Source organism: Curvibacter sp. GW821-FHT01G03 (genome assembly GCF_059422285.1).
Genome location: NZ_JBWKWP010000017.1, coordinates 55,511 through 111,464, shown reverse-complemented (window position 1 = coordinate 111,464; position 55,954 = coordinate 55,511). Strand labels below are relative to the sequence as shown.

Genomic DNA, 55,954 nt, shown 5'->3' with positions numbered 1-55,954 from the left:
CCTGAACGACTTAATCGGCCTCGAAAGCGGCACCCTCACCTGCAAAAAATCAGCCCTTTGCTTTAACTTGAATGTCTGCATCGACCTGATTTACCCGGCACCCACCATAATGCCGCCGTCAATGAATGACAGGCTGTCTGAGGGATCGGAGCCAAGAATATTTCCACATTCATTTCGATCAAAATGGCCGGGGCCATCATCCAGCGATAACCAGGCCAGGCGGGCGTCTCGGAATATTCTCAGTCGATTCGAATTCAACATCACGGCAACCCAAGCCACTATCGATCAACTCCGCGCCTCCGTCCGATCACCCCACATACCCTGAAGAAGACCCTACAATTTTGTGCGGACGACATGCGATACCAAGAAAATACGGCTGGGCAGCGTCAGGCATCCGCCCTCAGTCTTTGAGTTTTCGTTGCATCTGTTATGTTTTCATAATTAATTGATAATTTTGACCATTCAGCCTCGCAACCCACTCCGGCTCCGTCCATTTTTATCGTCTCATTTATTGTCAATATTTGACAATCCGTTGCGGCCGAGTCACACCGCAACGAACGTGATCTTCAGATGAAAAAGAATGTCAAAACTTAACAATACCCAGCCCAAGGCTTTTGCAACCGATATGGTCAGCACCCTGTCGCCAGAAAGCCGACAAAAGCTGCTTGCCGTTTCGGAGCTGAAACGCGTGGAGGCGGGCGACATCATCTGGGACCGGAGCGATGACCAAGAAGCCATGGTCCATGTGGAATCAGGGCAGATCCGGAGCTACCTCTTTTCAAGCACCGAGCCTCAATTTGGATTCACCGATTGGGGACCAGGCAGCTGGCTTGGGGAGGCATTTTTGCTCTTGCCAGGCGACAACGTCTTCACCGTCGAGGCCATCGAGACCTCATTCCTGCGGATCATCCAACGAGAGGCCTTCCAGCGTTTGATGGTGCAGGACGCAGCCCTGGCCTGCGATGTGGCCCGGCTGGTCGCATCGCGGTACCGGCGGGTGCTGTGCTGGGTGGAAGAAGCGATGTCGCGCCCCATCCCGGAAAGGATGGCCACCAAGCTGGTCCGCCATTGCACGCCTCGCTCCAACGGAGGGTTCGTCTACTGGGGCTCACAAGACAACCTGGCCACCTGCCTGGCGGTGTCACGCCCCACCGTGAGCAAGATCCTCAAAAACTGGGAGCGCGACGGGCTGATACGGATCAGCTACGGGTCGATCCAGATCACGTCGTGCGAGCAACTATTGCAAGCCGCCCGGGAAAGCCCACCGACCACGAACCCCACGCAAACCACAGCGTGATCAGACCCTCAAACGCGAATGCCCCAGGCCCCCGCCCTTCTCCACCCGGATCTGGGCCGAGATGCGGTCTTTGAGGCCCTCGACGTGGCTGATCACACCGATCATCTTGCCGCTGGCGTTCAGGGTGTCGAGGGCACTCAGGGCCACCTCCAGGGTATCGGCATCGAGCGTGCCAAAGCCTTCGTCCAGGAACAGCGAATCGATCGAGGTCTTGTGGCTGACCAGATCCGACAAGGCCAGGGCCAGGGCCAGGCTGACCAGAAAGCTCTCTCCGCCGGACAGGGTGCGCGTGTCGCGCGCCGTGTCGCCCTGCCAGGTGTCCACCACATCCAGCTCCAGCTCACCCGTGCCTTTGCGGCGCAGTTGGTAGCGCCCATGCAGACGCTGCAACTGCCGGTTGGCCAGGTGCAGCAGGTGATCCAGCGTGAGACCCTGGGCAAAGCGGCGGAACTTGTCGCCCTTGGACGAGCCGATCAGCCCGTCCAGGCGCTGCCACAGCTCAGACTCGGCGGCCTGGGTACTCAGTTGCTGCAGCAGGGCCTGCTGGCTGATGCGCCGCTGCTCGTCGTCGCGCAGCAAGGCCTGCTGGGCGCCCAGTTGTTGGCGCAGATCGTCCAAGGCTTGTGACTGATCGGCCAGCAAGGCCTCCAGCTCTGCCAGCGGGGCCTCGGTCAGCGCTTGCAGCTGCAAGGTGTCGCGCTGCTGCAACGCGGCCTCGTGCACGGCCTGGGCCTGGTGCAGGGCCTGGGCCAGACGGGCTTGCAGGGCCTGCAGGCGTTCGCGCTCGGCCCCGGGCAGCAGGGCGTCGGCATAGGCCTGGGCGTCAGCAAAGGGGCTGGCCTGCAGCGCAGCCTGCCAGGCCGCCTCGGCCTGGGCCTGGGTCGCCCGCTGCTCGGCCAGGGCCTGTTGCAACTGGGCCAGTCGCCCCTGCAGGGCTGCGCGCTCGCGGCTCAGTCGATCAACCTCGGCACTCAGGGTGGCCAGCGACGGGGGCGGTTCGGGCACGGTGATGGCCGGTGCATCGAACAGGCCGCCCTGCGGCCCGGGCGCCGGGGGTTGCAGGGACTGCCAGCGCTCGGTCCAGCGGGCCTGCTCGGCCTGGGCGGCCTCGCACAGGGCCTGCTGGCGGCTCAGTTCGGTGGCCAGGGCTTGAAGGCGAGCCTGGGTCAGCTGCCACTGCTGCCATTCGGCATGGCGCAACTGAAGCCAGGCTTCGGCCTGGGTGGCTTCGGGCAGCTCAAAGCCGTCGTCGGCCAAGGTGGTCGCCAGCGCCTGGTGGTGGGCGGCCAGGGCCTCCGTGTGCTGCTGCACCGTGGCTGCGATGGTGAGCTGGCTTTGTGCCGCCCCCTGCAGGGCCTGGTTCAGCAAGTCCAGCTGGGCCTGGGCGGCCTGCCGGGCCTGGGCCTGGGCATGGGCCCGCTGGTGAGCGGCTTGCAGCACGGTTTCGGCCGCCTCGACCTGCTGCACGGCGTGCAGGGCAGCGGTGACCTCCTGCCCGGCCTGTTCAACGGCCTGGGCCAGGGCCTCGGCATCGGCCCAATCGGGGCAGGCCGGTGGCGCCAGGCCCAAGGCCGTGCAGGCCTGTTGCCAATCGGCCTGCGCCTGTTCGGCCTCGGCCTGGGTGGTTTGCTGCTCTTGCGCCCAGGCGCTCAGGCTGGCCTGGGTGCGGGCCAGGGCGGCGGCGGCGGCCTCGCCCTCGGCCCGAACATCGTCAAGGGCCTGTTGCGCCGTCTGCAGAGCGGCCTGGGTCGCCGACACGTCCAGCGCCTGGTAGGCCGCCACGGCCGGGTGATCGGGCGAGCCGCACAGCGGGCAAGGCTGCCCCGGCTGCAGGTGCTGCCGGTGCGACTCCAGGCTTTGGATGCGCTGCTCCTGGGCCAGCAATTGCTGCTTGTCGGCCACCGTGGACTTCAAGGCCTTGTAGCGCGCCAGCAAGGCTTCTCGCGCGCTGGCCTGCTGGGTCTGCTGCTGCAGGCCTTGTTGCTGGCGGCTGGCCTGCCGCAGCGCGAGCGCCGTCAGCTCGCGCAGGCGCAGTGCCAGGGCCTGCAGTCCATGCCATCGGGCCTGACGGCCCTGGCTGGCCTGCCAGTGCTCGCGCCACTGGGCCAGAGGACGCCCGGCCAGGCTTTGCTGCAGCCCGGCCTGGGCCGTCTGCACCGTCGCGTCGGCCGCGGCCTGGGACTGCTGAGCCTGGGCCAGCGCCTGCTGCAAGGCCGGGGCCTGCTGCTGAAGTGCCGCCAGTTCGTCGGCCTGCTGGTGGGCCCGTTGCTGCTGAGCCACCAGCTCGGCCCGGCGCCGGGCCAGTTCAGCCAAGCCCTGGCGCCACACGCCCAGGGCCTCGCCCCAACGCGCATGGCGGGCATGGGTGCTGCAGAACTGATCGCTTTGCTGCTGCTCAGCCCGCAAGGCCTGCAGCTGCTGTTGCGCCTGCCGGGCATGGCGTTCGGCCACGGCCAGCGCCAGGCCATGGGCCTGCAGCTCCTGGGTACTGGTTTGCTGATGCTGGGCCTGCAACTCGCTCAGTGCCTGCACACTGGCCTGCACCTGAGACTGGGCCTGCGCAACCTGCTGCTGCAGCGGCTGCAGGGCCTGGGCGGGCTCACTGGCGGCGAGGCGGCGCAAGGCGGGCGCGGCCTCGTCCTGGGCCTGCCGGGCCAAAGCCAGCCGCTGCCCCGCCTCGGTGGCGCCCTGTTCGGCCTGGGCCATTTGCAGCCGCCACTGACGCTGCGCCTGGTGGGTCTGTTGTTGCAGCTGCAGCGCCTGGGCCTGCGCCTGGAGCCTGTCGGCTTCCGCGGCCATGGCGGCGCGGGCCTCGGGGGCCAGCAGCTCCATGCCCTCGGCACGGGCCTGCATTTCTTTGAGTCGGGCCTTGGTCTGGCTGGCCTGTTCGTACACTTTTTGCGAGATCAGGCCGTAGATGTCGGTACCAGTCAGCTCTTCGAGCAGTTCAGCCCTTTCGTTGGCGCTGGCGTTGAGGAAGGCCGCAAAACCACCCTGGGCCAGCAGCATCGACTTGGTGAAGCGGGCAAAGTCGAGGCCGGTGATGGCCTCGATGCGCTGCAACTTGTCCTTGCTCTGGCTGCACAGGATCGCGCCATCGCCCCGGGCCAGCTCCACCTTGGGGGGCTGCAGCGCGCCGTCCACCTTGTCGCGGGCACGGTGCTGGCTCCAGAAGGCACGGTAGACCTGCCCTTGAACCTCGAATTCAACCTCGGCCAGGCAATCGGCCGTGTGCCGGGTCATGATGTCGTTGGCACTGGCGCTGATGGTCTTGAGGCGTGGCGTCTCGTGGTACAGCGCCAGGCAGATGGCATCCAGCAAGGTGGATTTGCCCGCCCCGGTGGGGCCGGTGATGGCGAACAAGCCGCTATCGGCAAAGGGAGGGCGGGTGAAATCGACCTGCCACTCGCCTTTGAGCGAGTTGAGGTTCTTCAGGCGCAGGCGCAGGATCCTCATGCGGCCACCCCCTCGGCCCCTTCAACCCCATCCAACGCTTCGCTGCCCTGTTGCAGGGCCATCAACACGCTCCGATAGCGTTCGGTCAGGGCCTGGGCCAGTTCGGGCGACAGCGCCTCTTGCTGCAGGCGGCGTTCAAACACCTCCTGCGGGCTGAGTTCATCCAGCGTCTCGCGGGCCAGGGCGGCCAACTGGGCCGTGGCCGTGCCGCGGTCGCGGCGCACGCGCAATACCTCCAGGGGCAGACCCTCGGTCATCTGCTGCACCCGGGCCGGCAGATCGGGCAGGTAGTCGTCCTGGCTGACCGTGACCTCCAGCCACAGCGGGCAGGCCGCAGTGGCCTGGGCCGCCAGTGCCGGCATGGCCTGTGCAAGTTCATCGAGCGTGCCGCGCACGGCCTGCAGGCCCTGAAAGCGGGGCACGGGCAGTGGACTGACCTGCTGCAGGCCGGCATCGCCCAGGTCGATCAACAGCACCTCTTTGTCCTGCGCGGCTTCATCAAAACTCAAAGGAAGGGGCGAGCCGCAGTAGCGGATGTGCTCGTGCCCGCCCACACGCTGCGGCCGGTGGATGTGGCCCAGCGCGACGTAATCGACCGGCGGAAAGGCGTCGCAGGGGTAGGCCTCCAGGCTTCCCACATAGATCTCGCGCACCGATTCGCTGAGGCTGCTGCCCAAGGTGGTGAGGTGCCCGGTGGCGACCAGCGGCAGGTGCCGGCCCAGGGTGGCCCGCAGTTCGGCCTGGCGCGTCAGCGCCACCTGATACACCGCCGCATAGTGAGCCTGGATGGCCTGTTGCAGGGCCTGCTGCTTGTCCTGCGCGCTCTGCCCGGCCTGGCTCTGCAACACATCGCGCGGACGAATAAAGGGCACGGCACAGACGATGCACCCCGGCGTGCCATCGCGCTGCGGCAGCACCAGCACCTGATCGGCCGGCTGCGCCGCAGGCTGGGCCACCAGGTGCGTGCCCAGGCAGGCCAACAAGGCCTGGTTCTCGCCCAGCATCGCCACCGAATCGTGGTTGCCCCCCAGCAACAGCAGGCCCACGCCCGCCTCGCGCAGGCGCACCACCAGTTGGCTGTACAGCTCACGTGCATGGCTGGGCGGCGTGCCCGTGTCAAAGATATCGCCCGCCAGCAGCACCGCATCCACGGCCTGGACCTGCACCTGCTGCAACAGCCAGTCAATCAGGGCCTGGTGCTCGGCCTGGCGGCTTTTGCCCATGAAATGCTGGCCCAGGTGCCAGTCGGAGGTGTGGAGGAGGCGCATGGCAAATGTGAAGAGTGCGGTAAAGGCCGCGTGCAGCAGAAACGAATCGGTGAACGCCGGGTGTCGAGGGCTCGATTGTGCGGGCTGTCCGGGCGGCGCCAGCGGCGCAAAAGCAGGCCTGCACCCTTGCAGCGATCTGGATGGCAGACCAGGCGCGCCCGTCGGCACACAGCGCGCCCCAAATTGGGCCCCATGCCACCACCGACCACCGCCTTTTTGCGGCAGACTGTGCGCCATGGCCGCCCCGCAAGCTCAAGCTGATGTGAAACCGTTCAAGTCCGCCCGGGCCTTTGAGGCCTGGTTGCGCCGCGAACACGCCCAATCCGAGGGCCTCTGGCTGAAAATCGCCAAAAAGGGGAGCGGGATGGCCAGCGTCAGCTACCCCGAGGCCGTCGACATCGCCCTGTGCTGGGGCTGGATCGATGGCCAGAAGAAGAGTTTCGATGACGCGTACTTTCTGCAGCGCTTCACGCCACGCCGACCGCGCAGCGTCTGGTCCAAGACCAACACGGCCAAGGTGGCAGCGCTCATCGAGGCCGGGCGGATGCAGGCGCCGGGGCAGGCCCAGGTCGATGCAGCCCAGGCCGACGGCCGATGGGCCCGGGCCTACGACGGCGCTCGCACGGCCACCGTGCCAGACGAGTTGCAGGCCGCGCTCACAGGGTGCCCACCCGCGCAGGCCTTTTTCTCGACCCTCAACGCCAGCCAACGGTACGCGGTGATTTGGCGGGTGCAGACCGCCGTCAGGCCCGAGACGCGGGCCAGGCGAGTGACCGAATTGGTTGAAAAGTTGGCCAGGGGCGAGTTGGTACACATCTTCAAGCCCAAAGGCCCGGTGCAGGCCGCCGCTGATTCCGGGCTGGAAGCTGATGGCGCTCAGCCATGAGGCCCCATGGGCCCGCATCGCCTGCCGAGGCGGCCAGGAACACACGAAGCGATGAACGGGTAGGCACCGGCCCTTGACCCAGGCCCTTGACCCAGGCCATTGACCCAGGCCATTTACCCAGGCCATTTACCCAGGCCATGCGACCAACTCGTAGGCTGTGCTGCGTCCGCCGCCCGGGGCTTTCTGCAGAACACCCAGCGCCAGCAACTGGGTGATGTCGCGCAAGGCCGTGTCGGGTGAGCATTTGGCAATGGCCGCCCACTTGCTGCTGGTGAGCTTGCCCTCGAACCCATCGAGCAGTCGGTTCAGTACCTTGATCTGACGTCCGTTCAAGGACAGAGGGGTCCAACGTTGCCAGCAGCGTGCCTTGTTCAGCACCGTGTCCAGAGTGGACTGGGCATTTTCCAGGGCCCGACCCAGGGTAGCCAGAAACCAGGACAGCCACTCGGTCACGTTCAACGTGCCTTTCTGCGTGCGCTCCAACACCTCGTAGTAAGCCTTGCGATCGCGCTGAATCTGCGCCGACAAACTGTAGAAGCGCTGTGGACTGCCATCGGCACGCGCTAGAAATAAATCACCCACAGCCCTGGCGATGCGGCCGTTACCGTCGTCAAAGGGGTGGATCGTGACGAACCAAAGGTGCGCCAGACCGGCCTTGATGAGGTCAGGCACCTCGGTCTGCTGATGGGCCCAGGCCAGGAATTGACTCATGTCGGCAAGCAAACGGCTGGCGGGCGGGGCCTGAAAATGCACTTTTCGACGCCCTATCGGGCCCGAGACCACCTGCATCGGCCCGTCGCTGTCCTGACGCCATTGGCCGACGGCAATCCGACTCATGCCTGAATAGCCCGTCGGGAAGAACGCGGCGTGCCAGCCGAACAGACGCTGGGCGGTCAAGGGCTCTTGGCAGCGAGCGGTGGCATCGATCACCATCTCGACCACCCCCTCGACCTGCCGATCGACCGGGGCCGCTGCACCAATGTCCACTCCCAGACGGCGGGCGAGGGACGAGCGCACCGATGCCGCGTTCAGCACCTCACCCTCGATCTCGCTGGTCTTAAGCACGTCCTCGGTCAAGGTGGCAAGACTGGCCTCGTCGCGCAACGCAAGCCCCAGATCGGCCAGTCGCCCCAGAAGCAAGCCCTGGGCTCGGCTGACTTTTGTCAGGGACTGGGCCAATGCAGACAGTTCGTAGCGCCAATGAGGCCATTCCGGGGACTGCCAGATGTACAGGTTTTCTCCGCTATTCATGCGGAGATTAGAGCCCTCTTTCACCGCGACTGCAAATTTTTCTCCGCATTTGGTGCGGCGATTGGAGCAGCCAATCACCGCGCGTCCAGGCCAGCGTGATTTCACAAGCTGGCCTGGCGTCCTTAACGCTCCCGATACAACTGCCCCACCGGGCTGGCGATGCTGCCCATGATGAACATCGAGTACAGGCCATTGGAGGCCACTGCGATGTCGCTCGCGCTGTAGGCCACGCCACCACTGACCGTGAGCTGGGTGCTGCTGTAGGGCGTGTTGCTGAGCACGCCCAGGGCCGAGCTGCCCAGGGTGACGCCGCTGACAATCGGCACATAGCCAATGCTGAGTGCGGTGGCTGCGGTGCTGGTGCCGCAGGCGTGGTACAGGCGCACGTTGGCAGTGGTGCTGGCGGTGGGCAGGCGGTTCGAGTCGCTCAGCAGCGTGGTCTGCGGCGAAGCGGGGTCGCCATACACCAGCACGGTGTAGTCGTTGCCGGCCGTCAGCGCCACGGTCTGGCTGGTGGTGGTGCCATTGATCGTGAGGCTCAGCGGCAGGCTGCCCGAGGCCACCAGGCTGTAGGTGCCGATGGCCGGCGACACCAGCGAAGACAGCAAGGTGACAGCACTGCCGCTGGAGGTGACCGTGGCACTGGCCACGGCCTGCGACGGCAGGGCCGACACCACCCGCAGGCGAGACTGGGTGTTGCGATAAGTGGTCGCGGTGCTTTGCTGCAGCACCAGCGTGGCATCGACCAGCACACCGCCTGCGGCCGAACTGAGCACCAGGGTCTGCACCGAGGTGGAAGCCAGCGTGATGCCGCTTTGCGAGAGGCGCACGTCATCGCGGGTGCCGGCACCGGTGACCACCAGGGTGTAGGTGCCCGAATTGAGGGTGTAGTAGCCCGCCAGGGTGATGCTGCTCAGCGACACCAGCGGGGTGGCGCTGGCCAGGGTTTCGCCATCGCCCAACATGTAGATGTCGACGTCGCCCGCGTCGGGGCACTGGTCGAGAATGCGCAGGTAGGCGCGACTGCTCGCGGCCGACGATTGGTTTTCGGTCAGGGTGGTGGTGTGGGTGGAGCCCGAGAAGCCCGCCACCACCAAGGTATAGGGACCGCTTGAGCCCGACAGGCTGAAAGACGAGCTGTAAATGGCCGTGCCATTTTGATCCAGCACCCGCACGGTATTGGTGTCAGTGCCGACCGACACATAACTGCCCGCGTTGCCAAATGCCACGCCCGAGCTGATCACCGTGCCATTCACCTCCAGCGACAGTGCATTGGGCGAGCTGACATTGGTATTGAGCAGGCGCAGATTGGTGTTGGAGCTGCTGCCCCCGCCGCAGCCTGCCAAGGCAGTGGCGGCCAGGCCGGCCAGGGTAAAAGTTCGACGGCTGATGTCCATGGGATGTTCCTGCGTTCAGACTGAAAATGGGAGGGCGCGCGGAGTATCTCAGAAGGCTTTCAAACCCATTTGAAAATACCTTCTGTTTTATTCAACGCATATTTTTCTGCACATTAATTCACCTGGTGTTCTGTTTTCTTTACAGACACCAAAGCATTAATTCTTTGATATTTACAGGACAGACATAATCCACATGCCAGCCCTCATCCATCAACCCCCAGCAGGTTGCAGCGGCGAAGCCGCCGGGCTGGTCGGCAGGCTCACGGGTGAGCTGGCAGGCTGGGTGGTGGATGGGCTTGGACTGGCCGGCTCCCAGCCCTGGGGCCAGGCGGGCTGCGTTTCGGGCACCAGCACGTCACGGATGGCCGGGGGCAACTCGCGCTGGCGCGCCTGCAAGGCCTGACGGCGCTCGTTGGCCAGGGCCTCGCTGCCCTCGTCGTCGGCGACCACACGGGGGCGCAGGAACACCATCAGGTTGGTTTTCTTGCGGGTCTTGCTCAAGCTGCGAAACATGGCGCCGAGCACGGGGATGTCGGCCACCACCGGCACCTGGCCGGCATCGTTGGTGGCGCTGTCTTCGATCAAGCCGCCCAGCACAATGATCTTGCCGTTCTTGACCGTGACCGTCGACTCGATGGATCGCTTGTTGGTGGTGGGCCCCGCGTTCGTGGTGCCGGCCGCAGTGGTGGCCGCCACCGAGGAGGACTCCTGGTAGATGGTCAGGCGCACGTTGCCGTTCTCGCCGATCTGGGGTTTGATCTTCAGGGTAATGCCCACGTCCTTGCGCTCGATGGTCTGAAACGGGCTGGAAGTGGTGCTGCTGGTGGTCGTGTATGAACCCGTCACAAAGGGCACGTTCTGACCCACCACGATCTTGGCCTCTTCGTTGTCGAGCGTGATCACATTGGCGGTCGACAGGATGTTGGTGCCCGACATGGTCTCAAGTGCCGAGGCAATCGTGCCCAGCGTGAGCGTGGTGCTGCTGCTGATGCTGAACAGCTGCGACCACTGCACCCCCAGGTCCAGGCTCTTGCTGGCATCGACCTCGACCACCAGCGACTCCACATACAGCTGCGCGCGCGGTGCGTCGAGCTGGTCGATCACCTTGCGCATCTCCCGAAAGCGCGGCTCCGAGGCGGTGAGGATCAGCGAATTGGTGCTGGGGTCGGCCTGGATGCCGCCGCCCGTGCTGGGTTGGGCCGAGGCGCTGACCGAAGGGCTGCTGCTGCCCTTGCTGCCACTGCTGCCGGTGCTTGTGCTGCTGCCCGCCGTCATGCTCGACGAGAAGCCACCCGAACTGTCCGCCCCCGTGCTGCCACTGCTGCTGCCACCGCCATAGCCGCTGCTGGTGCTGCGCGAACTGTCGGCCGAGGGGAACGCCGCCCGCAGCACCGTGGCCAGCTTGGCGGCGTCGGCGTTCTGCAGGTGCACCACGTGCACACCCACCCCAGTGTTGGGGCGGTCCAGCCGGGCGACCAGCGAGCGCACAAAAGCCATCTGCTCAGGGTTGGCGGCGCGCACCAGCAGGCTGTTGCTCTGCTGATCGACCATGATCGACAGGCCCGCCGTGGCGCTGCCCGTGCCCCCATTGGCTGAGCCCCCCGCCGCCACCGTGCCGGTCTGCGCCGCCGCCCCGGCACTGGCCGTGCGCAGTTGCGAATCACCCAGGCGTTGCAGTGTGCTGACCAGGTCGGAGGCCACCGCGTGCTCCAGCGCAATGATCTCGACATCGGTACCGCTCGGGGTATCGAGCGATTCGATCAGCGTGGCCAGGCGGGCCAGGTTGCTCGCATAGTCGGTGATGACCAGCGCGTTGTTGCCCGGGTTCAGGTTGATCACGTTGTTGGGGCTGATCAGCGGGCGCAGGACCGGCACCAGGTTGCTGGCACTTTCGTGGCTGAGCTTGAACACCCGGGTCACGATGCGGTCGTCACGCGGCCCTTCGGGCCCCGCCACCACCGAGGCCGACTGCAGCTTGCCATCGGCTTCGGGCAACACGCGGTACACGCCGCCGCTCTCAACCACCACATAGCCTTGCAGGCGCAGCGCACTGGCCCACAGGCTCCAGGCCTGCGAGGGGGTCATGGGGTCTTCGCTGGTGAGCGACAGGTTGCCCTTGACCCGGGCGTCCAGCAGGATCTGACGCCCGGTGATGACCGCCATGGCACGCGCCACCGATTCAAGATCGGCATTGCTGAAGTTCAGGGTCAGGGTGCGCTCGGCACCGGCCCGGTTGGCTGCAGGCTGCGATTTGGCGGGCACGGTCGTCCCGGCCAAGACGGGCATGTTGCCCTGAAGCAGGGCCAGCACGGCCGCAGTGGCCAGCATTGAAAGGCGTTGGGTCATGAGGCAACAATGAGCCGCCAGCGGCGCCGTCGAGGCACTCTTGGGCAGCGGGATGAAGAGGCGACAGCCCACGTTCGGGGCCGCGCGTCGATTCTGAAAGCGCCCCTTGGCGCGCATGTGTGCGGGCTGTATAGATTCGTGAAGCAGCACAGCCGCACCCGGCAGGCCCCAGCCAACCCGTCGATGTACCAACGCGTGAAGGCTCTGCAACAAGTCGGGTACATGCAACACCCACCCTGCAGCGCGCTTGGCAGGGCCGTGCCCTGCTCCGCACAATGCAGACCTTGATGAGGCGAGGCCACACGTCGGTGCTGCCCGGGCCTCGCCTCTTCTCTTTATTTCCGCTCTTCCCTCTTTCTCTTGCTCAGGGTTCGCAGATCCGCTTTCTTGTCTCTGTCCCTCGGTCGCCGGCCTGTACTGGCGCTGAAGGCCACTGACTCGAACGCCCTGCCGAACAGAACCGACCACTTGCCCCTCCATCTTCCCCAGACCATGCCTGCTCAAACGTTCATCCCGGCCCGCTCGGCCCGCACCACGCCGTTCGCCCTCACCCCCTTGCTGGCCGCGGCCGTGCTCAGCGCCTGCGGGGGCGGTGGCAGCGGCGCTGACTACACCTTGAGCGGCACCCTCAGTGGCCTGAGTACCAGCGGCCTGGTGCTGGCCACCGGCAGCCAGACTGTGAGCGTGGCCTCGGGCGCCACCAGCTTCACTTTTCCGAGCAGCGTGGGCAGCTATGCCGTCACCGTCAAATCGCAACCCACGGGGCAGACCTGCGCCGTCACCTCGGGGGCCAGCGGTACCGCCAGCGCCAACGTGAGCAACGTGGTCGTCACCTGCCGCGCCTACCTGGCCTACGTCACCCACGGCAGCAGCGAAACCGTCAACGGCTTCAGCGTGAGCACCTCGGCCGGCACGCTGACGGCCCTGGGCAGCAGCGGCATCGCGGCCACCGCCTACCCGCCCACCCACATCGTGATGAGCAGCGATGGCTCCAAGGCCTATGTGAGCTTTCAGGACAGCCCCGTGATCGCCGACTACAGCGTGTCCAGCAGCGGCGCCCTGACCCTGCTGGCCAACACCGCGGCCGTCAGCGAAACCCGCGGCATGACGCTGTCGGCCGACGGCAAGTACCTGTACAGCACCAACTACACCGACAAGTCGTTGGGGCAATTCAGCGTGGCCAGCACCGGCGTGCTCAGCACGCTTTACCCCACCTCGGTGGCCGCCGGCAGCACGCCCATCTCGGTGGCCGCCACCGCCGACGGCAAGTATGTTTACGCCGCCAACTCGGGCGACGCCACCCTGACGGGCTACAGCGTGGGCTCAAGCGGCAATCTGAGCGCACTCAGCACCGCCAGCTACAGCCTGAGCAGCGGCAGCGCCCCACGTGGCCTGGCCACCGCCAACAGCCAGTACCTGTACGCCACCCAAGCCGGCAGCGCCAAGCTGCTGGCCTACAGCATCGATTCGAGCACCGGCAAGCTGACCGCCCTGTCGCCGGCTTCGGTCAGCACTGGCAGCACGCCCTACGCGGTGGCCCTGCGCTCGGACGGCCGCTGTGCCTACGTGGTCAACCGCAGCGACAGCACCGTGTCGCAATACATCATCAGCACGGGCGTGCCCACCGCCCTGGCCACCGCCACCGTGGCCACCGGCAGCAGCCCCGTGGCCATTGCCCTGTCGCCCGACGACCGCTTTGCCTACGTGGCCAACAGCGGCGCATCGACCGTGTCGGTGTACAGCGTGGGCACCAGCTGCGACCTGAGCCTGATCAGCAACGTGTCCAGCGGCGGCAGCACGCCCACCGGCATCGTGGTGCGCTGAAGCTAGCGCCTGAGGGCAAGGCCCGCATCGGCAAACCATCCCCCCGAAGCGGGGCCTGACAGCCATGATGGACTTTGAAATGACCGCGGACGGGGCGCCTCTGACGGGTCAGCAGGCCCGTGCCGTGAGCCCCTTCGCGAACTCGGTGACGTGGGTCTCGGCAGACCCGTGTGGCGCCTAGAGTTGGCTCTCTACATGGCGTTTGAAGTTGTTCAGAATGGCTTGCCATCCACTGCGCTGTTGCTCCACAGAATGGGAGTCTTCCCCATCAAAAGCCACTTTGACATTCACACCTGGGGGCGTTGCAATGAACTCGACGCTGGCCTGCCGGTCTCCGAACGAATACTCAAGCCAGTGATGCACGACCACTCGGGTATAGGTTCCGGCGAAATCAAAGCCGAAACTACCGTCCTTGGCTTCCATTCGCGAAGAAAATGCGCCCCCCTCCCTGAGGTCAACGCTCGCCTTGGTGGTGTGCCAGTCATCTGAAGCCGAGTTCCATTGAACGATGTCTTCAGGTGTCGTATAGGCGTGCCAAACAGCTTCGATGGGGGCCGTCACTGTGGTCTCAACAGAGATTCTCATGATTCGCTCCTGTGGTGCTTTGAGGATCGAGAACTGCTGCGTATTTTGAAACAGGCGATGGAGAAATGGTGGCTGATTTGCGGCCATCTGCGAAACCAAGGACTGCTTGAAGTCGGCAGACAGCGCCCACTGTATCTAGCTGCCAGCAGGAGGGCCAGACGTGGTGGTCGCAGGCACCTTGAAGGTCGGTACCCGATGAAGAAGATCAGCCCTGGGCTGATCCTGGGGCCCTGCCCAAGCAAGTCGGCCTTCGCCTTCAGGCCTCAAACAGCCTGGGTGGGCACCCCGTGCCGCAACTCGGTTTGCTTGTTCGATCCATCCACAAACACCAACTGGGGTTGATGGGCGCGAACCTCGTCCTCGTCCACCTGAGCAAAGGCAGCGATGATCAACAGATCGCCCACGGCTGCACGGCGGGCCGCCGACCCGTTCACCGAGATCATGCCGCTGCCCCGTTGGCCTTTGATCGCGTAGGTGATGAATCGCTCGCCATTGTTGATGTTCCAGATGTGGACCTGCTCGTTTTCAATCAGGTTGGCGGCCTCCAAGAGGTCTTCGTCGATGGCACAGGAGCCTTCGTAATGCAGCTCGCAATGGGTGACCGTGGCTCGGTGGATCTTCGATTTCAGCAGGGTGCGTTGCATGAGGGAGTCGCCGTTTTAAAACGGCCGGAGCATACCTTGCGAAATGCCCGATCCGACCCAAAACGCCCACGCGCGCCAACAAACCGGGACGGATAGCGCTACCTTGTCATGAGCGCGCCCACCGCGGTGCAGACCTTGAACCCCAACCGGACCTCGGGAGCCTGGCGACACACTTGGGATGATCCCCGTACCAGGGCTCACGGGGATGACACGGGACAGCCCAGGCCTGATGCCTCGTGCAGTCCCCGCTCAGCTCGGTTGCAGCGTATGTAGCGCATCCGCCAGCGTGGGAGGCAGTTCAATCACGAATCGACACCCTTGCCCAGGCTCTGAGTACAGCAGAACATCCCCGCCGTGCAGCCTGGCCACGTGACGGGTAATCCACAGGCCCAGGCCGAAACCCTGAGCCTTGTCGTCGTACTGGCCGCGTTCAAACTTGTAAAAAATGCGGGCCTGCGTCTGCTGATCCAGGCCCTCGCCTTGATCACTGACCGACAACAAAAGCCAGCCCCGGGTGTCCAGCGTGGTGCTGACGCTGACCTGGCCCTGCCGTGCGTACTTGACGGCATTGTCGATGAGGTTGGACAAAGCCATCCTGAGCAGGGTCGGGTCACCGATCCAGACCGCTGGATCCGGGGCCAGAGACAGTTGCAGCCAGTGCCTGGGCGACCAGTGCACCAGTTGGGTGGCTTCGTTCACCAGGTCGGCCAGATTGAACTCGGCGCTGACGAGTTGCAAGCCGCCGGCGCGAAAGCGCTCACTGCACAGGCTGTTGTCGACCAGGGCACTCAGGCGTCGGCAGGCGCGCCGGATTTGCGCGGCCTGCTCAAGCTGACGTCCAACGTCCTGGTCAGGAAAACTCATCTGCTCGGTGGCCGCACTGTCGATGATCGTCAAGGGCGTTCTGAACTCGTGGCTGATCATGCTGAAGAACTGCCGTTGCTCCAGCAACATGCGGCGTTCTTGATCCAGCGCCAGTTGCAAGGATTGCTGGGCCTTGCCCAGCTCGGCCGTGCGTTCACTCACCCGCGTCTCCAACATGCGCTCCGACGCAGCCAATGCCCGATGGGCCTGGGTTCTGGCTTCGTGGGCTCGTTTGAAGCGCTGATACAACCCTGCCCCGATCGCTGCGGCGGCCATGGTCAGCAGCAGCAGCAACTGGAATTGCCAGACCAGCGCAGTGTCGTGCTTGACCACACGCGTCCCGGTGAACTCGGCCAGGGTGAGCACGATGTTGCCCGATTGGAATACAAAGGTCACCAACAGCAGGCCCCGTTCAACACTCCAGCCACGTTGCCGGATGTCTGCACCACAGATCCAGCTGCCTGCAAAGACGCTCAGCATCGGGCAGACGATGCCCAGCAGGGCAAAGCGCCCGTAGCAGCCGAGGGGGATGCTGAGCATCGCGGCGACGTTGGCCAGGCACAGCAGGCGCAAAAACACCTGCACGGCGCGCCATCGGGCCTGCCCGCGGGTCACCAACTCGGTCGTCAGCCAGGCCACGCCGGCCGCGACCGAGAACGAGCCCAGGCCCACCATCGCGCTGGCCCAGGCCGGGTGCTGCTCCAGCAACCAGATGTTGGTGTACCCATGAAGATTGAAGGCGTGAATCAGGGTCAAGACCCCCAAGACACCTGTGGCGGCCAGGCGCCGTTCCTTGAAGATCACGGCACCACCGCCCACCAGCAAGAGCAATGAGAAGCCCAGGCCGAAATACAGCCCCAGGCCCCATCCCTCGCGCTCGGTCTGGCCCAGCAGATCGTCCGGGCGCCACAGACTGGCATAGACCCGCATCACGCTGCTGCTCTGCACCCGGATCAGGACGGGCTCAGCAGGGTTCAATCGAAAAAGAAACTTGCGTGTCGACAGGCGCTCAGCCGAGGGCCGCAGGTCCCCCGCATCTTGCTGCGTCCACTGCCCTTGACGGCGTTGATAGAGCGAGATCCAGTCGAGGTAGGGCGGGCTGATCTGCAGCAGCAGATCGGGCTCGTGCTGCAACTCGGGCGGTACCGTCAGGCGCAGCCAGACCACGTTTCGGGTGTAGCCTTCGCTGACGGGGCCCTGAAGCCATTGAAACTCAGTGTCGGGCTTGGCCGCCACGGTATCGACCGTGGCTTGGCCAGTGACATCAATCCATTGCTGCCACGGCCATTGACTGCCCAGAAGGATAGGATTTCCGGCCTCCAGCCGATGGCGCCATTCCCCCGCATGCAACCCGTAGCTCCCCAATAACAGCATCAGACACACCAACCACCTGACTGTGAGTTTTTGTGAGTATTTGTACATGGCGCGTTCCGTGCGGGGCCTGGAGAATCCCAGATCAAAACCTTTCATGATGCCTCAACAAGCCGCCTCTTCTCCCACCGCTCCGAGCATTGCTGTCGTGGAGGACAACGAAGACATTCGCAACAACGTCTGTCGCTTCCTCGTCAAGTCAGGCTTCAGGGCTTGGGGGGTTGAATCGGCCGAAGACTTCTATGTGGCCTTGCTCAGAGAGCATGCCCACCTGGTGCTGGTGGACCTTGGTCTGCCCGGTGAAGATGGCCTGTCGCTGGTCAAGCGATTGGCCGTACAAGGCATCCCCGTGGTGATTTTGACGGCACGGGGCGAACTCAGCAGCCGCATCGCGGGCCTGGAGTCCGGGGCGCTGCAATACTTCGTGAAACCCACCGATCTCAATGAGTTGGTGGCCGGCATCCGATCCTTGCTGCGGCGCACGGGCCAGCCCTCGGCGGGCCAGACCACCGTGACGGCTTGGCGCCTGCAAGCCAACGAAGCCCTGCTGATGTCACCCGACAACAAGTCGGTTCCACTGACAACCCGAGAGCTGCAACTGTTGGGCTGCCTGGCGAAAACACCGGGTACCGTCGTCAGCAAGACTGACTTGATTGAGTGTATGGGGGGTGGCGATTCCGAGGAGGCTTTTCACCGCATTGAATCTCAACTCAATCGCCTGCGCCGCAAAACCCTGACCGAGACGGGTCTGCCCTTGCCCGTGCGAGCCGTCTTTGGCAGAGGCCTGGTCTTTGTGCCATGACGCCGATGCGGATTCAGATGCAGACGATTTCAGTGGTGGCTTGTCACGCAAGCAGCTCACGGGATGCCGAGGGGGCTGCGCATGTTCGCGGATGGCCGCTGGGCATTGGCCCCATGTCGATGGGCTTCCACGGGGCGTGGGCTGACTTGCCGGCCAGCAAGACAACGAATGATCGTGTGGGGTCGCGAATTTCGCGGCCCGCAGCCAGCTGAAAAGAACCAACTAACAAGATGAGCACCATCGTCTCAAACTTGGATCTGCTGAAACGCATTCCTCTGTTTTCCTTGCTGACCGCGGCGCAAGCTGAGGCCATTGCCTTGACTGTGAACAAGCGCCACTACAAGCGAGGCGAGGTTCTGGTTCGGCAACACCACCAGGCCCATGAGCTGTTTGTCTTGCTGGCGGGCCGGGTGCGCGTGTTTTCCAGTGACAGCAAAGGGCGCCAACTCGTTCTGAACAAACTGCGCAAAGGCGAGATCCTGGACGAGATGAGCCTCATCGACGATCAACCGCACGCAGCCACTGCCCAGGCCGAGATCCCCACCGACGTGCTGACCGTGAGCCGGTCTGACTTTCAGCGCTGCCTGCAAGAAAACAGACATGTCGCTTATGCCGTCATGAATCACCTGGTGCAGCGCCTGCGTCAGGCCAATGGCAAGATTGAATCGCTGGCACTCATGGACGTTCACGGCCGCGTCGAGCGCGCCCTGCTGGAGCAGGCCGAGCCCACCGACGATGGCTTGATGGTGATCCATGAAAAGATATCCCGCCAGGACATCGCCAAGATGGTCGGTGCCTCGCGAGAAATGGTGAGCCGAGTGATGAAAGACCTGGAGGCACAGGGCTACATCCAAACGGACTCGCCCTGCCGAATGACACTCAGAGAACCCTTGCTGCGCCATCTGGCGTCACAGCCATGAGATCAAGCGCCCATCGACACGCCAGGCCTGCCAGACGCCACCATGCCGCTGGACGACCCTGATGGGTTCGACATTGGCAGATCTGGCCACGACCAAGGGGCTACCGGGCGCCAGCACGCTCTGATCGATAAACAAGGCCTGAAAGCAATGGTGAGCCCGCCCGGACTGCGGTACCAGCACTTCACAACACCGCAGACGGCTGTCGCAAGGCCACCCAACGCAGCATGGGGTTTGGCGACCCCGATGGGCCCGGCACCCCAGGCCGCGCTGGTCTGCGTTTTCAGTGCCGGCTGAGGGGCCAGGAAGGCACCGGGCACAGACAGCGATCCAGCCAGCACCAGGTAGCCTGCCGAAACCGCGGCGCATGCCGCCGTGCCAGAAAACAGGACCATGGCCCGCCAATGGGCACGAGCCCAAGCACCGGGCCTTGAATGCAACAGGTGGCAGCCCATGAGACGGCCTACTTGAGCAAGGCCACCAGCTCTTCAGCGCCTTTGTCGAGGCCCACCCGCGCAGCCTTGAGGCGCCCGATGGTGGCCGGCACGTTCATCGCGTTGGGGAATTGCTTCGCGACATAGGCCGCCAGCAACTCGCCGGTGCCGGCGTCGTAGATCTCAACCGAGTACATCACCGACCCGATGAAAGCCCCCTCTTTGCCCCGGATGCCTTGCACCGCGTTGTAGGGGGCACCGACCAGATCGAAGCGGGTGACCGTGCTCACCACCGCTGTGTTGGGCTTGGCGCCGGTCAGGGTCAGGCGGATGCGCAAGGTGGCAGGCTGCGACGCATTGACCAGCCGAAAGCGTTGGTTGAGCTGCCCCGAGAAGGCATTGAACATGTACTCGGACAGTTCGCGTCGCTCATCGAGCGAAATGTCTTCAAACTGGCTGTCTCGGCCACCATAGATCGTCACCGGATCCAGCATCACCCGCGAGTACGCGCCCCAGGACACCGGCCGGGCCATGCTGAAAGGCACCCGGTCGCTTTGGGCATCGTGGTTCTGGCGCAGCTGGCTGGACGAGGCAATCTCTTCGTACCGGTTGGGTTGCGTGCTTGAACAGGCAGACAGCACCAGCAGAACCAGGGGCAGGCTGAGATGCAATCGGTGGCGTTGGGTCATGGTGAAAGCTCCAGAAAAGAAGGGATGTGGGCAGGCTTGCAGACGGCGTCTGCAAACCCTTGGAGCCGACCTTTATTCAGGTACGGGTCGGTACCGATATTTTCAGATCCAGGGTTCCGGAAAGGTACAAAAATCGGTACCATTCCGTACCGTTATAGGAGACACCACATGCGCGTGATGACCGATGAGCGACGTGCCGACATCATTCGACTGGCTGCCCTGCTCTTTGAGCAGATCGGCTACGAGGCCGCGTCGATGAGCGAAATCTCGCGCCGCCTCGGAGGCTCGAAATCAACGCTTTACCGCTACTTTCCGACCAAAGACGACCTGGTGGTGGCGGTGGTGAGAACCTTTGTCACAGGCCACATGGCCGATGCCATCGCCGAGCTTGAAGCCTCCATCGACAAGGCCCGCCCCTTGAAAGACGCGCTGCTCCGCTTCGGCGTACTCGCACTCAAGGTGGTGGCCAACGACAGCCGTGCGCGCTCGCTGCACCGGGTGATCGTGGCGGCGGCTGGGCAATCCAATGTGGGCGAGCTGTTCTTTGCGGCCGGCCCGGCCCAGATGCTCTCCCGCCTGGCTCAATTGATTGCCCTGAGCGTGCAACGCGGCGAGATCCGCCTCGTCGACCCCGACATCGCCGCCCAGCAGTTCACCGCCCTGCTGAACGCCCAGGTCAGCGGCCGCATCTACCAACAAGCGCCCCAGGCCTTGAAAGCGGCCCAGTTGAAGCCCATGGTCACCATGGCGGTCGAGTTCTTCTTGTCTGCCGTGGCCCCGGTGCCCGAGGGCAAGGCACAGGGCGGATCTGCGAGCACGTGAGGGCTGGACACATCACGTTCAGCGCTGGGCATCCCGACGGCGGCAGTTCATGAGCGGCCTGCGCAGGTCCCCTGATTTGAAGAGCCATGCCCCAAGGGCCCAATCCCACCCTACTCAACGCTGAAGGAACAAGCCCAGGCCTGCATCAACAGCCTGCTATCGCCCCATCAGCAACCGACGCGCGGAAAGCCGAAGAATTCAGCGTCACGCCTGAAGACCTGCAGACTTTGCTGCGCGTGACGCAGGCGGAGGTGGAGAGACGGGCGGGGGCTGTGGAGGCGGCTATTGGGGAGTTGAGGGTGGTGTTGGGGTGACGGGTGGGTGGCGGCTTTGCAGCGATTGCTGCCGGTCACCGTCGGACGCCGAGATCACGTTCTCTACACCATTGCGATCATTGCCCCACCCAGCCAGCGCCGGGGCTAGTGACCGGTTTCCGGTGTACCGCGGACATTGCCGGCATCGGCGTTGAGCCGGCAGAGCCTGGTCTCCCCCGGTGACTGATGTCGATTTCGCCAAGCTCATGCAATCGACCCACAAGGGACGTTCGACTTGCAGGGTTTGAAGCACTGAAGCAGCCATTTAGCGCAGGCCGGATAACTGCTTGGCGCGCTTGTAAGATAAGCCATGAACAAGCCAGATCCAAAGGTCCGGGCAACACCGAGAGCCCTTCGTATCGCCTACGTGCTAGAAGACGGTATCGATGCACATGGCTGGCTCGACGCGATCTTCGCCGACTGTTTTGGCCGCGATGGCGGGCGGCAGTCGCTTGTCGTTCCATTGGTGAACGGCGCCATCTCCGAGCCATTTCAGGCGTGGCTTCGCCTACTTGACCCGGACTTTGTCCTGCTCCTGACGTATGACAACGCGGTCTTGGTGCCAGGATTGATGGCACTACTAGCCGATACGACGCTGCTCGAACGGAAGCGAGACCGTATCACGCCTGAGCAACATCCACGGGTAGGCCTCGAACGTCCATCTGGCCTCACCTCGCTATCGTGGCTGCCATTCCTCAAAACCGTATCTGGTCTCCATCACACGCCGCCATCTCACATTCTGGATCGGTACCCAACTTGGAATGATGATGGCCTCATCAAGGACAATTTCGGAACCCTCTATGGCAGCGTGAATCCCTTCCCGCTGCATCAGCAGATCGGCGTGCGCGGCATGGTATTGACTCCTGAAAATCCACCGGACCACCGCTGGCACTTTCGACCCCTAGAAGGGGATGAGGTGCAAGATGCCTACGTCGTTTTAGAGAATCTCGGGAATCGTGGCGGCATAGTGACACTCGGCCAACTTTCCAATCTTCGCGCCCAGCCACACAGACCGGAACACCACTGGACGGATGGCTTCTGTCTCGTGGTCGGCGATACGCTCGAAGACCGCATCGCGTGCTGGAACGCGGGTCTGCTTTTCGATGATGCACAAAGTCAGCGCTACAAGACTCTGCGTGTCCCCGCCGGAGCAGTCGTCAGTTCCGAAAAGGTCGACAAGATCGGTGCGTTCCTAAGGGCCAGTAATTGGTTGGGGGGGAACAACGGTCCAGCGCGCGTGTTCGTGCGTTCGCGTTCGCTCGACGCTGCAACCCTGGAGGGGTTCATTAAGCGCCTGCAAGAGTCTTCCCGCTCGAGCGTTACCTTTGTGCCTATTGCTTCGATCGAGGACTGTTGCCCACCCGATGCCGCGCGGGTCTGGCGTGCCCTGCCTGGCATGACCGTTGGTACGCCAACGGTTGAGACCGCAATTGCTGGGTCCAAAGTGACAGTCAGTGTTCCCCAACCCTTGCAGCTTGCGTACTGTGCGGGCCTGCATCCGATCTTCGCCCAAGGGGCTTGGTACATTGACTTGTCAATCGACCGGTTGCATGACATGGGCCGCTTCATCAACGTACGCGAAGCCTGGGCGCTACCTAAGCGGCGACAATTGGTGCGCTATTTCTCCGACGAGAACGGCGCTCGCATTCGAGCAGGTGGCGGACTCGCGGTGCCGGTCACTATTGACACTCGGACGGTCGAAATCAAGCTGCCCGAAGACATAAATGTCTTCCAGAGCCTCATCGTTGAGAGCACGCGCTTTGAATATGACGACCTGCGTGGCTTACACGCCAAAGCGGCACCCTACCGCTACATCAAGCATTCCGACAAGGGCAGCTACCTTCAAGGTTTGATTGGGATGTTTGGCTCACTGAGCGACATTGAGCACACAATGGAGACGCACTTCTGGCGCGTGCAGTTCGGCAAAATGGCCGCACCGGCGCAAAGCCAGCATGATGAGGTCATCAGAGACATTCAACAGCGCATGCATGCGAGTAACGGAAGGCTTGTCATCGAAGACGACGCTGGATGGCAGAAACTAGCGCAGCGAATCGTACAGAAGGCAAGCAGGCTGAAAGTCCCGCGACTGCGAACGCGCTACGCGGACCTCCTGACCGCCTGGACCGAAGAGCTTACCGCCGCGACCGAGAAGGACCCCAATCTGAAGCAACGCCAGGACGAGATCCTGGGTGAGCGTGAGAGTGACCTCAAGAGGTCCTTGAGCTTCTTCTTTGAACGCGGTGTGATGTATCGCGGCCATGAATGGAGCTGCAGCGAATGTCGGCATCGAAATTGGGTTGGGGTCGAAGCGTTGAAGGACGTGATGTCTTGCGATGTATGTGGTCAAGAGCATCAACTTCCCATCGATGTCGCGCTCGACTTTCGGATGAACGAATTCTTCGCCACCTGCCTACGCGAACACGACACGATCACAGTTGCGTGGGCGATCGGCGCCCTGAGGCAACAGGCCAATCACTCTTTCATGTTTGCTCCGCAGACTGCGCTATATCGGGATTACCCAGAGAACCAGGGCCAGCGAATTGATCGCGAGGTCGACCTGCTTTGCATCATGGATGGACGACTTGTGATCGGTGAGGTCAAGGCTGGCGCTGAGCTGATCACTAAATCGGACATCACTGTCTTAGCTGCGGTAGCCCAAGAATTGGGTGCGGACCTAGCCATTCTGGCGGCCGTAAAGGGACAGCCCGCGGCTATGGAGGCGAAAGTTGCGGAGCTTCGCGCCCTACTCCCGGTGGGCATCAACGTCGAATTCCTGCTATCGGATTGGAACGATGAACCGTCGAGCTTCCTTTGAATGCACTGTGCGACTGCTGGCTCGCTGCTACACAAGTCGTGCCAGCGGCGGCCATGTGTGTCCCTTCTTGGCCTGACTGGCAGGTCGCACCAATGCAGCTGCAGATCGAACAGGGAATCTGTCTCCCTCTGCACTTGCGTCTGTGAAAATCGCGCGGTGGTCTGCGTTCATGGTGAAGGTCGACGCGTCGAGACATTGAGTAAACATGACAATCGACGCGGACGACCTATCGGCCGGCTTGCGCCGGCCTACTGTCCGCCGGACATTTCAACTTTAGGCGTTCCCGAGTAGTTCATCATCATGCACGAGTACATTCTCTTACTAACCGACCTAAGCTATCACGCAGGATTAATTGGCTTAGCGGAATATATGGAACGCCAAGCGATTGCCGATTGGCTTTCTCCCTCGGGCGTTGAGTTGCCAGATCCAAGAATGCGCTCAAATGAAGAGAACAAACACTCAGAAGTCAGCGAGATGCCTCTTGAAGGAACAGGTTCCACGGGAGGTGGGGCATCCGGAAATGGAGAAGATGCGGAGGAGCAAAATCGTTGGCCGCAGTTTTTGGCCTTCAATAAGTGGTTGTTCACGGTAGGTGACAGGGACTGCTATCCGTCGGTTCCGCATGGGCACTTACAAAAGAAAACCCGAGAATGGCCGAAGCTAAATCCTTATACTGGGCGAGTGTTTTCAGACGTACATCAGGAAGATGCAGGGTCCCGACTGAGCAGGGCAGAAATGAAATCCTTATGGAACGATCCTGACTTTGTCGAGCTCTGCCGAAAACAGGTCCTGTGGTACAGCGACTTTGCGCCTGCGTATAGTTTCCCAAGAGCGCGCTTTGACAAGCTTCAATTCCCAAGGTGGCGCTAGCCATGCCTAACATGGCGCGCTACCTCGCTCCCTTTGGTCGCTGGACGCTGCGCCATAAACCTGCGCCGCGCCGGTTAGCTTTACGTTAAACCTCACGCACCCGCGCTATGCCCTCACTGAGCGACTTCGGCTGGTTCTTGTCTCCGACACGGAAGATCATCGACAAATGGAAGGCGAAACGCGGGCGGGCACATAGGACAGTCGCGCTTCGGAAGTGGAGCCGCTGTCTTTTCTTCTTCGAGCTGGGGGCACTCCTGGCCCTCTCCGCACTCTGTCTCGAGCCTGCTCCAGGGAAGTGGACTATCGTTGGAGTACCCCTGCTCCTGTACGCAATCTCCCGAATCAATGAAATCGCATACGCTTTCTATCGTGATCCCTTGTCGCCGGTGAAAGACTCGAACCTGACGTCAGTCGATCGTGTCCGCATGGCCATGCGGAGCTATTTCGGTCTAGGATTCAACTTCGCGGTCCTCTACTACTTCGCGCCCTTTTCAGGCCTATTCAGCTCAGGGAATAGCACTCACCCGCTGGAGGGATTTACGGAGGCGGTCTATTTCAGCGGCGTCACACTGGCGACGCTTGGTTACGGCGACATATTTCCAGCGTGCGTAGTTTCGCGCGCGGTGGCATTGGCCGAAGTTTTCACCGGCATTCTAGTGATTGCGGTAGCGGTGGCCGCTTACGTTGGAAGCATCAGGAAGCGCGAGGTCTAACAGGTCGTTCGAAGCAGACACGCAGCGGCAATGTGCCGCGAGATGTATGCCCTCGTGGCGCATTGCCGCTGCGTGCCGGTCAACTTCGACGTTGGGCGCCCGCTTTCTTGGATCATCGATGCCCGCTTTGGGCACAGAGTACGCTTATGTTCGGACCCGGACCGGCCGTTCAAGGCCGGCTCCCATCTCGCAAAGTGAATGCCCGGTCTTGGATGAACAGCGGCCTTAGCGCCCGTCGACAGTCCAATGGCTGGTATTGATAAATGCAGTCGCTCGGACAACCGGTCTTGAGTGACTCAGATCAGCCTAAAACGGCAATTTATCCCTCTCCGTACGTTCGCGCCCAAAAACACCGACGCCTCACCAACCGCACTTCAAACACATGCCCATCAATACAAATCCCACAACCGATTTTGTTGTCAGGTGATGGAATCATTTGGGCGATCAGTCTTCGTTGTGCCCAGCCGCCAAGGGCGAGTGTTACGCCGCAGGCTGGGTGGCGAAATCCTTGGGGTTCACGCCCAGAACTTCCAGCTTTTTGGCATACGAGTCCCTGCGTTTGGCGGCCTTTATCGCGGTCTCGGTGGCGGTTTGTATGGCCTTGGGCCCTTTGTGGGCAGCCGCCTGGATCAACCCGAACTTGTGAGCGGCATCCGCCTCGGCCCGCTTGAACGTGGCGATGAGTTCAGCGTGGGCCACGGATGGATTCACAGCAACTCCCTTATCAATCGACGTCGTCATGCTTAAATTTTGACGTTGGCGCGAAGCAAGGCGGTTCTCAATTCGCGCGTGGCTTCTTTGGAAATATCCACCTTTTGAACCGCCAGGTCGAACGAAGAGGCTGGCTTGATGTGGGTGGGCAGTATCTTTTTAGCCGGAAGCTTGCCTGGGTACGTCCCTTGACGCGGACACATGCGAACAGAAAACCCGAATTCTTCGAGCACGCCTTTCGCATACAACTCTGCCAATTGTTGAAACGACACGTAGGTGGAGCGTTTCACGTCTTTACGCCCTGGTTGGCTGACGTCGCGAACGAGTTCGAATTTTCCGAGTGAATCGCGCTGGGTATCGGTGAACGGATGCAGCAAGAAGGTCTGACGAACGCCATCCTTTTTGGACATCCAGGTGTGCTCGACGGCTATATCGGTTAACAGCATGTTTTTCTTTTAGCTCCGAGCGCTGCTGCTTGCATGATCGCATCAGCCGGCACATCGCAGACAGCAGATTTTGTTTTCAAAAGACCTCAACCGGGAGCCGGGTGCCCCAGGCAGTACGGGTTGAGCGCGCGGGCAAAAACCGCCCAGCGGGTGCAGACTTTAACTGAACGAGCGCCGGTGGCAGATGCCGATGGCACGGCGATGGACCGGGCCTGCCAAGGGTGGGCAATTGAAAGCCCGCCGCCAGCCTTGAGCAGCCTTTCATCTGTGGACGTCGGCTCTGCAGCGGGGCTGACCTTGGCGCTATGCTTGCTGCGGGCCGATATAAGCCAGTAAGCCGACCTTCGACTGGTCCCATCGAACTAACGGAGCAAAATGAATCCACGTCGCGTTCACGAACTCATGAGTGCTAACTTTCCGTCAGTTGGTGCTGCAGAGGTGACGTGGACCAACCTCGTTGACGAACAGGGGCTTCTCATGGAAGGCCGGGCGCGAGTTGTTCTTTTGGCGCATTTCGTAGAGCGAGGTGTTGAAGAAGTGCTGGTCGAGGTTCATCGGAAGGTGGGTAACCAGTTGCCCATTGATTCGGTCATCCCTTACCTCCGAAGCCAGGTCTGCCGCGGCAACATTCGAATCGCGAATCGTGAGTTCACAGTTTTTGCAGAGGTGGCAATTAACGGCGTAGGACGAGGGTGGCATACGCTGCAGTAGACAGAATGCGGCCACAACCAGTCCTTCCTTGTTGGCCGCCCACTGAGCAAAGATAGATGCGTGCTCATCGACAACCATCGGCGCCAGAATCGTCCAAACCAGTCTTCCCAAGCTCTACTTCATGAAGTTCGACACACTGCCTCATCAATGTCTTGTGGACGAGATGCTCCAGATTCGGGTGCTGGGGCTTTGTGCCGGCGAACGGTTGAACCTGAAGCTGTGGAGTTGCTTTAGTGATGTTGTGTGGCGGTCCGAGGCGGTCTTCCTCGCAGACTCCTACGGTGTCGTTGACTTGAGCACTCAAGCGCCTGTATCCGGCTCATACACGGGCGTCGACCCGATGGGACTCTTCTGGTCCCGAGCCCCAGTGTCTTCCGAGCTCGCCAAAGGCTACGACGGTAAGAGCTCGGACCCGCTCATGGCAACGCTTACAGCAGAAACGAACGACGGCGCGCCGCTAATCTCTCAAGCCATCAGGCGTGTCTACATGGACGAACGGGTTGTGTCGAGGGAGGTCCGAGAGAGGGGCCTTGTCGGCAAGATGTTTGAACCCAGCCGACCCGGTCCCCACAGCGCAGTCCTTGTGGTCGGTGGTTCCGGCGGGGGATTGGCCTGGTCCCAGGAGGCGGCGGCGCTGCTGGCATCACGGGGCTACGCTGCTCTGGCCCTCGCATACTTCGGCGCCGAAGGCCTACCGTCGACGCTCGACCGCATTCCGCTCGAATACTTTGGTACGGCCTTGGAATGGTTGAAAGCACAGCCTGGAATCGCGGCCGACCAGGTCGCGGCAATCGGTGTGTCGCGAGGCGGAGAGTTGGCCTTGCTTCTCGGCGCCACGTTCCCTGAAATACGGGCCGTGGTCGCGTATGTGCCCAGCGGCATCCTCTGGCCTGCGTACCCTGAAAGCGGAAATGGCGCCTGGAGTTTCCGTGGGCAGGAGCTTCCTTACGCCAGGACGCTGACCTATGAGCAGTGGGACGAGGCGCTCGCAACCGGCAATGCACGAGAAGGTAGCTTCGATTGGTACTTCATCCCGTTGAAGGACCCCGCGTATGCGAACAGGGCATCAATCCGGGTGGAGAAGATCAACGGACCTGTGCTGATGATTAGTGGCGTCGACGACAAGGTTTGGCCGTCTACCGGACTGACGGAGTTCGCTGTGGAGCGCTTGAAACGACTCGGATTTCACTATCCGGTCACGCACCTGGCCTATGCAGATGCGGGACACAGCATCGCTTGGCCAAACGGCCCAACGACTATGCTCAAGTCGAAGCATCCGGTATCGGGCGAAGAAATGGATATGGGTGGAACGCCAGAGGGGACGGCACGTGCAAGACAAGACTCATGGCCTCGAATGCTTGAGTTCCTGAGCAGTGCACTGGGTGGCCGTTAACCGTGTCTCTGGTCTATTTGCATCGTGGAACTATTGCATCCGAATTGCCGCTTCGGAGCAGGCGCGATGACCGTTCGGGGCCAATTTGGTTGAAAGACTCCCTACCCCCGCCTTGAGCGATGTTTCCGAGGGTGCATTACCCTTTCCCGCATGTGAGATCGTCGATGCTGGAGCGATCTGGAAGGTCGATTTCTTTGCCAACGTAGAGCACTCGGGAACTTTCCAAGTCTTTTAACAAAATATGCCTAAAACGGCCTCTCCCCCACCTACCAATCGCCAGCCATCCAAGCACGCGCCACTTACGCACTGCCGGTAACCCTCTCGCCCCACCCCCACCCCCTAACCTCCATGGACCTCCGCGCCCTCCGCTACTTCATCACCGTGCTCGAAGCCGGCAGCCTGTCACGGGCCGCGGGGTCGCTCTACATCGCCCAGCCGGCGCTGACGGCGCAGATCAAGAAGCTGGAGGCCGAGCTGGGGGCGGCCTTGTTTGAGCGCTCGCACGTGGGGGTCACGCCCACGCCGGCGGGCTTGCAGCTGTATGAGGATGCGCGGCGGCTGTTGAGTGATGCGGCGGCGATGCGTGAGCGCATCCAGCGCATGCCGCAAGAGCCCGAGGGATCGGTGACGATGGCGGTGCCGTTTTTGCTGTCGTCGCTGCTGATGGGGCCGCTGCTGGCCCGGCTGAAGGCCTCGCACCCGCGCATCCGGGTGTTTGTGCTCGATGACCTGAGCCTGATGGTGAAGAAAGCCATGCTGGACCGCCGGGCCGACATCGGCATTCTGGTGGACACGCCGCAGGTGGATGGCCTGCATTGCCAGCCCCTGGCGACCGAGGCGATGTACTTTTGCGGGCACGACCCCGAGGGGCGGGTGTTGCCCTTGCTGCGCACGCCTGCCGTGGCCGAGAACGGTGCGTCGGCGCCTGGCGGCCCGGGCCGCCCCCGTCCCGAGATCGACTTTGCCGATGCGGCGGCCCAGCCCCTGGTGCTGCAGTCGCGGCGCTACTCGATCCGCCAGCGGGTAGAAGAGGCGGCGGCGGCGCGCGGGGTGGCCCTGAACATCGTGCACGAGCACGATTCGGCCCGCGTGATCCGATCGCTGTATGCCAGCGGCGCGGGCTTCACGTTCACGCCGGCCTGCGCACTGGGCGAGGCGCCGGCCGGCAGTGCGGCCAGCGCAGACTGGCGGGTGGCCCGAGTGACGGGGCCCGATCTGCTGCGCCACTACAGCCTGGCCTGCAGCGCCGAGCGCGAGCCCAACGCGGTGATGCAGGTGGTGATGGCCGCGCTGCTGCAACTGGTGCAGCAACTGGTGGACGAAGGGCGCTGGGAGGCCCGCTTGCCGGCCTGAGCCCCCAGGCCCACACGCCCTCATTACACCGGCCTCGGCGCAGGCCATCAAACATTTTGATGGCACCCCATCAGCAATCGGTATTTCCCTGATACCCCGGTCTTCTGGAACAGTGCACCCGCACCCCCGGCCTGCGCCCCTTGCAGCGCAGGGCGGATTTTCAGGAGACCGCATGACAACAAGCCATCCCCCCCTGGCCGGGCGCCAGGTTCTCAATGTGGGCGCGCTGGTGGCGCGCAGCGCCCGCGCCCATGCGCAACGCACCGCCGTCAAAACCCCCAGCCGCAGCGTGAGCTATGCCGAGCTGGAGCAGCGCTCCAACCGGCTGGCCAATGCACTGCTGGGCCTGGGCCTGCAGCGCGGCGACCGGGTGGGCATCTACCTGCCCAACTGTGGCGAGATCGTCGAGATCGAGATCGCCTGCTACAAGGCCGGGCTGGTCAAGGCGCCCTTCAATGCGCGGCTGTCACCGACCGAGGTGGGTGCCGTGGCGGCCAATGCCGAGGCCGGCCTGATCATCACCACCGCCGAGCGGGCCCAGGCCATCGAGCCGCACCTGCTGCAGGCCCTGCCCGGGGGCGCGACGCCCATCGTGCTGCTGGTCGACGGGCCTGTGAGCACGGGCTACGAGGCCCTGCTGGCCCGTGCCAGCGACCAATTCACCCCGGTGGCCGTGCAGGCCGACGAGGTGGCGGTGCTGCACTACACCTCGGGCTCGTCGGGCGTGCTGAAGGCAGCCATGCAGACCTTTGGCAACCGGCTGGCCCAGTTGCGCAAGTTCCTGACCCGCTCGGATGGCCAGCAGCCCGGACACATCCTGGGGCTGGTGGGGCCAATCACCCATGCCTCGGGCATGCAGATCGTGCCGGCGCTGTGCCAGGGCGTGACGATCCGCTTGTTCAATGGCTTCGAGCCGGCGCGCTTTCTGGCCGACATGCGGGCCGACCGGGTGACGCACACCTTCATGGTGCCCACCATGATCAACATGCTGCTGGCCGAGCTGGAGGGGCGCTACCGCCCCCTGCCCGATCTGCTGCGCCTGGGCTATGGGGCCGCGCCCATGGCGCCGGCGCGCATCCTCAAGGCCATGGATGTGTTCGGGCCCGTGCTGCAGCAGGGCTATGGCGCGGGCGAGACCACCTCGGGCGTGTGCGGGCTGTCGGTCGAAGACCACCTGTTCGCACGAGCGGCCCGGCCTGATCGCCTGGCCTCTTGCGGGCGGCCGTTTCTCGAATGCGATGTGCAGATCGTGGGCGACGACGGCCAGCCCCTGGCCGTGGGCGAGATCGGCGAGATCGTGGTGCGGGGCGACGATGTGTTTGCCGGCTACTGGCGCGCCCCCGAGCTGACGGCCGAGGTGCTCAAAGACCGCGCCTACCACACCGGCGATCTGGCCCGCATGGATGAAGAGGGCTATGTCTACATCGTCGACCGCAAGAAAGACATGGTCATCAGCGGCGGCTTCAATGTGTACCCCTCCGAGGTGGAGGCGGTGCTGTACCAGCACGATGCGATCGCCGATGCCTGCGTGTTTGCCGTACCGGACGACAAATGGGGCGAGGCGGTGGCCGCCCATGTGGTGCTCAAGCCGGGCCGCGACGCGGGCGCCGAGCTGGGCGCCGCCATCGACGCCTTCTGCGCCCAGCACCTGGGCGGCTTCAAGCGGCCACGGCGCATCGAGTTCGTGGCCGGCCTGCCCAAGAACCCCAACGGCAAGGTGATGCGCCGTGCCGTGCAGGCCCCCTACTGGGAAGGCCGCGCCCGGATGGTGAACTGAAACCGACACGGAACCTGAACCATGACCACCACCCCATCCTCCTCCGCTTCAACGACGGCCCCGGCCACCGTCACCCCGCCCCACCCGGCCCCGCTGTTTGCAGGCGTGCCCTTCGAAGGCTCGGCCCAGGCGGCCGAGCTGATCGAACGCATCAACGGCTACCTGTACGGCGAGCTGGCTGCGCTGGCTCAAGAACACGGCATCGACCACGAAAACGCCCCCGACAAAGCCTTGCTGCGCCAGGTCTGGAAACGCTCGCAGGCGTTGGGCTTTTACGGCATGACGCTGCCGCGCCCCCTGGGCGGCCTGGGCCTGTCGGTGCTCGACCATGTGCTGATCAAAGAGGCCATCTACGCCAGCGGCTCGCCCTTTTCACCCCATGTGTTCGGCGAGCTCAGCGGCCCACCGCGCGTGGGGGCGCTGGCCCGGGTGGCCACGCCGTTCCAGCTTGAAAACTTCATCGCCCCCGTGGCGCGGGCCGACATGGCCATCTGCTTCGCGCTGACCGAGGCCGAGGCCGGCTCGGACGCGGGCAATGTGCAGACCCGCGCCGTCAAGGTGGGCGACCATTACGAGATCACCGGCGAAAAGCGTTTCATCTCGGGCTCGCCCTTTGCCGACTACGCGGTGCTGATGGCCTCGACCGCCACCGACCCTGCCCAGCGCGAGGTGTCGGCGTTTTTTGTGGACCTGCACGCGCCAGGGGTGCGGGTGGAGTCGGGCTACAAGACCATGGCGGGCCAGACCAGCACGGGCAACATCGTGCTCGAAGGCGCACGCGTGCCGGCCACCCACCTGATCGGCGAGCCCGGCCGGGGCCTGGCGCTGGCGCTGGGCCGCATCACCGTCAACCGCCTGCTGCACTGCCCGGCCATGCTGGGCCTGGCCCAGGTGGCGCTGCGCGACGCCCGCGACCACGCGCTGCGCCGCAAGCAGTTCGGCCGCGCCATCGGGCAGTTCCAGGCGGTGCAGCACCTGCTGGCCGACATGGCCACCGACTGGGCCGCCGCGCGCGGCCTGATGCTGGCCACCGCGCGCCAGATCGACGCCGGGGGCGAGCCCCGGGCCGAGGCCTCGATGGCCAAGCTGTTCTGCTCCGAGGCGGCCTTCCGCATCGCCGACCGGGCGGTGCAGATCCTGGGTGGCGAGGGCATTGTGCAGGGCAGCCGGGTCGAGTTTCTGTTTCGCATGCTGCGCATGTACCGCGTGCTGACCGGCACCAGCGAGATCCAGCGCAACACGATTGCCAAAGAGCTGCTGGGCCAGGCCTGAGCCGACAAGAACACACAATGGAGACAAGTCATCATGAATGCGACCCCCTGCCCACCGCTGCGCCGGCGCGCCTTTCTGGCGCAGGCCACCGCCCTCGGCGCCCTGCCCCTGGTGGGCGCGCGGGCTGCCGAGCCCTGGCCCAGCCGGGCCATCAAGTGGGTGGTGCCCTACCTGGCCGGCACCGGGCCCGACACCACGGCCCGCATCGTGGCCGAAGCGGCTGCCAAAGCCTTGGGCCAGCCCGTGGTGATCGACAACCGGGGCGGTGCGGGTGGCAACCTGGGCGCCCGCCAGGTGGCCAAGGCCCCGGCTGACGGCTACACCTGGATCTACTCGGGCTCACCCATGGCGGCCAGCATGCGCATGTACAAATCACCGGGCTATGACGTGTTCAAGGATTTCCGGCACGTGATGGGGCTGACCAGCGCCGACACGGTGCTGATCGTGCATGCCGACTCCGACATCCACACCCTGGACCAGTTGCTGGGCCGGATGCGGGCCCAGCCCGGCAAGGTGGATTACGCCTCAGGGGGCACGGGCACACCCTCGCACCTGGGGGTGGAGCTGCTGCTGAGCGTGGCCAAGGCGCAGGCCCTGCATGTGCCATACAAGGGCGCCTCGGAGATCGTGAACGCCGTGCTGGGCAAGCAGGTCACCTTCGGCGCGCCGATCAGCACCGTGGCCTATGCCAACATCCAGGCGGGCCGGCTGCGCGCGCTGGCCATCACCGGCCCCCGGCGCAACCCCAAACTGCCCAACGTGCCCACGCTGGCCGAGGCGGGCGTGCCCGGGGTCGAGCTGACCTCGTGGGGCGGGGTGTCGGTGCCGGCCGGCACGCCCGAGGCCATCGTGGCCCGGATCCGCGCCGCCCTGGAGGCCGCGCTCAAGCAGCCTCAGGTGATCGCGGCCCTGGAGGAACAGGGTGGCCAGGTGCTGCCGCAAGACGGCGAGGCCTTCACCCGGGCCTTTGGCCGCGAGATCGCCTTCACCGAGGCCATGATGCGCAAGACACAGCTGGAGCCGATGTAGCCTGCAGGCCGAGCTCAGATCTCCAGAAACAGCCCGGCCACCGTCGATCGAAGCCATCGGTTGGCAGCGTCCTGCTGATAGCGCTCGTGCCAATGCTGTTTGATGGCGAAGTCGGGAAACCGGTAGGGCGGCGCCAGCGCCCTGACGCGGGCGATCTTCATCAGCGTCTGGGCCACCCGCTGCGGCACGGTGGCAATCAGGTCGGTGTGGGCCAGCAGGTTGCCCACGCCCGGCAGGGTGGGCAATGACAAGGCCACCTTGCGCTGGCTGCCCCGGCGCTTCAGCTCTTGCTCGACGATTTCATTGCCGGTGCCGGGCGCGGTGAGCACCACATGCCTTTCGCTGCGGAAGCGGCTTTCGCTCAGCTTGGCATCGATGCGCGGGTGTTGACGCCGCACCACGCAGGCGAACCCGTCCTGAAACAGTTTTTGCTGGTAGAAGCCCGCGTCCAGCTCGGGCATGTAGCCGATCGCCAGATCCGCCTCACCCGACTCCAGCAATGGCGTAGTCTCGGATGTGATGCGCAGCACCTCGATGCAGATGTTCGGCGCCTCCTTTGACACCTTGTTCACCAGCGCCGGCAAGAACTCCAGGTGGCTGATGTCCGTCATGGCAATGCGGAAGGTTCGCGATGACGAGGCCGGGTCGAACTCATCTTGCTGCTCAGTGGCCGATTGCAGCAAAAGCAAGGCCTGGCGCAAGGGCTGCACCAATTGGGCAGCCCGCGGGGTGGGCTGCATGCCGTCGCGCGTGCGCACAAACAGCGGGTCGTTGAAGCACCGCCGCAAGCGCCCCAGCGCCAGGCTGACCGAGGTTTGCGGCAGCCCCAGGTTCTCGCCGGCCCGGCTCACGCTGCGGGTCTTGTAGATCTCGTCGAAAACGGCGAGCAGCTTCATGTCCATTATTCGAATTTCCGCTGAGACTTATTGGGGTTCATCGATCGACGCCATGAACCGGGCTGCCTACAGTGCGTGCCAACACCAAGCCGAACCGGCCGGGTGACCCACTCAAACAACCCGGAGACTTCACCGTGAAATTGACCTTGTCGCGAGCCATTCTAGTGGCCGGCCTCGCCCTCATGGGTGCTCACGCGCCGGCCCAGGACTGGCCGAAATCCGCTGTCAAAGTGATTGTTCCGTTTGACGCGGGCTCCACGCCCGACCTGGCCGCCCGGCTCATCGCCGAGCGCCTGGCCAGCCGGCTGCATCAGCCCTTTGTGGTGGACAACAAGAGTGGTGCCGCCGGCAACATCGGCACCGACGCCCTTGCCAAGGCCGAGGCCGACGGCAAGACCATCGGGGTCAGCATTGCCGGGCCGCTGGGCACCAATTCGCTCCTGTTCAAGAAGATGCCCTACGACACCGCCAAGGACATCGCGCTGATCACCCAGGCGGTTTCGCAGCCTTCGGTGCTGGTGGTCGGCAGCAAGTCGCCGGCAGCCGACACCCAGCAATTGGCCGCACTGCTCAAGGGCCCATCAAAGCTCAGCTTCGCCTCGATCGGTGCCGGCTCCATCTCCCACCTGGCGATGGCGGCTTTGGTGGCACAGACCAGCGCCAATGCAGTCCATGTGCCCTACCGGGGTTCAGGGGCGGCCGTCACGGCCTTGTTGTCGGGCGAGGTCGACATGGCCTTGCTGCCTGCGGCGGCCGTGATGCCACACGTGAAGGCCGGCAAGCTGCGCGCCCTGGCCGTGGCCTCACCCGCCCGCTCGCCCTCGCTGCCCGATCTGCCCACCCTGGCCGAGAGCGGCCTGCCGGACATCAAGGGCGATGCCTGGATTGGGTTCATCGCGCCGGCCAAAACCGATCCGGCCATCGTCAAGGCGCTCCACGACCAGATCGTGCAGGTGCTGGACGAGCCTGCCGTGAAGGAAAAGCTGCGAGCGCAATACATGGATCCCGTGGGCAACTCACCCGATGCGTTTCGCAAGCTGCTGGCCGCTGACGTCGCGCGCTGGAAGCCCGTCATCGAAAAAAACAAGATCTCCCTGGACTGAGCACTGAAAAGGACAAAAGCCATGACCTCATTGCAAACAAGCCTGCTGGAGCCGGCTCGACAACTGCCGGTTCTCGGTGAATATGACGTGGTGGTGATCGGGGGCGGCCCGGCCGGGCTGGCCGCGGCCGCCAGCGCGGCTCGCCGCGGGGCCCACACCCTGCTGGTGGAGGCCTATGGTTTTCTGGGCGGGATGGGGACCGCAGGTGGGGTGACCAACTTCGCGGGTCTGTACGGCCGCCATCAGGGCGAGATGCGACAACTGGTGCGGGGCGCTGTAGACGAGCTGTTGGCCCGCCTGGAGGCCATGGGAGGCCTCAACCAGCCTCAGGACGGCATGCAAGGCCGGATTCGCGTGCGCTCTTACGACACCTCGCTGTACAAATGCGTTGCCGACCAGTGGATGCTCGCCGCGGGGGTGAAGCTGCTCTTTCACGCCCAGGCGGCCTCGGTGCTGATGCAGGGCCCACGCATCGCCGCCTTGGTGGTCGAGAGCAAATCGGGCCGGCAGGCGATCCGCGCCAATGTCTTCATCGATTGTTCGGGCGATGCCGACGTGGCGGCCTTTGCCGGTGTGCCTTATGCCGTGGGTGACGGCCATGGCAGCGGGCTCTTCCCGAGCACCATGTTTCGCGTGGGTCAGGTGGATGCCTCGGCGGCCTTGGCTGCCGTGGGCGAGTTCAAGGCCATCAACGACTACATGGAACGGGCCCGTCAGGCGCACCCCGGCCGCTACCGGTTTCCGCGCGAAGGGGCGATTCTTCGGCCACAGATTCACCCCTCTGAATGGCGTGCCAACGTCACCCAGATCGCCAATGCCGAAGGCCGCGCCATGAATGCCGTGGACGCCGCGGAACTCAGTGCCGGCGAGGTGGAGGGCCGGCGCCAGATTGCCGAGTATTTCCGATTTCTGCGTGAACAGGTGCCTGGCTTCGCAGAGTCGCGCATCGTCGAAATCGCGCCCCAGGTGGGCATTCGCGAAACCCGCCGCATCGAGGGCCTTTACGCCCTGACGGGGGACGACATCCTGAACTCGGCCCGCTTTGAGGACACCATCGGCATCAATGCCTGGCCCATGGAGCTGCACCGCGCCGGAGGCATCTCCTGGGGGTTTCCGTCCGATGACAACCGGGCCTACAACGACCTGCCGTGGCGGATGATCGTTCCGCAAAAGGTCGAGAACCTGCTGGTGGCCGGCCGCTGCGCCTCGATGACGCACGAGGGTCAATCAGCCGCCCGCGCCAGCGGTGGGTGCTTTGTGATGGGCCAGGCCGCCGGCACCGCCGCCGCCCTGGCGGGCAGCACCCCGGTGCAGCAGATCGACATCGCGCGCCTGCAGCAGGCCCTGCTGGCAGATGGAAGCCTGTTGCAGGCCTGACGGGTTGGCCACCCCGGTGCTTGAGCCTCGAACAAGCGGCAACCCGGGGCCATTGCCGGGCGCCAGCCTCGCGCAGGGCCCTCTTCGCCGCAGCCATTCGCTGCAGCGCCAGCCCAAGGTGGGTGGTGATCAGATCTTGATGAAGTTCGTGGCGGCCAAGGATCCGAATGGGAGCTCGGCCAGGCGCCCGCCCACGTCCAGTGAGCCCAGATCGACCGGAAAATAGCCCATCGCCTCCAGCACCTGGCGGACTGCGGCCTTGGCTGCTGCATCGTCACCCGAGTAGAACTGAACCCGCTGCCCACCTGACACCTCAGCCTGAGGCAACACATTCACGTCCAGGTGATTGAGCGCTTTCACCACCCGGGCGCCGGGCACAAGATCACGAAACACCTCGCTGGAGTAGCGGCCGCCCAGGTCGATGGCCTTGATGCCGTAGGCCGCGAGGGGATTGGCGGGGTCTTTGGCGTCTGGCGAATCGGGGTCCAGAAACTCGACCGGATTGGTGCCATCGATGACGATCCGGTTGTTCCAGGCCGGCAGGCCGCTCAGCGCCGTGGGCAGATCAGCCCAACGCACGGCCACCAGAACGATGTCTGCGGCAGCCGCCTCAGCCACCGTGCCGGCCTGGATGTTGGGGCCCAGCTCGGCCACCAGCGAAGCCAGCGAGGCCGGGCCGCGCCGATTGGAGAGAATGGCCTTCTGGCCCATTTTGGCCAGTGCACGAGCCACATTGGAGCCTAAGCCGCCAGAACCGATGATGCCGATCGTCATTGTGTTTTCCTTGGTTTGAACAGAGGTGTCGGGGCATGCCTTCGAACCCTAGCCACCCCGCGCTGAAGGATTCAAAGCGAGGTCGATGAAGATCCGAAGGCATGGCGGTAGCTTAAAAACCGCTTGATTGCCTGACTAGATGGTTTAATTGGCATGAACTCGTTCATTTTTATTGCCAATTGCCATGCTGGACCTCAACGACGTTGCCACCTTCATCCAGGTTGTGCGCTGCGGCAGCTTTGCAGAGGCTTCGCGGCGCCTGGGTGTTCCGCCCAGCACACTCAGCCGGCGCGTGCAATTGCTGGAGGCACAGCTGGGTACGCGGTTGATGCAACGCTCCACACGCCACCTGGCCCTGACACAGGCAGGTCAGGCCTTCCATGACCGCTGTGCCGGCGCGGTAGACGGTTTGTTCGATGCCGGTGCCGCGCTGACGACCGATGGGCAGGAGCCCAGCGGGCTGGTGCGGGTCGCAACACCCGCCGACTTTTTCGACTTCTTTCAGATGGAGTGGCTGAGCGAATTTCTGCAGGCCCACCCCAAGGTGAGGATTGACTTTGTGCTCAGCGACGCGCGCGCCGACCTCATTGCCGATCGCATCGATGTGGCCATTCGTGGTGGTGTGCTGGAAGACTCCAGCCTGTATGCACGAAAGGTGCTCGACGCGGGCCGGGACAGCCTGGTGGCCAGCCCGGCCTACCTGCAATCCCGGGGCGCACCGGCGACCTTGGCGGCGTTGCAACAGCACGACTGCCTGGGCTTCAGCCACAGCAGCGGTGAGGCCCGCTGGAGCCTGACCGGACCCGATGGCCAAGAAACAGAGGTGCCGGTGAAGGGCCGCTTCAGTGGCAACACCGTACAGGCCTTGCGCAAGGCGGCGCTGGCCGGCCTGGGCATTGCGCTGTTGCCGGCCACGCTGACGCGCCGAGACCTGCGCGCCGGCCTGCTGCTGCCGGTGCTGCCCGACCACCACCGCCTCGGGCACGGTGTGCACCTGGTGTACCCGAGTCGGCAACACCTGCCGAGCGCCGTGTCGGCCTTCATCGAGCTGGTGATTGAGAAGCTGGGCGGGGTTGAAGAGCTGCCCGAGCCGACCTGTGCCACGTCCTGATGGATGCAGCGGCCAACGCCGCCTGGAGAAGGGCTGAGCCCCCCTACCCCGCCTGATGGAACACCAGATCCTCCACCCGCCGCCCCTGCACCAGGTGTTCCTCGATGATGCGGTCCATGTTGGCGGGGGTGACGTTGTAGTACCAGGTGCCGTCGGGCTGCACGCACAGCACCGGGCCGCCCTTGCAGGCCGCAAAGCAGCTCACGCGGCTGCGCTTCACGCGCAGTTCGCCGGCGTCCAGGCCGGCGGCCTTGAACTTGGCGCCCAGGCTGTCGTACAGGTCTTGCGATTCGCCACCGGGGCTGCAGCGGGGGCCGGTGCAGATCAGCAGGTGGCGCTTGTAGGTGCCGATCTTGGGCTTGACGACGGCGGGGCTGGCTGCATCAGCGGTGTGGGCCGCCATGTCCTGTTCGGTGAGGCTGCTCATGCTTCGCTTTCGTCGGCAGGGGCCGTGGCATCGTGCGCCTCGGGCGGGTGTTGCAGGGTGTCGCGGATGTAGTCGACCGGCAGGCGGTGCAGCGCAGCCAGGGCCTCCAGGCTGGCGCCGGCCTGGTGGTCGGCCTGCAGCGATTCCAGCCAGCCCAGCAGGCCGGTGGAGAGCGACCGGCCAGCCTTTTCGCCCTCGCGGGTGCTGCCGCCGTCGTCCATGTCGTACTTGTTGGCGTAGCCGCGCGGGGTGACCATCAGGCCGTGGCGCACAAAGGTGTTGCTGTTGCCGATCAGCACGGTGCTGAGCATGCCGATGTCGGCCTCGGCCATCTGGTCCAGCGTGGTGAAGACGATGTTCTCGCGGCGGCGGTAGGCGCTCTTGACGATGGCCACCGGGGTGTCGGCACGGCGGTGCCGCAGGAACAGGCGCTGCGCCTCGACGATCTGGCGCGTGCGCCGGCCGCTCTTGGGGTTGTAGAGCGCCACCACAAAATCGGCCATGGCCACCGCATCGAGCCGCCGCGCGATGGTGGGCCAGGGCGTGAGCAGGTCAGACAGCGAGATGGCACAGAAATCGTGCGTGAGCGGTGCCCCCACGCGGGCCGCGCAGCTGTTGAGCGCCGAGGCCCCGGGCACGATCTCGAGCTGCACCGGGTCGTCGGGCGTCCAGCCGGCCTGGAACAGCACCTCGTAGGTGGGGCCGGCCATGCCGTACACGCCGGCATCGCCCGACGAGATCAAGGCCACCTTCTTGCCGGCGCGGGCGCATTCGAGGGCGCTGATGGCGCGGTCCAGCTCTTCGGTCATCGACTTGCGGATGATCTCCTTGCCTTCGAGCAGGTCGGCCACCAGCTTGATGTAGGTGACATAGCCGATCACCACGTCGGCCTCGGCGATGGCCGAGCGGGCGCGGGCCGTCATGTGCTCGACGCTGCCCGGGCCGATGCCCACGAGCATGATCTTGCCCGCCAGGGGCTCGGGATGGGTTGGTTCAGGGTTCATGGTCTGGGTTCTCAGCCTTCAGGGGTGGGGTTCATGAGCGCCACCGACACGGTGGCGTTGCGACCGTCGGGGCCGCAGTGCTTGTGCTTTTCCAGCAGCAGGGCCGGCGCGGGCGGGCCGGGCCAGCCGGCGGCCAGCAAGGCGGCTGCCTCGCTGACCGAGGGGGTGCCGGTGTAGTGGCGCACGGTCTCCGAAGGGTTGGGCACGGGCACGGCCGCCAGCACCTCGGGTGGGTGGAAGCGCAGCGCCCAGCCCTGCTCGGCCGCCAGCGCCAGCAGGCCAGCCTCGTCGGCCTTGAGGGTGATGCTGGCGGCGGCCTGCACATCGGCCCAGCCGGCGCCGGCCTGGGCCAGGGCCTGCTCCACCGCCTGGCGCAGCGTGGCCAGGCTGCAGCCCCGGTCGCAACCCAGGCCCAGCGCCACGGTGGGACGGTGTCTGGCGAGGTGTCCGGAGGGGTTCATGCACTCGCCTCCAGCGGTGGCCGGTACACCACCAGGCGCTCGCTCAGTTGGGCCCAGCGTGCCTCGTCCACCTCGGCATGGGTGACCCACAGCACGGCAGCAAAGCGGCTCAGGTCCACCGCGTCGAACTGGCTGAAGCAATGGATGTTGGCGGGCAGCGGCGTGGGCCGAGTCCACCAGTCGGGGCGTCCGGCCTCTTGCACGAAGGCGATGGGCTCGCCATTTACCACATGGGCCGACACGCGGGTGATGTTGATCTTGGGCGCCTCCACGCGCCAGCCCAGGTGCCGGCCCAGGATGTCGACCGGCAGGGTGCGGCCCACGTCGGAGGCGGTGGTGAGCACGGGGCGGGCCTGCAAGGCCTCGGCCACGCGCTCGCTCCATTCGTTGGCGCCGCCCACATGGCCCGACAGCACCGGGATCACGTACTGGCCGGCATCGTCCACCACGATCACGCCGGGGTCTTCGTCCTTGCTGCGCAGGTGCGGCGCGATCAGGCGCACCACGGCGCCCAGCGAGACAAAGAACACCAGCTGGTCCCAGCCCTCGAACAGGGGGCCGATCTCGTCGCGCAGCGCGCCCTCGTAGGCGTGCACCCGGTTGGGCAGGCCGGCAAACTGCGCGGCAAACTTGGCCGAGGTGCAGATGTCGGCCTGCGGCAGGGCCTGCGCCAGACGGGCCGCCTGGCTGGCGCCGTGGCGGGTGATGGCCACCAGGCACACGTGCACGTCTTCGGCGGCCTGGGCCGGGGCTGACAGCACCACGGGGGGCTGGGCGCTTGGGGTGGGTTCGATCATGGGTGCTCCAGCAATGAGGGGGTGGCCGATGCGGGCGGGGCACTCTTCTTGAGGCAGCCCTTGATGCGCTCGCCGCGCACGCGGCCGGGGTTTTTGATCAGCAGCAGCGACAGGTAGCTGACCCGGGTACCGCGCAAGGCCAGCAGGTCGGGGCCAGACACCCGGCGCTCGTCGGGCGCGCCCACGCGCTCGATGAAATGCGCGCCTTCCAGCAGGCCGCGGCGCTGCAGCCAGTCGAGCAGCTCGTCGAGCAGGGGCTTGATCTTCATGAGCACCAGGGTGTCGAAGTCGGGCAGCAGGCGGTCGACCGCGCTCAGGCCGTAGGCCGCGGGCACGATGGCCACGGTGTCGTCCTGCTCGGCAAAGGGCACCCCAGCCCGGGCGCTGGCCGCGGTGAACGAGTTGACGCCGGCCAGCACCTGCACCGGCACTTCGGCGTCCAGCGCCTTCAGGGTGCGGGCCAGGTGGCCAAAGGTGGCATAGGTGCTGGCGTCACCCTCCACCAGAAACAGCACGTCGCGCCCAGCCTGCAGCCAGGGCAACAGGGTTTGTGCGGCCTTGAGCCAGGCACGGGCCAGCTTCTCGCCGTCGTGGGTCATCGGAAACAGCAGCAGGCTGTGCTGCTCGGGGGGCGTCAGGCCGGCGCGGGTGGCGATGTCGAGCGCGTAGCTGGGGGTTTTGCCGCTGCGGGCCGGGTAGGCCCAGGCCACGTCGCGGCGCTGCAGGGCGGCCCAGGCGGCACGGGTGATCAGGCCCGGGTCACCGGGGCCCAGCGAGACACCCCACAGGGTGCCGCGCCGAGGCTCCGCGGTCGACGGGGCAGACGGCAAACTCGTGGGCTCAGTCATGGAAGGCTTCCTCAGGGTGGGCACGCCGGGCGCAGACCAGCCACACCGGGTTCTCGGCGGCCATGCGGTGCATGTGCAGAATGGGTTTGCTGCGCGCGGCCTGGAGTTGCAGCACGTCCCAACTCAGGGTGCCGGGGGCGGCCTGGGTGCTTGCGGCCTGCAAGGCCGCGGTGGCGCTGGCCAGGTTCTCCAGGGTCACGAAGTTCATCACCAGGTGGCCACCCGGGCGCAGGCGTTGCAGCACCAGGGTGATCAGCTCGGCCAGTTCGCCGCCCGAGCCGCCGATGAACACCGCATCGGGGTCGGGCCAGTCGGCCAGGCCTTCGGGGGCGCGGCCCAGCTGCAGGCTGTAGTTGCTCAGGCCGGCGCGGGCGTGGTTGCGGCTGGCAATGGCATGGTCGGCCTCGTTCTTCTCGATGGCCCACACATGGCCGCGCCGGCACAGGCGCGCCGCCTCCAGCCCCACTGAGCCCGAGCCGGCCCCGATGTCCCACACCCTGCTGGCGGGTCGCAATTGCAGGCGGGCCAGGCTGACGGCACGCACCTCCTGCTTGGTGATCAGGCCCTTGTCGGGCTGGCGCTGCTCATAGGCGCTGTCGGGCAGGCCCAGGCATGGGGGCTGGGGCGCGGCCCGCAAGCGCCACAGCAGCACCACATTGAGCTCGGCAAAGCGCAGGGTGGCGGCCTGGGCCGGGCTGAGCTCGGGGTGCAGGCGCTCTTCGGCCTGCAGCAGGTTCTCGGCCACGGCCATCTGGTAGTCGTCGCCCAGGCCCTCGGCCAGCAACAGGCGGGCGATGCGGTCGGGGCTGTTGGCCGGGCTGGTCAGCACCAGCAGGCGGCGCTCGCCGCGCAAGGCCTGGGCCAGCGCGTACAGGCCGTGGCCGGGCGGGCTGCCCACTGCCCACTCGCCGGCGTCCGTGCCGTGCACCGAGACAATGCGGGCGTCCTGCCAGGCCAGACCGATGCGGGCGCAGGCCAGTTGCAGAGTTGACAGGTTGGGCAGGATGTCGAGTGCCTGCACGCACAGGTGCTGCGCCAGATAGGGCGCGATGCCGTGGCACAGCGGGTCGCCGGTGGCCAGCACCACGCAGGCCAGGTGGGCCTCGCGGGCCGCGCGCACCCAGCCGGGCACGGCCTTGAGCTGGCCGCCCAGATCGTGCAGCCGGGCCTGGGGCTTGAACTCGTGGCGCAGCAGGGCCAGGGTGCGGGCCCCGCCGATCACCACGTCGGCGGTGCGCAGATGGGCCAGCGCAGTGGCACTGAGGCTGGCCACGCCGTCATCGAGCACGCCGATCACGCGGCAGGGGTTGGGGTCTTTCTCGGGGGTCACGGAGCGGGGTCCTCGTTGGTGTCGGTGTCGTTGTCTTTGTCGGTGTCGAGCAGAAGGGCCCGGGCCGGAAGGGCCGGTCTCTCAGACGGGGGCAGCGCCGGGGGCGAGAGCACATCAGCCACCAATTGCCCGGCAAAGTCGCACACCAGCACGCGCAGCTGAAAGGCGCGGCCATAGCGCTGCGGGTCGGTCAGGGTGTCGATGGCCGCCTGGGCCAGGGCCTGATGGAAGGCGGGGCCCAGGCCACGCTCCACCATCAGTTCGGCGCCGAAGCGGGCAGTCTCGGCCTGGGCCATGGCTTGGCAGTCGGCCTCGCTGGCGCCGATCTGGCGGCCGATCTGCGCCACCAGCTCGGTGTCGACCACGTTGCGGTTGGCATGGGTGATGGTTTCGCCCTGGGCGATCTTGGTGAGCTTGCCCACCATCACGCCCAACACCACCAGCGGCAGGCCCTGGGCCACCGCCTCGTCAAGCGCATAGCGCAGAAAGTCGCCCATCTGCACAAAGCTGGCGGCGGGCAGGCCGGGCTGCTCGGCGCGCAGGGTGGCCATGGCAAACGATTCGGTACGGCCGCCCGTGGTCAGCGCCACCACGCGGTGGCCCAGCGTGGCCGCCACCTGCACGCCCTGCACCACGCTGGCACGCCAGGCGGCGGTGGAGTACGGCCGCACGATGCCGGTGGTGCCCAGGATGCTGATGCCGCCCAGGATGCCCAGGCGGGCATTGGTGGTCTTCTTGGCCATCTCCTGGCCGCCGGGCACGCTGATGCAGACCTCCAGCCCATGCTCGGCCAGCAGCGCCGGGGCCACCTCGCGCAGGTTGTCGGCGATGTTCTGGCGCGGCACCGGGTTGATGGCCGGGCCGCCCACCTCCAGGCCCAGGCCCGGCAAGGTGACCGTGCCCACGCCCTCGCCGGCGCGCCAGTTCAGCGTACCGGCCTGGCCGGGCAGCACGCGCAGGTCCACCGTGAGGTGGGCGCCATCGGTGCAGTCGGGGTCATCGCCAGCAAACTTGACCACCATGGCGTGAGCGCTGACCGGGTCGCAGCGGCCGTCGTGCACCGCAAAGCGCACCCGGTCGCCATTGGGCAGCAGGCTTTCCACCGCGTCGGGCACCTGGCCGCTCAACAGGCCTTGCACGGCGGCGCGGGCCGCGGCCGCAGCGCAGGCGCCGGTGGTGAAGCCGGTGCGGGTGCCGCGGGGCGGGGTGCCCTTGCCCTCCATTTTGCTGTCCATCTTTGCTGCCATCACGCGGCCCCGGCGGCTTTCTGACGCGCCTCGGCCAGCGCCAGCAGGGCGTGCAGGGCCGCCACCACCAGGGTCGAGCCGCCCTTGCGGCCCCGGATCACGATCCAGGGCACCTCGATCAGCTCAGCCATCAGGTCTTTCGATTCGGCCGCCGCCACAAAGCCCACCGGCATGCCCACCACCAGGGCCGGGCGAACGCCCTCCTCGCGGATCAGGCGCACCAGCTCGATCAGCGCGGTGGGCGCGTTGCCGATGCCCACGATGGCGCCCTGCAGCAGGCCCTGGCGATGCGCCTTGCGCATGGCCTGCACGGCGCGGGTGGTGTCCTGGGCGCGGGCCGCCTCGATCACGTCCGCATCGCTGATGAACTGGTGGGGGCGCATGCCAAAGTGGGCCAGGCGCGGCTGCGAGAGGCCCGAGCAGATCATCTCGACATCGGCCACCACGGGCGTGCCGCCGCGCAGCATGGCCTGCAGGCCGGCCTCCACCGCGCCGGGGTGGAAGTCGGTCAGGCCGTTGAACTCAAAATCGGCATTCGCGTGGATCATGCGGCGCACGATGGGCCACTGGCCCGGGTCGTACGCGTGTGGACCCACCTCGGCGTCGATGATGGCAAAGCTGTCGTGCTCGATGGCCTGGCCGGCGCGGGTGAGCTGCTCGGTGACGGTGTTGACGGTGCTCATGCGGGCTGGGCCTGTGCGGCCTGTGCGGCCTCTGCGGCGTTTTCGGCAGGTGCTGTAGCTTCGGGCGCGGGGGCGTGAACATGAACGGGCGCCGGTGCATGGGTGTGCTCATGCGAATGCCCATGGCCCAGGTCGTGCGCGATCTCGCGGAAACTGCAGCCGTCGCAGGGCAGGCGGCTGTCAGGGGTGCCGGCCAGCAGATCGAGGGCGCGCTGCTCCAGCAGCTCGAAAATCTCGGGCTCGAAGCCGAAGTGCGTGCTGCAGGCCAGGCGCAGCTGCGGGTACTGGCCACGCAGGTGCTGCACCTGTCGGTGGATGCGCTCCATCAGCGTGCCGGTGTACAGGTAGTAGGGCAACACCACGATCTGCCCCATGCCCAGCAGCACCTGGCGTTGCACCACGCGCTCCAGTCGCGGCCAGGTGATGCCGGTGAAGGCCAGGTCGACCAGTTCGTGGTCGCCCTCCTCCAGCAGCCAGCGCGCCATCTTGGCCATGTCGCCATTGGCGCCCCGGTCGGACGAGCCCCGCCCCAGCACGATCACGCCGGTGCTGCGCGGGTCGGGCATGTCCAGGCCCAGCATGGCCTGTCGCAGGCGCCGCTTGAGGATGGCCAGGATGGGGTCGCAGGCCGTGAGGTGGGGCGCCAGCAAAATCTGGCTGCCGGGGCAGTGGGCACGGGTGTGCTCGATGGCCTCGGGGATCTCCATCTTCACATGGCCGGCGGCGTTCAGGATCAGCGGCAGCACCAGCACCCGGCGCCCGCCTTGCGCGGCGCGCAGCAGGCCGTCGTGCAGCGAGGGCGAGGCAAACTCGATGAAGCACACCTCGATGCGCCACTGCGGTCGGCGCGCGCGCCACTGGGCCACGAAGTCGAGGATCTCGGTGTTGCCGGCGGCCTCTCGCGAGCCGTGGCCGACCAACAGCACGGTGTCCTCTGAGGTGATGGTAGTGAGCTTGTTCATGCCGTGGCCTTTCGAAAGCGGTGGGTGAAGGTGGGGTCGTAAAGCTTGGAGCGGGCCAGCGTCTCCCAGTCGGCGGCGCCCAGCGTGGGGCTGGCCACCACCATGGCCTGGCTGACGATGCCGGCCTCGCGGCAGCGCTGCTTGATGTCGGCCAGGGTGCCGCGCACGATGCGCTCCTGGCCCGGCCAGCTGGCCTTGTGCACCACCAGCATGGGGGCGTCCTCGGGCCAGCCGGCGGCCCGCAGGCCAGCTTCGATCTTGTGCATCAGGGTGATCGACAGAAAGATGCACAGCGTGCTGCGGTGCGCGGCCAGCGCAGCCAGGTCTTCGCCCTCGGGCATGGGGGTGCGGCCCTCGACGCGGGTCAGGATCACGGTCTGCGTGACCTCGGGCAAGGTCATGGCCTCGCCGGCGGCCGCCATCGAGGCCATGGCCGACGACACGCCGGGCACCACAGCCCAATCGATGCCCAGCGCGGTGAGCGGCCGGGTCATCTCGATCAAGGCACCGTACAAGCTGGGGTCGCCGGTCTGCAGGCGCACCACGGTGGCGTGGCGAGCCGCCTGCTCGGACAGCCAGTCGCTCATCTGCTCCAGGGTCATGTCCTTGGAGTCGCGCACCAGGCAACCCGCCGGGGCGTACAGGGTGACGGCCTGGTCGACCAGCGAGCCGGCAAACAGCACGGCCCCGGCCTGGGCCAGCAGACGCTGGCCCTTGAGGGTGATCAGCTCGGGGTCGCCCGGGCCGGCCCCCACAAACCAGACCTTGCCCAAGGGTCGCGATGCGGGCATGGAGGTTGACGTCATGGCGTTTCGACTTCAGGTGGGGCAAGCTGCCGCAGCAGGCCGAGCAGCGCTTCGTGGCTGCGGGGTGGGTCGGTCTCGGGCAGCAGGCCCCGGCCTTGCAGGGCCTGGTGCAACTCGAGCACGCGGGGCAAGGGCTGGCCCAGGCGGCGCCAGCCTGCCGCCTGCCCCGGCAGCTCGGTGGCGGGCAGCGAAGCGGTGCAGCGGCCGGCCTGCATCAGGTGCAGGTGGTCGGCCCAGGCGTAGGCAAAGTCGATGTCGTGGGTGGACAGCAGCACGGTCACGCCGCGCGCCACCAGGCCGTCGAGCAAGGTGGTCAGCGCCAGCTGCATCGGGGCGTCCAGGCCGGCCATGGGCTCGTCGAGCAGCAGCACCTCGGGCTGCATGGCCAGCACGCCGGCCAAGCACACACGCTTCTTCTGCCCAAAGCTCAGCTGGTGCACTGGGGCCAGGGCCTGCTCACTCAGGCCCACATCGGCCAGGGCTGCGCGCACGCGCTCGCGCACCGTGGCCTCGTCCAGCCCCAGGTTGAGCGGGCCATACGACACGTCTTCAAACACCTGGGCCGAGAACAGCTGGTGCTCGGGGTTCTGGAACACCAGCCCCACCCGCTGGCGCAACGCGCGCAGGCCGGCCCGGCTGGCGTCCAGCGGCTGGCCATCGAACACGATCTGGCCCGCACTGGGCCGCAGCAGCCCATTGAGTTGCTGCAGCAAGGTGGTCTTGCCGGCGCCATTGGCGCCCAGCAGCGCATGGCGGCGCCCACGGGCCAGGCGCAGGCTGCAGTCGTGCAGGCCCTGGGGGCCGTCGGGGTAACGGAAGCCCACGCCCTGCAGTTCAAAGACTGGCCATGCCGTCCTCATGGCAGACCCCAGGTCGCCACCAACAGGCCCAGCGAGGCGAACGCCGCCAGCCCGACATCGCGCCGCGCACGAGGGTAGGCCGGTGGCAGAAAGCGCAGCCCAGCCCCGCCGCAGCGCGCCTCGGCGCTGGCCTGCAGCACCCGGGCGCGCTGCCACAGTTGCACGGCCTGGTGGCCCAGCAACAAGGCGATCGAGCGCACGGCCTGGGCCCGACTCGCGTAACCGAGGCGGGCACGCTGGGCACGGCTGGCCTCATGGAACAGCGCCAGGGCCACAAACAGCAGGCGGTGACACAGCACCATCAGCTCCAGCAGCAAGGCCGGCACCCGCAGGCGGCGCAGCAGGGCCATCAGATCGGGCAGCGGCGTGGTCAGCGCCAGGCCCAGCAAGGCCGCCAGCGAGGCCAGCGCCCGCGCACTGGTGCGGGCCGACAAGGCCAGGGCGTCGGGCGCCAGCTGCAAGGCCGGCAGCCCAGGGCCATTCCAGCCCAGCGACACCGCCATCGATGCGGCCGACAGGCCCAGAAAGCCCAGCGGTGCCCAGGCCGCGCGCAGATAGGCACGCCAGGACACGCCAGCCCCAAGCAGGCACGCAGTGACCAGGGCCGCCGTGCAGCCCAGGGCCCGCCCGGGCGTGGCCGCGCCCTGGGCGGCAGCCAGACCGGCCAGCGCCCACAAGCCCTTGGCGGCCGGCGACACGCCCCGCCAGCGGTTGGCGTAGGCCCAATGTTCAATCAACATGGCGGATCAGGGCTTGGGGAGTGCAGGGTCAGCCGGGCGATCATGGGCCGGGGGCTGGATCTGCCGTCCAGCACGCTCACGCGCCACGGACAGCCCCAACCAGAACCCGATCACCCCGGCGCCCAATGCGGCCTGCAGCGCAAACAGCAGCGAGGCGATCTCGTTGCTGGCCGGCTCAAGCACCGGGCTGAACCAGGGCTGGTAATGCGGCGCCAGTTGCGCAATGGCCTGCTGGGCTTGGGCGTCGGCCCCGCCAAAGTGCTCGGCCAGCGCCGCCGCATCGGTGGGCTGGGCCACCCAGCACAGCGGCAAGGCGGTGAGCAGCACCACACCGGCCAGCAGCATCAGGTTGCGACGGCTCATGCTTCCACCCCGCGCCGGGTAAACAAGGGCAGGCCCTGCAGCTCTGCCGCATTGAAGCGGGCCATGGCATTGACCACCAGCACAGTGAGCAAGCCTTCGCTGATGGCCAACGGGATCTGCGTGAGCGCGAAGATGCCGCCGAACTTGAGCAGCGAGGCGGCCATGCCGCCGACCGCGTCGGGAAAGGCCCAGGCCAGTTGCACCGAGGTGCACAGGTAAGTGGCCAGGTCCCCCAGGCAGGCGGCGCCGAACACCGCACCCGAACGCCCCAGGCCGCAGGCGCGGGCCAGCCGGAACACGCCGTAAGACACCAGCGGCCCCACGATGCCCATCGAGAACAGATTGGCCCCCAGCGTGGTGAGGCCGCCGTGGGCCAGCAGCAAGGCCTGGAACAGCAGCACCACCAGCGCAATCGGCACCATCGCTGCCGGCCCGAACAGCATGGCGCCCAGGCCCACCCCAGTGGGGTGCGAGCAACTGCCGGTGACCGAAGGCAGCTTGAGTGCCGACAACAAAAAGGCAAAGGCCGCGCTCACGCCCAGCAGCATGCGCTGCTCGGGCTGCGCCTGCACGCTGCGCTGCATGGAGCGCAGGCCCCAGATCACAAAGGGTAAAGAGGCGGCTGACCAGCCCAGCGCGTGCGCTGGCGGCAAAAAGCCTTCCATGATGTGCATTCGAATCCTCCCGTCGAATGGTTCCTGTCAAGGCACCACGCGGAGGATGAAAAAGGCGGCCAGACGCCCGCAGGCGAGCCGGGGCATGTTGGCTGCAATCTTCCCGTCACCCCGGGGAATGGTGCTGGCGCTTTTTCGGGCCGGTATTCTGGCTCGCCTTCATCCTTCTCCGCACCTTCCCGTGTCATGCACAGTGGTGTGTTGGCGGAGTCGTCTGGCTTACAGCAGCGGGGGCTGCGCCGGAATGGCCACACAGGGTTGTTGTGCGGCGTCACCGGCTTCCCGTTTAACGTGCCCCCTGAAGAGGTCACGCACCCGAAGCGGCGATCTTAACTGCAGAAGCCCGCAGATCATGAGGCCACTCGAAAATCGATTTCAAGGCCCGGGAAGGGGCGCAGGTGCGCCGACAGGACTTCGCCATGTGCCAGTCGCACCTTGGCGCCAGGGGGGCCGCCGCTGGCGTCAGCAAGTGCAGGCGGCAGGTAGACTGCGGCCATGAAATCAATCAGCCGCGCCCAAGCCGAGCACATCGGCGAGATCCTGGCCGACGTGGCGCGCACCGAGATCATGCCAAGGTTCTCTGGCACGCAGTCGAACCGGGTTCGCGAAAAAACGTCGGCCTTCGACATCGTGACGGACGCTGATGAGGCGGCCGAACGTGAGATCACGGCGCGCCTGCGCAAGGCCTACCCCTCGGCATTGATCGTCGGAGAAGAGGCCACGGGGCGGGATCCGGGTTTGCTGACCCAAATGGCGACTGCCGACCTGGCGTTCATCATCGACCCGATTGACGGAACGAAGAATTTTGCGTCGGGCCTGCCGCTGTTTGGGGTCATGGTGGCTGCGACGGTGCGGGGTGAGGTGGTGATGGGGGTCATCCATGACCCGGTCTGCCAGGACACCTCATTCGCGGTGCGCGGAGAAGGGGCCTGGAAGCAAGGGCCGGGGCGGCCGCCGACCTCGCTCAAGGTCGCCGAGACCGTGCCCCTGGCCGAGATGCAAGGCGTGGTCGGGACCAATTTCCTGCCCGAACCCCTGCGAACGACCGTGGCACGGAACCTGTCTCGTCTGGCACTCAATTTCTGGTTGCGGTGCGCTGCTCACGAGTATCGAATGATTGCGGACGGCCATTGCCACCTGCTGGTCTACAACAGGCTCATGCCTTGGGACCATGCGGCGGGCTGGCTGTTGCACCACGAGGCGGGCGGGTACAGCGCCCGGTTCGATGGCAGCCCTTACCTGCCAACACACACCAGCGGCGGTCTGATCCTGGCCACCGATCGACACGCCTGGGAACTCATCAGGGACGCCCTGCTGGGTGCGCCCTTGTAGCGTGATCGCGGGGTCAGGCCATTGCCAGACCCGCGCAGCAGCCAAACCAGGCGCTGGCTTGCGGCCCTCAGGCCAGCGCCACCACCCGATTGCGACCCTGGTGCTTGGCCTGGTAGAGAGCCTGGTCGCTGCGATCGATCATCGATTCGGCCGCGGTCGGGCCTTCGGTGGGTATGCTGGCATGCACGCCGATACTGATCGTCACCGGGATGCTCACCCCATTGACCACCATGGGCAGATCGCCCACGGCGCGACGGATGTCCTCGGCCACCGCACGGGCGCCCTCGATCGTGGTGGCGGGCAACAGGGCCAGAAACTCTTCACCGCCAAAACGCGCCAGCATGTCGGCACTGCGCAAGCGGGTCTGGGCCCGCTGCGCCACCTGGCGCAGCACCTCGTCACCCACCAGGTGGCCATGCTGATCGTTGACGACCTTGAAATGATCGATGTCGAGCATCAGCAGGGCCAGAGGACTGTGACGCCGCCGGGCCAGGGCCAGGTGGTGGTCCATGAGCTCCATCAGGGCAAGGCGGTTGTAAAGACCGGTCAGGCGATCGTGGCTGGCCAGCTCATGCTGCTGGCTGACGGCATGCTCCATCTGCATCAGGACAAAGCCCATGCTGTTGAGCAGCAACACCGCCAGAACGGCAAAGTAGGTGACCACCTGCACCTGGGTCGGTACGTTGAACTGGATGTCCCAATCCGAGGCGTCGAGCATCGAGCCCGTGCGCGCCACCAGCGTGACGAAGAGCAGCGAAGCCCCAACGATCACCACCCAGCGGCCCGTGAGGCGGCGCCCATGCAGGCCGGGCGCCCAGGCCTGCGACAGCAACACGAGCGCCAACGCGGCCTGCAGGCCCGCCACCCACACGTTGCGCCAACGATCGTCATGCAGCAAAGCCACGGCCGCGACCATGTTCAGCCCCGCCGGCAACCACACCACCCAGCGCGGCAAGGTGTCGCAACGGCCCCGCTGGAAGGCCATCAGCGCCAGGGTGTGGATGACCAGGCTGAGCGCTGTCAAGGCATTGGTCAACACGATGGACAGGCCTGGCCAGCCCGCGTCTCGCAGACCGAACGCCGGGTAGGACAGGGCATTCACGACCAGGCCCAGGCCCCAAAGCGACAGGCCCCTGTGCAGGCGGCTGCCCCAGGCCACGGCCAGCACGGCACCGGCAAGCACGCCACTGGCCAGGGTGAGCGCCATGAGCAAGGTCGGCAGATGCAAGGTCATGAATCAGACGTCCGTGTGTGAAATTGACTCTACACCGAAACCGGGTGCGCCGGCCTGCGCCGCAACAGGCCACCAGCACCTGATCGGCTCAGGCGGCCTCGAAGGAAAACCCGCCATGGCTCAGCAGTTCAACGCAGATATCAGCGGCCTGGGGGTCATAGATCCGGCCGCGCCCGCGTTGTATTTCGGCCAGGGCCGCCTCCAGCCCCAGGCCCACCCGGTAGGGACGGTCCAGGCACATGGCCTCGACCACGTCGGCCACGGCCAGGATGCGGGCGCCGAGGATGATCTGGTCCTGATGCAGGCCCTGCGGGTAGCCGCTGCCATCCAGCCTTTCATGGTGCTGCAACACCATGTCGGCAATCGGCCAGGGAAACACGATGTCCTTGAGGATGTCGTGACCGGCCTGCGGATGGCGCCGCAACACCTGGTACTCCTCCTCGGTGAGGCGCCCGGGTTTGGTCAGAATCGCCTCCGGCACCTGGATCTTGCCGATGTCGTGCACGATACCGGCCAGGTGGATACCCTGCACCTCGTGCTCCGACAGACCCATGCGGCGCGCCATGGCCACGGCCAGCGCGGCCACACGGCGTTGGTGACCGGCGGTGTAGGGATCGCGAAACTCCACCGTGGTAGCGACTGCCTGCACAGTGGCCTCCAACACGTGCTCCAGATGGCGCAGGGTCTGCACATGGGCCTGCTGCACTCGACGCGAATGGATGCCAAAGGCCAGGTCATCCGCCAGCTCCCCCAGCAAGACCACTTCCTTCTCGTTGAAGGCGTCGGGGGCGGCCGAGTAGATGGTCAGCGCCCCCAGAGTGCGCCCGTCGACCATCAGCGGAAACGCAGCGCTGGAGCGAAAGCCGTGGGCCAGAGCGGCCACACGCCAGGGTGCCATCTTCTTTTCAGTGCTGAAATCGCGGTTGATCTGCGCCTGTCCCAGGCGGATCGCCATGCCCGTGGGCCCCTGCCCCAGCGCGTTGTCCCCCCAACTGATCTGGGCGGCCTTCAGGTAGCCGTCGTTCACACCGAACTGGGCAATCTGGCTGACGGACTGGTGCGCATCGTGTTCAGCAAAGCCGACCCAGGCGAGCCGGTATCCACCCACCTGCACGGCAATGCGGCAGACCTCGTCGAGCAAGGCGTCCTCTTGCTGACCGTGCACCACCGCCTGATTGGACTTGCTGAGCAACTGCAAGGCCCGGTTCAGGCGCACCACGTCGTTGTTCGAGGCCAGGGCCTCCGCCATGTGATCAAAGGCCGAAGCAAGCGTGCCCATCTCGTCCGAGCGGGGCGCCAACCCCGTGCGCGCCAGATGGTTGCCGGCACCCAGCTCCCGTGCCGCGGCCACGATGCGGCGCAAGGGTCGCATCAGCCAATGCTCGCCACCCCACCAGACCAGGGCAAACGCGCAGGCCACCCACAGGGCCATCAGGGCGATATCGGTCGTCATCTGCCGGTCGGCCGCCGCGGTGATCGCCGACTCGCTCTCGGCCACATAGAAATAGATCGGGCCGGCCAGAGTGTCGGCAAACCGGTACAGGGTGACCAGGCGCCTGACCCCATCCTGGAACACCAGGCTAACCGCCACACCCAGGCCTTGCTGGCGCACCTGCTCGAAAGCCGCTGGGTCGAACACCTCGGTGTCGGCCTGCGGGACCGGGCCGAGCCGGCGCGTGATGACCCAGCCGTGGGCATCGACCAGGCCCGAAATCGACTGGCCGGGCGCCCGAGCACCAGACGCCTCGTGGGTCACCCAGCTCAGGTCCATGGCCACCACGATCACGCCCTGCACCCGGCCCTCGGCATCCCGGATGCGCTGAGCCACGGGCAGCACATGCTTGCCGGTGAAGCCTCCGATTTGAGCGGCCCCGACCACGGGATCGTCTTGCGCCAGGGCCCGCGGCATGAAGGAACGATCGGCGATGTTGAGCGCCTTGGCCCCTCGCACCAGGTGGCAGCGGGTATCGCCATTCGGCATTGCCATGAACACATTGGCCAACTGCGGGTCTTGGGACACCAGGCCTGCCAGCCGGCGATCACACTGGGGATCGTTGATCAGACCGGCCAGGTCCACCGCCTGGGTCAGCAGGGCCAGCAGACGCCGGGTGTTGTCAAACCCCAACCTTTGCCGGTCGGCCATGGCCGAGGACAGCACACCCTGCTGCGCCATGGCCGCCGCGATGTCGGCAGATCGGCGCTCCATGGCCCGATAAGCCGACGCGAACAGGAAAGCACCACAGGTGCACAGCAACAGAACCAGAAAACGCCAACGGACACTGAGCGAAGCAATCGGCGACACCATCGACAAGCCTCCGGTCTTTGACAGGCAGTACGCCCAGCAGGGCACTCAAAGTGCTCCGGCCAGCCGGCCGGGGCCCCGTTTCAGGCCGACGCCCGAACCCACTCCCTCGCTTCGGCCAGGGTCGCAAACAGCAGGATCGGCGGCATTTGGGTGATCTGGTCGTACTTTCGGGCCATGGCGATGATCACCGGGTCCACGGTGACGGCCAGGATGCGGTATTTGGGATTCACGAAAGTGGCCCCGATGTTGATGGCAGCCGTGTCCACAATGCCGCCCTCGCCCATGGTGAAGGCCTCGGTCTCCGAAAAATCGTTGATGGTGTAGCGGATGTTCTCGAAGCGCGGGTCGCTGTGGAACTGGCCC

At 65.4% G+C, this 55,954-nt stretch carries 49 protein-coding genes, 1 pseudogene and 1 riboswitch (1 of these 51 only partly in view); of the genes and pseudogenes, 18 read left to right on the top strand and 32 right to left on the bottom strand.

The genetic code is table 11. The features are described 5' to 3' along the window. Positions 1–580 precede the first annotated feature (580 nt). Positions 581–1,297 (top strand): Crp/Fnr family transcriptional regulator, encoded by a 717-nt coding sequence (locus tag AC07VS_RS22635; protein WP_494659139.1) that lies wholly within the window; start codon positions 581–583, stop codon positions 1,295–1,297. On the opposite strand, the gene AC07VS_RS22630 is transcribed toward AC07VS_RS22635, so the two are convergent. Continuing rightward, positions 1,298–4,753: an AAA family ATPase gene (locus AC07VS_RS22630; protein WP_494752090.1), complete on the bottom strand. Its 3,456-nt coding sequence runs from the start codon at positions 4,751–4,753 to the stop codon at positions 1,298–1,300. Beyond that, a complete protein-coding gene (gene sbcD / locus AC07VS_RS22625; RefSeq protein WP_494752089.1) occupies positions 4,750–6,021 on the bottom strand; it encodes an exonuclease subunit SbcD in 1,272 nt (423 codons plus the stop codon). Before sbcD ends, AC07VS_RS22630 begins: the two co-directional genes overlap by 4 nt. A 235-nt stretch (positions 6,022–6,256) precedes the next feature. Here sbcD and AC07VS_RS22620 point away from each other — a divergent pair, with 235 nt between their 5' ends. Next, positions 6,257–6,907: a YdeI/OmpD-associated family protein gene (locus tag AC07VS_RS22620; protein WP_494752088.1), complete on the top strand. Its 651-nt coding sequence runs from the start codon at positions 6,257–6,259 to the stop codon at positions 6,905–6,907. 126 nt (positions 6,908–7,033) lie between these two features. On the opposite strand, the gene AC07VS_RS22615 is transcribed toward AC07VS_RS22620, so the two are convergent. The 3 genes from AC07VS_RS22615 to AC07VS_RS22605 all read right to left on the bottom strand — a co-directional run bounded on the left by AC07VS_RS22615 (position 7,034) and on the right by AC07VS_RS22605 (position 11,901). Then, positions 7,034–8,158, bottom strand: coding sequence for a Fic family protein (locus AC07VS_RS22615; RefSeq protein ID WP_494752087.1), 1,125 nt, complete (start codon positions 8,156–8,158; stop codon positions 7,034–7,036). Positions 8,159–8,280: 122 nt separating this feature from the next. Further along, positions 8,281–9,555, bottom strand: a complete 1,275-nt coding sequence (locus AC07VS_RS22610) for a DUF4397 domain-containing protein (protein ID WP_494752086.1) — start codon at positions 9,553–9,555, stop codon at positions 8,281–8,283. Between the two features lie 210 nt (positions 9,556–9,765). Beyond that, positions 9,766–11,901, bottom strand: a complete 2,136-nt coding sequence (locus AC07VS_RS22605; RefSeq protein ID WP_494752085.1) for a secretin GspD/PilQ domain-containing protein — start codon at positions 11,899–11,901, stop codon at positions 9,766–9,768. Positions 11,902–12,393: 492 nt separating this feature from the next. Between AC07VS_RS22605 and AC07VS_RS22600 the strand changes: the two genes are divergently transcribed. Beyond that, positions 12,394–13,725, top strand: a complete 1,332-nt coding sequence (locus tag AC07VS_RS22600; RefSeq protein WP_494752084.1) for a lactonase family protein — start codon at positions 12,394–12,396, stop codon at positions 13,723–13,725. A gap of 177 nt (positions 13,726–13,902) precedes the next feature. Here AC07VS_RS22600 and AC07VS_RS22595 read toward each other — a convergent pair whose 3' ends face one another. From AC07VS_RS22595 to AC07VS_RS22585, 3 genes are all read right to left on the bottom strand, one after another. Continuing rightward, positions 13,903–14,310: an SRPBCC family protein gene (locus tag AC07VS_RS22595; protein ID WP_494752083.1), complete on the bottom strand. Its 408-nt coding sequence runs from the start codon at positions 14,308–14,310 to the stop codon at positions 13,903–13,905. A 263-nt stretch (positions 14,311–14,573) separates the two neighbouring features. Beyond that, a complete protein-coding gene (panD, locus tag AC07VS_RS22590; protein ID WP_494752082.1) occupies positions 14,574–14,954 on the bottom strand; it encodes an aspartate 1-decarboxylase in 381 nt (126 codons plus the stop codon). 249 nt (positions 14,955–15,203) lie between these two features. Continuing rightward, on the bottom strand, positions 15,204–17,192 hold the full coding sequence (locus AC07VS_RS22585; protein ID WP_492345630.1) for a sensor histidine kinase: 1,989 nt from the start codon (positions 17,190–17,192) through the stop codon (positions 15,204–15,206). A 94-nt stretch (positions 17,193–17,286) separates the two neighbouring features. Here AC07VS_RS22585 and AC07VS_RS22580 point away from each other — a divergent pair, with 94 nt between their 5' ends. Next, the gene (locus AC07VS_RS22580; protein ID WP_494752081.1) at positions 17,287–17,991 is read left to right on the top strand and encodes a response regulator transcription factor; all 705 of its coding nucleotides are present in this window, start codon (positions 17,287–17,289) and stop codon (positions 17,989–17,991) included. A gap of 230 nt (positions 17,992–18,221) precedes the next feature. Further along, complete coding sequence (locus tag AC07VS_RS22575) at positions 18,222–18,911, top strand: Crp/Fnr family transcriptional regulator (RefSeq protein ID WP_494752080.1); 690 nt, start codon at positions 18,222–18,224, stop codon at positions 18,909–18,911. Positions 18,912–19,371: 460 nt separating this feature from the next. On the opposite strand, the gene AC07VS_RS22570 is transcribed toward AC07VS_RS22575, so the two are convergent. Next, on the bottom strand, positions 19,372–20,031 hold the full coding sequence (locus AC07VS_RS22570; protein WP_494752079.1) for a DUF3313 domain-containing protein: 660 nt from the start codon (positions 20,029–20,031) through the stop codon (positions 19,372–19,374). Positions 20,032–20,199: 168 nt separating this feature from the next. Here AC07VS_RS22570 and AC07VS_RS22565 point away from each other — a divergent pair, with 168 nt between their 5' ends. From AC07VS_RS22565 to AC07VS_RS22550, 4 genes are all read left to right on the top strand, one after another. Continuing rightward, positions 20,200–20,853, top strand: coding sequence for a TetR/AcrR family transcriptional regulator (locus tag AC07VS_RS22565; RefSeq protein ID WP_494752078.1), 654 nt, complete (start codon positions 20,200–20,202; stop codon positions 20,851–20,853). Between the two features lie 624 nt (positions 20,854–21,477). Then, positions 21,478–23,982 (top strand): hypothetical protein, encoded by a 2,505-nt coding sequence (locus AC07VS_RS22560; protein WP_494752077.1) that lies wholly within the window; start codon positions 21,478–21,480, stop codon positions 23,980–23,982. A gap of 300 nt (positions 23,983–24,282) precedes the next feature. Then, positions 24,283–24,852: a hypothetical protein gene (locus AC07VS_RS22555; protein WP_494752076.1), complete on the top strand. Its 570-nt coding sequence runs from the start codon at positions 24,283–24,285 to the stop codon at positions 24,850–24,852. Between the two features lie 107 nt (positions 24,853–24,959). Then, positions 24,960–25,565, top strand: a complete 606-nt coding sequence (locus AC07VS_RS22550; protein ID WP_494752075.1) for a potassium channel family protein — start codon at positions 24,960–24,962, stop codon at positions 25,563–25,565. A gap of 480 nt (positions 25,566–26,045) precedes the next feature. Here AC07VS_RS22550 and AC07VS_RS22545 read toward each other — a convergent pair whose 3' ends face one another. From AC07VS_RS22545 to AC07VS_RS22535, 3 genes are all read right to left on the bottom strand, one after another. Then, on the bottom strand, positions 26,046–26,306 hold the full coding sequence (locus tag AC07VS_RS22545; RefSeq protein ID WP_494752074.1) for a hypothetical protein: 261 nt from the start codon (positions 26,304–26,306) through the stop codon (positions 26,046–26,048). Positions 26,307–26,308: 2 nt separating this feature from the next. Next, positions 26,309–26,722, bottom strand: coding sequence for a hypothetical protein (locus tag AC07VS_RS22540; protein WP_492345614.1), 414 nt, complete (start codon positions 26,720–26,722; stop codon positions 26,309–26,311). A 420-nt stretch (positions 26,723–27,142) separates the two neighbouring features. Then, a complete protein-coding gene (locus tag AC07VS_RS22535) occupies positions 27,143–27,544 on the bottom strand; it encodes a hypothetical protein (RefSeq protein ID WP_494752073.1) in 402 nt (133 codons plus the stop codon). 10 nt (positions 27,545–27,554) lie between these two features. On the opposite strand from AC07VS_RS22535, the gene AC07VS_RS22530 reads away from it, so the two are divergent. The 5 genes from AC07VS_RS22530 to AC07VS_RS22510 all read left to right on the top strand — a co-directional run bounded on the left by AC07VS_RS22530 (position 27,555) and on the right by AC07VS_RS22510 (position 34,257). Then, positions 27,555–28,826 (top strand): acyl-CoA thioesterase/bile acid-CoA:amino acid N-acyltransferase family protein, encoded by a 1,272-nt coding sequence (locus AC07VS_RS22530; protein WP_494752072.1) that lies wholly within the window; start codon positions 27,555–27,557, stop codon positions 28,824–28,826. Positions 28,827–29,174: 348 nt separating this feature from the next. Further along, complete coding sequence (locus AC07VS_RS22525; protein WP_494752071.1) at positions 29,175–30,179, top strand: LysR family transcriptional regulator; 1,005 nt, start codon at positions 29,175–29,177, stop codon at positions 30,177–30,179. Between the two features lie 172 nt (positions 30,180–30,351). Next, entirely contained in the window at positions 30,352–31,956 is a 1,605-nt protein-coding gene (locus AC07VS_RS22520) for an AMP-binding protein (protein WP_494752070.1), read from the top strand. Positions 31,957–31,977: 21 nt separating this feature from the next. Next, complete coding sequence (locus AC07VS_RS22515) at positions 31,978–33,228, top strand: acyl-CoA dehydrogenase family protein (protein ID WP_494752069.1); 1,251 nt, start codon at positions 31,978–31,980, stop codon at positions 33,226–33,228. Positions 33,229–33,261: 33 nt separating this feature from the next. After that, on the top strand, positions 33,262–34,257 hold the full coding sequence (locus tag AC07VS_RS22510; protein WP_494658363.1) for a Bug family tripartite tricarboxylate transporter substrate binding protein: 996 nt from the start codon (positions 33,262–33,264) through the stop codon (positions 34,255–34,257). 14 nt (positions 34,258–34,271) lie between these two features. On the opposite strand, the gene AC07VS_RS22505 is transcribed toward AC07VS_RS22510, so the two are convergent. Then, a complete protein-coding gene (locus AC07VS_RS22505) occupies positions 34,272–35,153 on the bottom strand; it encodes a LysR family transcriptional regulator (RefSeq protein WP_494752068.1) in 882 nt (293 codons plus the stop codon). A 134-nt stretch (positions 35,154–35,287) separates the two neighbouring features. Here AC07VS_RS22505 and AC07VS_RS22500 point away from each other — a divergent pair, with 134 nt between their 5' ends. Next, on the top strand, positions 35,288–36,256 hold the full coding sequence (locus AC07VS_RS22500; RefSeq protein WP_494752067.1) for a Bug family tripartite tricarboxylate transporter substrate binding protein: 969 nt from the start codon (positions 35,288–35,290) through the stop codon (positions 36,254–36,256). A gap of 21 nt (positions 36,257–36,277) precedes the next feature. Then, positions 36,278–37,633, top strand: a complete 1,356-nt coding sequence (locus tag AC07VS_RS22495) for an FAD-dependent oxidoreductase (protein ID WP_494752066.1) — start codon at positions 36,278–36,280, stop codon at positions 37,631–37,633. 129 nt (positions 37,634–37,762) lie between these two features. Here the strand turns inward: AC07VS_RS22495 and AC07VS_RS22490 are convergent. Then, a pseudogene (locus tag AC07VS_RS22490) lies at positions 37,763–38,431 on the bottom strand (NADPH-dependent F420 reductase); the annotation flags it as partial. A 160-nt stretch (positions 38,432–38,591) separates the two neighbouring features. Here AC07VS_RS22490 and AC07VS_RS22485 point away from each other — a divergent pair. Beyond that, positions 38,592–39,518, top strand: coding sequence for a LysR family transcriptional regulator (locus tag AC07VS_RS22485; RefSeq protein ID WP_494752065.1), 927 nt, complete (start codon positions 38,592–38,594; stop codon positions 39,516–39,518). Between the two features lie 43 nt (positions 39,519–39,561). Here the strand turns inward: AC07VS_RS22485 and AC07VS_RS22480 are convergent, their stop codons facing one another. The 15 genes from AC07VS_RS22480 to AC07VS_RS22410 form a co-directional block, all read right to left on the bottom strand. Further along, positions 39,562–39,945 carry a (2Fe-2S) ferredoxin domain-containing protein gene (locus AC07VS_RS22480; protein WP_494752064.1) on the bottom strand — a complete coding sequence of 128 codons (384 nt, stop codon included), beginning with the start codon at positions 39,943–39,945 and terminating at the stop codon, positions 39,562–39,564. Continuing rightward, a complete protein-coding gene (gene cobJ / locus AC07VS_RS22475; protein WP_494658368.1) occupies positions 39,942–40,949 on the bottom strand; it encodes a precorrin-3B C(17)-methyltransferase in 1,008 nt (335 codons plus the stop codon). Before cobJ ends, AC07VS_RS22480 begins: the two co-directional genes overlap by 4 nt. Positions 40,950–40,960: 11 nt before the next feature. After that, positions 40,961–41,410, bottom strand: a complete 450-nt coding sequence (locus AC07VS_RS22470; RefSeq protein ID WP_494752063.1) for a cobalamin biosynthesis protein — start codon at positions 41,408–41,410, stop codon at positions 40,961–40,963. Continuing rightward, on the bottom strand, positions 41,407–42,207 hold the full coding sequence (locus AC07VS_RS22465; RefSeq protein ID WP_494752062.1) for a cobalamin biosynthesis central domain-containing protein: 801 nt from the start codon (positions 42,205–42,207) through the stop codon (positions 41,407–41,409). Before AC07VS_RS22465 ends, AC07VS_RS22470 begins: the two co-directional genes overlap by 4 nt. After that, on the bottom strand, positions 42,204–43,055 hold the full coding sequence (gene cobI / locus AC07VS_RS22460) for a precorrin-2 C(20)-methyltransferase (RefSeq protein WP_494752061.1): 852 nt from the start codon (positions 43,053–43,055) through the stop codon (positions 42,204–42,206). Before cobI ends, AC07VS_RS22465 begins: the two co-directional genes overlap by 4 nt. Then, positions 43,048–44,385 (bottom strand): precorrin-6y C5,15-methyltransferase (decarboxylating) subunit CbiE, encoded by a 1,338-nt coding sequence (cbiE, locus tag AC07VS_RS22455; RefSeq protein ID WP_494752060.1) that lies wholly within the window; start codon positions 44,383–44,385, stop codon positions 43,048–43,050. The genes cobI and cbiE overlap by 8 nt, the downstream gene beginning before the upstream one ends. Continuing rightward, the gene (locus AC07VS_RS22450) at positions 44,382–45,620 is read right to left on the bottom strand and encodes a cobalt-precorrin-5B (C(1))-methyltransferase (protein ID WP_494752059.1); all 1,239 of its coding nucleotides are present in this window, start codon (positions 45,618–45,620) and stop codon (positions 44,382–44,384) included. Before AC07VS_RS22450 ends, cbiE begins: the two co-directional genes overlap by 4 nt. Before the next feature lie 11 nt (positions 45,621–45,631). Then, positions 45,632–46,315 (bottom strand): precorrin-8X methylmutase, encoded by a 684-nt coding sequence (locus AC07VS_RS22445; protein WP_494752058.1) that lies wholly within the window; start codon positions 46,313–46,315, stop codon positions 45,632–45,634. Beyond that, a complete protein-coding gene (locus tag AC07VS_RS22440; protein WP_494752057.1) occupies positions 46,312–47,277 on the bottom strand; it encodes a sirohydrochlorin chelatase in 966 nt (321 codons plus the stop codon). The genes AC07VS_RS22445 and AC07VS_RS22440 overlap by 4 nt, the downstream gene beginning before the upstream one ends. Beyond that, a complete protein-coding gene (gene cobM / locus AC07VS_RS22435) occupies positions 47,274–48,083 on the bottom strand; it encodes a precorrin-4 C(11)-methyltransferase (protein ID WP_494752056.1) in 810 nt (269 codons plus the stop codon). Before cobM ends, AC07VS_RS22440 begins: the two co-directional genes overlap by 4 nt. After that, positions 48,080–48,943, bottom strand: a complete 864-nt coding sequence (locus AC07VS_RS22430) for an energy-coupling factor ABC transporter ATP-binding protein (RefSeq protein WP_494752055.1) — start codon at positions 48,941–48,943, stop codon at positions 48,080–48,082. The genes cobM and AC07VS_RS22430 overlap by 4 nt, the downstream gene beginning before the upstream one ends. After that, positions 48,940–49,683, bottom strand: a complete 744-nt coding sequence (locus AC07VS_RS22425) for an energy-coupling factor transporter transmembrane component T family protein (RefSeq protein ID WP_494752054.1) — start codon at positions 49,681–49,683, stop codon at positions 48,940–48,942. The genes AC07VS_RS22430 and AC07VS_RS22425 overlap by 4 nt, the downstream gene beginning before the upstream one ends. 6 nt (positions 49,684–49,689) lie before the next feature. Beyond that, positions 49,690–50,046 (bottom strand): energy-coupling factor ABC transporter substrate-binding protein, encoded by a 357-nt coding sequence (locus AC07VS_RS22420; protein ID WP_494752053.1) that lies wholly within the window; start codon positions 50,044–50,046, stop codon positions 49,690–49,692. Next, positions 50,043–50,720, bottom strand: a complete 678-nt coding sequence (locus AC07VS_RS22415; protein WP_492350289.1) for an energy-coupling factor ABC transporter permease — start codon at positions 50,718–50,720, stop codon at positions 50,043–50,045. The genes AC07VS_RS22420 and AC07VS_RS22415 overlap by 4 nt, the downstream gene beginning before the upstream one ends. A gap of 121 nt (positions 50,721–50,841) precedes the next feature. Next, positions 50,842–51,054: riboswitch (cobalamin riboswitch) on the bottom strand. A 16-nt stretch (positions 51,055–51,070) separates the two neighbouring features. Then, the gene (locus AC07VS_RS22410) at positions 51,071–51,217 is read right to left on the bottom strand and encodes a hypothetical protein (protein WP_494658378.1); all 147 of its coding nucleotides are present in this window, start codon (positions 51,215–51,217) and stop codon (positions 51,071–51,073) included. Here AC07VS_RS22410 and AC07VS_RS22405 point away from each other — a divergent pair. Continuing rightward, complete coding sequence (locus tag AC07VS_RS22405; protein WP_492350291.1) at positions 51,216–52,052, top strand: inositol monophosphatase family protein; 837 nt, start codon at positions 51,216–51,218, stop codon at positions 52,050–52,052. The two genes, AC07VS_RS22410 and AC07VS_RS22405, sit on opposite strands and share 2 nt — an antisense overlap. Before the next feature lie 67 nt (positions 52,053–52,119). On the opposite strand, the gene AC07VS_RS22400 is transcribed toward AC07VS_RS22405, so the two are convergent. The 3 genes from AC07VS_RS22400 to AC07VS_RS22390 form a co-directional block, all read right to left on the bottom strand. Further along, the gene (locus tag AC07VS_RS22400) at positions 52,120–53,286 is read right to left on the bottom strand and encodes a GGDEF domain-containing protein (RefSeq protein ID WP_494752052.1); all 1,167 of its coding nucleotides are present in this window, start codon (positions 53,284–53,286) and stop codon (positions 52,120–52,122) included. A gap of 88 nt (positions 53,287–53,374) precedes the next feature. Further along, positions 53,375–55,591 (bottom strand): HD domain-containing phosphohydrolase, encoded by a 2,217-nt coding sequence (locus tag AC07VS_RS22395; RefSeq protein WP_494752051.1) that lies wholly within the window; start codon positions 55,589–55,591, stop codon positions 53,375–53,377. A gap of 80 nt (positions 55,592–55,671) precedes the next feature. Beyond that, positions 55,672–55,954 carry the 3' portion of a hypothetical protein gene (locus AC07VS_RS22390; RefSeq protein WP_492350293.1) on the bottom strand. 86 nt of this gene lie beyond the right edge of the window, so 283 of the gene's 369 nt are visible here — the last part of the coding sequence; its start codon lies off the right edge, out of view; its stop codon occupies positions 55,672–55,674.

What these genes read in the sequence shown, in the direction of transcription:
- AC07VS_RS22465 (WP_494752062.1), bottom strand. Translation starts at nt 42,207, where the DNA reads ATGATCGAACCCACCCCAAGCGCCCAGCCCCCCGTGGTGCTGTCAGCC.
- AC07VS_RS22610 (WP_494752086.1), bottom strand. Translation starts at nt 9,555, where the DNA reads ATGGACATCAGCCGTCGAACTTTTACCCTGGCCGGCCTGGCCGCCACT.
- AC07VS_RS22570 (WP_494752079.1), bottom strand. Translation starts at nt 20,031, where the DNA reads ATGACCCAACGCCACCGATTGCATCTCAGCCTGCCCCTGGTTCTGCTG.
- cobI (WP_494752061.1), bottom strand. Translation starts at nt 43,055, where the DNA reads ATGACTGAGCCCACGAGTTTGCCGTCTGCCCCGTCGACCGCGGAGCCT.
- AC07VS_RS22555 (WP_494752076.1), top strand. Translation starts at nt 24,283, where the DNA reads ATGCACGAGTACATTCTCTTACTAACCGACCTAAGCTATCACGCAGGA.
- AC07VS_RS22630 (WP_494752090.1), bottom strand. Translation starts at nt 4,753, where the DNA reads ATGAGGATCCTGCGCCTGCGCCTGAAGAACCTCAACTCGCTCAAAGGC.
- AC07VS_RS22540 (WP_492345614.1), bottom strand. Translation starts at nt 26,722, where the DNA reads ATGCTGTTAACCGATATAGCCGTCGAGCACACCTGGATGTCCAAAAAG.
- AC07VS_RS22585 (WP_492345630.1), bottom strand. Translation starts at nt 17,192, where the DNA reads ATGCTGTTATTGGGGAGCTACGGGTTGCATGCGGGGGAATGGCGCCAT.
- AC07VS_RS22635 (WP_494659139.1), top strand. Translation starts at nt 581, where the DNA reads ATGTCAAAACTTAACAATACCCAGCCCAAGGCTTTTGCAACCGATATG.
- AC07VS_RS22620 (WP_494752088.1), top strand. Translation starts at nt 6,257, where the DNA reads ATGGCCGCCCCGCAAGCTCAAGCTGATGTGAAACCGTTCAAGTCCGCC.
- AC07VS_RS22550 (WP_494752075.1), top strand. Translation starts at nt 24,960, where the DNA reads ATGCCCTCACTGAGCGACTTCGGCTGGTTCTTGTCTCCGACACGGAAG.
- AC07VS_RS22595 (WP_494752083.1), bottom strand. Translation starts at nt 14,310, where the DNA reads ATGAGAATCTCTGTTGAGACCACAGTGACGGCCCCCATCGAAGCTGTT.
- AC07VS_RS22450 (WP_494752059.1), bottom strand. Translation starts at nt 45,620, where the DNA reads ATGGACAGCAAAATGGAGGGCAAGGGCACCCCGCCCCGCGGCACCCGC.
- AC07VS_RS22525 (WP_494752071.1), top strand. Translation starts at nt 29,175, where the DNA reads ATGGACCTCCGCGCCCTCCGCTACTTCATCACCGTGCTCGAAGCCGGC.
- AC07VS_RS22425 (WP_494752054.1), bottom strand. Translation starts at nt 49,683, where the DNA reads ATGTTGATTGAACATTGGGCCTACGCCAACCGCTGGCGGGGCGTGTCG.
- AC07VS_RS22415 (WP_492350289.1), bottom strand. Translation starts at nt 50,720, where the DNA reads ATGCACATCATGGAAGGCTTTTTGCCGCCAGCGCACGCGCTGGGCTGG.
- cobM (WP_494752056.1), bottom strand. Translation starts at nt 48,083, where the DNA reads ATGACGTCAACCTCCATGCCCGCATCGCGACCCTTGGGCAAGGTCTGG.
- AC07VS_RS22520 (WP_494752070.1), top strand. Translation starts at nt 30,352, where the DNA reads ATGACAACAAGCCATCCCCCCCTGGCCGGGCGCCAGGTTCTCAATGTG.
- AC07VS_RS22530 (WP_494752072.1), top strand. Translation starts at nt 27,555, where the DNA reads ATGAAGTTCGACACACTGCCTCATCAATGTCTTGTGGACGAGATGCTC.
- AC07VS_RS22495 (WP_494752066.1), top strand. Translation starts at nt 36,278, where the DNA reads ATGACCTCATTGCAAACAAGCCTGCTGGAGCCGGCTCGACAACTGCCG.
- AC07VS_RS22565 (WP_494752078.1), top strand. Translation starts at nt 20,200, where the DNA reads ATGCGCGTGATGACCGATGAGCGACGTGCCGACATCATTCGACTGGCT.
- AC07VS_RS22400 (WP_494752052.1), bottom strand. Translation starts at nt 53,286, where the DNA reads ATGACCTTGCATCTGCCGACCTTGCTCATGGCGCTCACCCTGGCCAGT.
- AC07VS_RS22600 (WP_494752084.1), top strand. Translation starts at nt 12,394, where the DNA reads ATGCCTGCTCAAACGTTCATCCCGGCCCGCTCGGCCCGCACCACGCCG.
- AC07VS_RS22470 (WP_494752063.1), bottom strand. Translation starts at nt 41,410, where the DNA reads ATGAACCCCTCCGGACACCTCGCCAGACACCGTCCCACCGTGGCGCTG.
- AC07VS_RS22580 (WP_494752081.1), top strand. Translation starts at nt 17,287, where the DNA reads ATGATGCCTCAACAAGCCGCCTCTTCTCCCACCGCTCCGAGCATTGCT.
- AC07VS_RS22445 (WP_494752058.1), bottom strand. Translation starts at nt 46,315, where the DNA reads ATGAGCACCGTCAACACCGTCACCGAGCAGCTCACCCGCGCCGGCCAG.
- AC07VS_RS22440 (WP_494752057.1), bottom strand. Translation starts at nt 47,277, where the DNA reads ATGAACAAGCTCACTACCATCACCTCAGAGGACACCGTGCTGTTGGTC.
- AC07VS_RS22430 (WP_494752055.1), bottom strand. Translation starts at nt 48,943, where the DNA reads ATGAGGACGGCATGGCCAGTCTTTGAACTGCAGGGCGTGGGCTTCCGT.
- AC07VS_RS22605 (WP_494752085.1), bottom strand. Translation starts at nt 11,901, where the DNA reads ATGACCCAACGCCTTTCAATGCTGGCCACTGCGGCCGTGCTGGCCCTG.
- AC07VS_RS22545 (WP_494752074.1), bottom strand. Translation starts at nt 26,306, where the DNA reads ATGACGACGTCGATTGATAAGGGAGTTGCTGTGAATCCATCCGTGGCC.
- AC07VS_RS22395 (WP_494752051.1), bottom strand. Translation starts at nt 55,591, where the DNA reads ATGGTGTCGCCGATTGCTTCGCTCAGTGTCCGTTGGCGTTTTCTGGTT.
- sbcD (WP_494752089.1), bottom strand. Translation starts at nt 6,021, where the DNA reads ATGCGCCTCCTCCACACCTCCGACTGGCACCTGGGCCAGCATTTCATG.
- AC07VS_RS22575 (WP_494752080.1), top strand. Translation starts at nt 18,222, where the DNA reads ATGAGCACCATCGTCTCAAACTTGGATCTGCTGAAACGCATTCCTCTG.
- AC07VS_RS22405 (WP_492350291.1), top strand. Translation starts at nt 51,216, where the DNA reads ATGAAATCAATCAGCCGCGCCCAAGCCGAGCACATCGGCGAGATCCTG.
- AC07VS_RS22410 (WP_494658378.1), bottom strand. Translation starts at nt 51,217, where the DNA reads ATGGCCGCAGTCTACCTGCCGCCTGCACTTGCTGACGCCAGCGGCGGC.
- AC07VS_RS22510 (WP_494658363.1), top strand. Translation starts at nt 33,262, where the DNA reads ATGAATGCGACCCCCTGCCCACCGCTGCGCCGGCGCGCCTTTCTGGCG.
- AC07VS_RS22560 (WP_494752077.1), top strand. Translation starts at nt 21,478, where the DNA reads ATGAACAAGCCAGATCCAAAGGTCCGGGCAACACCGAGAGCCCTTCGT.
- AC07VS_RS22615 (WP_494752087.1), bottom strand. Translation starts at nt 8,158, where the DNA reads ATGAATAGCGGAGAAAACCTGTACATCTGGCAGTCCCCGGAATGGCCT.
- AC07VS_RS22480 (WP_494752064.1), bottom strand. Translation starts at nt 39,945, where the DNA reads ATGAGCAGCCTCACCGAACAGGACATGGCGGCCCACACCGCTGATGCA.
- AC07VS_RS22420 (WP_494752053.1), bottom strand. Translation starts at nt 50,046, where the DNA reads ATGAGCCGTCGCAACCTGATGCTGCTGGCCGGTGTGGTGCTGCTCACC.
- AC07VS_RS22485 (WP_494752065.1), top strand. Translation starts at nt 38,592, where the DNA reads ATGCTGGACCTCAACGACGTTGCCACCTTCATCCAGGTTGTGCGCTGC.
- AC07VS_RS22505 (WP_494752068.1), bottom strand. Translation starts at nt 35,153, where the DNA reads ATGAAGCTGCTCGCCGTTTTCGACGAGATCTACAAGACCCGCAGCGTG.
- cobJ (WP_494658368.1), bottom strand. Translation starts at nt 40,949, where the DNA reads ATGAACCCTGAACCAACCCATCCCGAGCCCCTGGCGGGCAAGATCATG.
- AC07VS_RS22515 (WP_494752069.1), top strand. Translation starts at nt 31,978, where the DNA reads ATGACCACCACCCCATCCTCCTCCGCTTCAACGACGGCCCCGGCCACC.
- panD (WP_494752082.1), bottom strand. Translation starts at nt 14,954, where the DNA reads ATGCAACGCACCCTGCTGAAATCGAAGATCCACCGAGCCACGGTCACC.